Below are 57,671 nucleotides of genomic sequence, written 5' to 3' on the forward strand. Positions count from 1 at the left end.
ATATTGGACTTTTCAAAATCGTTTCAGAATCGGGAATTGGTGCTGGTGTTCGCCGGATTGAAGCCTTGACCGGTCAAGAAGCTTACGAAGCATTCCGTCAAGAAGAAGAACAATTGATTTCTGTGGCTCAAATTGTAAAATCGCCTCAATTAAAAGAAGTTGTAAACAAAACAGAACAATTACAACAACAATTAAAAGAAATTCAAAAAGAAAATGAACAGCTGGCGACAAAATTAGCCAATCAACAGGCTGGTGATGTCTTCAAAGATGTCAAAGAAATTAATGGCACATCAGTGATTACAGCCAAAGTCAATGTGAAAGATATGAATCAACTGAGACAATTGGCCGACCAATGGAAGCAAAAAGAATTATCGGATGTTTTAGTTTTAGGAACAATTCAGGGAGAAAAAGTGAATTTGTTAGCTGCTATGACCCCAAGTGCAATTGAAAAAGGCTACAAGGCCGGAGATTTGATCAAGCTGATTGCACCAAAAGTTGGCGGAGGTGGAGGCGGCCGCCCGGATATGGCCCAAGCAGGCGGAAAAAATCCAGCTGGCTTAGCAGAAGCATTGGCAGAAGTAACAAATTATTTAGCGTAAAAAAATGTAACAAGAAGGGGAGGTCTTTCTTGTTACTTTTTTCTTTTCTAGGTATAATTTTCTGAAGATAGATGAAAATCAGGAGAGTGAAAAAAGTGGGGTTATTAGAACAAGCAATTCTTATTTTATATATTGTCAACTGTATCATTGCAGCCATTACTATTTTTAGAAAGCCACGTAGTATTACAACTATTTTAGCTTGGTTGTTAACGTTATTCTTCTTACCAGTCGTGGGTTTTTTATTATACGCCTTTTGTGGCCGCGGACTGGATCGGACAGTAGCTAGAAGATTTAATTATGAAAAAGAAAATCAACCGCGAGAAATCTATCAAATGGTTCAGGTTGATAATTTAACAGTTCCAAATTACAATACACCGGATCAATTGTTACCGGCAGCAAGATCATTAATTCGTTTTTTTGATAACTTAGATAAGGCACCCGTTTCTTATCGTAATAATATTCAATTTTTTTATGATGGCACCGAAAAATTTGAACATTTATTTGAGGATTTAAGAGCAGCAAAAAATAATATTCACGTTGAATACTATGCATTTTTTAACGATAAAATTGGTAATCGCTTTTTGCGAATACTAGAGGAAAAAGCAGACCAAGGCGTAGAAGTTCGTCTGATTTATGATCCATGGGGCTCACCTAAAACAAATAAGGCCTTTTTTGCTAAATTAAGAGAAAAAGGTGGTAAAGTCACTCCTTTTATTACTTCGAAAGATATTATTGCCAAAACGCGTTTAAACTATCACTTGCATCGAAAATTAGTCATTATAGATGGTTCGATTGGTTGGACCGGTGGTTTTAATGTTGGTGATCAATATTTAGAAACAACGAAACGTTTTGGCTACTGGCGTGACACACACGGACGAATTGTCGGCACGGGTAGTTTTACCTTACAAGAAATTTTTATCCGTGATTGGAATGTTTCTGTTTCTAATGATGCAGATCGTTTAGATTACCTTCCACAATATTTTGTTTTGCCAGAAGAACCAATTGAAACGGGTGTAGCGATGCAAGTTGTCGCAGATGGCCCCGACTCTGAAGCACAAATTATCAAAGATGGTTTTGTCCGCTTAATTCTATCTGCCGAAAAAAGTGTATGGATTCAGAGTCCGTATTTAGTACCAGATGAAACAATGATATCCGCAATACTAATTGCAGTACGTTCAGGAATTGATGTCCGTATTATGGTGCCAGATAAACCAGATCATCCTTTTATTTATCGGGCAACACAATACTATGCTAATTATTTGCATCAGCGAGGCGTTAAAATTTATCATTACAGCAAAGGATTCGTTCATGCTAAAACGATGGTGATTGATGATGAATTAGCAACCTTTGGATCAACTAACCAAGATATTCGCAGTTATGAACTAAATTTTGAAGTAAGTAGTTTTATTTATGATCCAAAAATTGCAGAAGAATTTAAAGCAGTCTTTGAAGCAGATATACAAGATTCCGTATTATTAACAGATGAGATGATTGCCAATCAATCTTTCTGGCTGAACTTTAAGCAGAAATTTTCTCGTTTATTATCACCGATTCTTTAAAGCTTTTTGTAATCCTTGGCGGGCCAAATGGTCTGCCCCTTTATTTTTACTCTCAGGAATCCATTGCAAAACTAATAATGAAAAAAGTGGGCTTTTTTGGTTAAACTCCTTTAAATAAGACAAGAAAAGATTGTTTTTTGTTGAATTTTGGTCTAAAATTTTTATTGCAGTCTTGCTGTCTGAATATAAAAGAATGGAATCATTCCGCCAGTCTTTTTCAATTAAATAATCTAGAGCCCTTAAAATAATTTCCAGTTCGGCTTCGTGATTGGATCCGGCAGTCAAAATATAATTTAATTGAATCTGTTCTTGATCTTTTATAATGACAATCCCACCGCCACTTTTTTTTAATTGTGGATTGGTAGCGGCATCAGTAAATATTTTAATCATTTTATCACCTTTGAAAAGTTAGGAGTCTACATGAAGAAAAAGCGCTACTTTTGGCAACCTGAATTATCAATTTCCATCATTTTATGGTCCTTAACTTTTATATTTTTATTTTATGGACTTATCATATCATTAGAGAGTAATAAAATATATTGGAAGGGCAATCTCTTTATCGGCTTGTTTCTAATTATGTTTGTTTTAAGTTGTCATCGTTTCTTTATTTTGACTGAAAAAAGATTGGTCATTCGTTATGCTTTGTTGTGGCGAAAAAAAGAAATATTTTATGATGATATTGATCAAGTAGTTGTCAGAAAAGATGGTTTGATGATTAAACAAAAAGGTTTAAATGGACATACTCGTCACATGATGAGTAAAAAACAAAAAGACCGCTTTTTAGCGGACTTAATAAAAAATCATTCAGATATGGTAATAACAAGTGAACAAGATCAAAAGCTCAGTCATGACTGAGCTTTTTTACGTTGGTTGCTTGCGGTCCCCTAGCACCTTCAACAATATCAAAAGAGACGACTTCATCCGCTTTTAATGACTTAAATCCTGAATCCAAAATACCGGTAAAATGTACAAATATTTCTTGGTCATCCTGGTAAACAATAAAACCATACCCTTTGTGATCATCAAACCACTTAACGATTCCCTGATTCATGGTACCCACCCCTTATTAAGTCTACACCTATTATAATGTAAGGGTTTTAAAATTGCGAATGAAATTGTCAATTTTGAATAGTGTTTTTCCCGGCTAAATTTGCTAGAATATGAATGAACAAAAAATAATTTTAGATTCTTGGAAGGGGCGTACTATGAAGACTGATATTGAGATTTCTCAAGATGCAACTTTACTACCTATTAATGAAATTGCTGAAAAACTTGGCTTAAAAGATGATGATTTAGAATTACATGGCAAATATAAAGCAAAGATCGAGTTTTCAGCTTTAAATCGTTTAAAAGAAAATCCCAAAGGAAAGTTAATTTTAGTTACTTCGATTAATCCAACGCCAGCAGGCGAAGGAAAATCAACAGTAACGATTGGTTTAGGAGATGCCTTAAATAAAATTGGAAAAAATACTGTGATTGCTTTACGTGAACCATCCCTTGGTCCAGTTATGGGAATTAAAGGCGGTGCCACTGGTGGCGGTTACGCACAAGTATTACCAATGGAAGATATAAATTTACACTTTACTGGTGACATGCACGCAATTACAACAGCTAATAATGCATTGTCAGCTCTACTAGACAATCATATTCATCAAGGAAATGAATTAAATATTGATCCTCGTCGTGTCATCTGGAAACGAGTAGTGGATTTAAATGACCGTGAGTTACGTTTTATTACGGTCGGTTTAGGTGGACCAATCAATGGTGTACCAAGAGAAGATGGTTTTGATATTACAGTCGCTTCAGAAATTATGGCTATCTTATGTTTATCGACTGATATTGAAGATTTAAAAAATCGTTTGGCAAATATTGTCGTTGCTTATACTTACGATAAAGAACCTGTGACAGTTGGTGATTTAAAAATTCAAGGTGCTTTAGCCTTAGTCTTAAAGGATGCTATCAAACCCAATCTAGTTCAAACAATTTATCATACGCCAGCATTTGTTCACGGTGGCCCTTTTGCTAATATTGCCCATGGCTGTAATAGTATTTTAGCAACGCAAACTGCCCTGCATTGTGGAGATTATGTTGTCACTGAAGCCGGTTTTGGGGCTGATTTGGGTGGCGAGAAATTTTTAGACATTAAAGTTCCAAGTTTAGGTAAAGCACCAGACGCAGTTGTGATTGTTGCAACGATTCGTGCCCTTAAAATGCACGGTGGTGTAACCAAAAATGATTTGTCAGCAGAAAATCTTGAAGCTTTAAAAACTGGTTTTGCTAATTTAGCGAAACATATTGAAAATATGCAAAAGTATAATTTGCCAGTTGTTGTGGCGATTAATGAATTTATTAGTGACACAGAAAAGGAAATTGAATTATTAAGAGAGTTATGCGCAGCTTTTGGTGTGAAAGTCGAACGGACAGCTGTATGGGAAAAAGGTGCTGAAGGTGGCATTGATTTAGCCCAGACGGTAGTTGAAACGATTGCTACTAATGAACAAACTTTCCGATCAATCTTTAAACATGATGATGACAATATTGAAGAAAAAGTTGAAGCAATTGTGGAAGAAATTTATGGTGGAAATGAAGTAAATTATTCTAAAAAAGCGATGCAGCAATTGGCAACTTTTAAAAAATATGGTTGGGATCGTTTGCCAGTTTGTATGGCTAAAACCCAATATTCATTATCAGATGATCCAACTAAACTTGGTGCGCCTAGTGACTTTAGTGTAACTATACGTGAATTTGTTCCTAAAATTGGTGCTGGATTTATTGTTGCTTTAACGGGTGATGTGATGACAATGCCTGGCTTGCCCAAGAAACCAGCTGCTTTAAACATGGATATAGATTCTAATGGTGACGCTATCGGATTGTTTTAAAGAATTAACTGACTTAGAAAACTAAGTCAGTTTTTTTATGTTGTAAGCAAATAGTTTGTGGTAAAATAAAAAAATGCAAAAAACAAGGAGGAACTAATTTGAATACTGTATCTGTCGGAAGCACTGTTATTGGAGCGGGCAAACCAAAAGTAATCGTGCCAATCGTTGGTAAAACGCGAGAGGAAATCTTATCTGAAGCAAAAATTGCAAAGGATAGTCAGTGTGATATTGTTGAATGGCGGATAGATCATTTTTCAGAAATTTTAGATTTTGAAGCTGCTGCTGATTTTTGTCAAGAGGTAAAGGCTGCGGTCGACCTACCATTGTTAGTAACTTTTCGAACGTTAAAAGAAGGTGGCGTTCGTCCTATGGCAGATGATGATTATTTTGAAATGTACCATGCCTTTATTAAAGCAGGTCATTTTGATTTAATGGATGTAGAATTATTTATGCCAGCAGAAAGTGTAAATATTTTAGTAGAAACATTGCATAAAAATAATAAATATGTCGTGATGTGCAATCATGATTTTGATCAGACACCAGCTAAAATAGAAATCATTAATCGTTTAAAAATGATGCAAGAAAAAAATGCTGACATCTGTAAAATTGCTGTTATGCCAAAATCAATTGCGGATGTTATTACTTTATTAGATGCAACCCAAGAAATGTATACGGAGTACGCAGATCGTCCATTAATTACGATGTCTATGGGTAAATTGGGAGTGGTTTCTCGCATATCAGGTGAGACTTTTGGCTCTGCAGCAACCTTTGGTGCAGCAAAAGAAGCTTCGGCACCTGGTCAATTAGCGGTGAAAGAATTAAAAGAAATTTTAGCAACTTTATAAAATTTTAGCTTAGGAAAATTCCTAAGCTCTTTTTTTGTCTTTTTTTGAATAAATTCTCAAAAAAAATTAATAAAAAATCATTGACTTATTCGTTTTGTCACTCTATAATCTAAAATTATAAATTGATTAAAATGAATTTTTATACATTATTGATTTTTGAGAGAGGTGTCTTATTTGAAAGTAGCAATTATCGGTGTAACTGGCTATAGTGGCTTGGAATTAGTCCGACTATTAAAAAATCACCCAAAAGTAGAAATTGTTTCACTGCATAGTCATTCACAAAATAACCAAGATATCTCCAATGTTTATCCACATTTAAAAAGAATAATTGATTTAACATTAGAAGAAATTAATCCTAAAAAAATCATGGCAACAGCTGATTTAGTTTTTTTTGCAACACCTTCAGGAATCTCAAAAGACTTAGCAGCTGATTTTTCGGAAAATAATTTTCCGATGATTGATTTGTCAGGAGATTTTCGCTTAAAAGAAATTGGCGCATATGAAAAATGGTATCAAAAAGAACCAGCAAGTCCAGCTATCCTGTCGAAAGCAGAATATGGCTTAGCAGATTTAAATAGTGAATATTCTAGTAATTTTATTGCAAATCCAGGTTGTTATGCCACTTGTGCCTTATTATCACTAGCGCCATTAGTTCAAGAAAAATGGATTGATCCTGATAGTATTATTATTGATGGCAAATCCGGCCTATCAGGTGCTGGAAAAAATCTTAGTGTTGCAGCTCATTTTGAAGAAGCCCATGACAATATGAGTTTATATAAAATGAACAGTCATCAACATATCCCAGAAATTGTTCAACAATTAAAAAGTTGGGATAAAAGTATTCCAGCTATTCAGTTTTCAACGTCACTTATTCCAGTTTCGAGAGGCATTTTTATGACAAGTTATCTAAAAGCCAAAAGAAAATTAACAACAAGTCAAGTTCATCAACTTTATCAAAGTTTTTATCAAGATAAACCATTTATTCGTGTACAAGCTGAGAACCAGTTTCCTTCAATCAAACAAGTTGTTGGCTCTAATTATTGTGATATTGGTGTTGCTTTTAATGAGGCTACTAATGTGATCACTGTTGTTTCAGTCTTAGATAACTTAGTTAAAGGAGCGGCTGGACAAGCTATTCAAAATTTGAATCATTTAATGAAAATACCTGAGATAACTGGTCTAGATTTTGTACCAGTTTATCCATAAGGAGAAAGCCAATGAAAATTATCGATGGAAAAATAGATGCCCCTAAGGGATTCTTCGCAACCGGATTACATGCCGGATTAAAACATACGAAAAAAGATTTAGGAATCGTTCTGTCGGAAGTTCCTGCTCAAGCAGCTGGGGTTTTCACGACAAACCAAGTTAAAGCAGCCCCAATTTATGTAACAAAGGAAGCATTGAGCGATGGAATTCTGCAAGCAATTATTGTCAATTCAGGTTTTGCTAATGCCTGTACTGGTGCTATTGGTTTAGAAGATGCAAAAACAACACAACAATATTTAGCTGAAAAGTTAGGTATTGCTGCCGACAAAATTGCTGTAGCATCTACTGGTGTAATCGGAAAAGTGTTACCAATGAAAAAAATCAAAGCTGGAATAGATGTTTTTAATTTAAATCAGTCAGAACCGCAAGCATTTCATGAAGCCATTTTGACTACGGATAAAGCAACCAAAGAAGTAGCAGTGACAGACGTGATTAATGGCGTTGAGGTTACTATGGCAGGAGTTGCTAAAGGATCTGGCATGATTCATCCCAATATGGCTACGATGTTGTCTTTTATTACAACAGATGCTTTTATTTCAAATGATTTGGTGCAAGAAATTTTATCAGAAAAAACAGAAGTGACCTATAACCAAATTACCGTTGATGGTGATACTTCTACTAATGACATGGTCTTAGTTCTGGCCAACGGTTTGGCTGAGAATCCGGAAATTGAGAAAGGTACTGAAGCCTATCAGAAATTTGCAGCGATGCTTGATTATGTGTCAGCGGAATTAGCCAAGAAGATTGCTAAGGATGGAGAAGGTGCAACAAAATTAATTGAAGTGGAAGTTACTGGTGCGTCAGATTCATTAGCGGCACGTCTGATTGCAAAAAAAGTAGTTGGTTCGTCTTTAGTTAAAACAGCAATGTTTGGTGAAGATCCTAATTGGGGCAGAATTATTTGCGCAGTTGGATATGCAGAGACCTTAATTGATCCTAATAAGATTGATATGTGGATTGGACAGCAGCAATTGTTAAAACAAAGTCAACCGCAGGAATTTGATCAAACGATTATGAAAGAAATTTTAGCTAATGAAACTATTAAGATTTTGATTGATTTAAATGTAGGAACGGAATCAGGAAAAGCTTGGGGTTGCGATTTAACTTATAAATATGTCGAAATTAATGCTTTATACCATACTTAAAATATTTTAGCGGGGAAGCTAAGGGAGCGGATATCATGGAAACAATCGTAGTAAAAATTGGCGGCGTCGCTAGTGATAATTTAACCAAAGACTTTTTTAAACAAGTAAAAAAATGGAAAGATACCGGAAAACAAGTGGTGATTGTTCATGGTGGGGGATATTACATTACTGAAATGATGAATCGTTTAAATATTCCAGTCACTATTGATAATGGTTTACGGGTGACGACTAAACAAGCCTTAAAAGTTACTCAGATGGTTTTAATTGGTCAAGTACAGCCAGCAATCACTTCTGTCTTTCAACAATATGGTTTTTCTGCGATTGGATTGCATGCCTCTTGTAATGATTTAATTCAAGGAGAATTTATTGATCAAGAAAAACTTGGTTATGTTGGAGAAGTGACTAAAATTAATAGCCAAGTGATCGAAGATGTTCTGGCGAGTAATTATATTCCGATTATTACGCCCTTAGGGATGACTATTGAAGGCGACTGGCTAAATATTAATGCTGATGCGGCTGCTAGTAAAATTGCCGAAGCTTTAAATGCTGAAGAGCTTTATTTATTAACAGATGTGCCCGGGGTAAAAAAAGATGATCAATGGTTACCCAAAGTCAGTCCAAAAGAAATCAAAGTATTGAAGGAAGAAGAAATTATTATTGGTGGCATGATTCCAAAAATTGAAAGTGCTATGACAGCTATCTTTGGTGGTGTGGGGAAAGTCCACATTACTAATGGTATTCAAAGAGCCGGTACTGTGATTACAAAGGAGGAAATTTTAGTATGACCCATTTATTTCCTAATTATGGCCGAGATACAATTGATCTAGTTAAGGGTGAAGCTAGTTATGTCTATGATCAAACAGGAAAGCAATACTTAGATTTAACTAGTGGTATTGGTGTAACTAGTTTAGGTCACCAACACCCAAAAGTTACAGCGGCAGTTACTGAACAAATAAATCAAATCTGGCACACTTCAAATTTATATTTTAGCCAGTTACAAGAAGAGGTGGCTGAAAAATTAGCACAAGATAAGGATTATGTGAGTTTCTTTTGTAACAGCGGAGCAGAAGCAAATGAAGCAGCTTTAAAATTAGCTCGTAAAGCTACTGGTCGTTCGAAAATTATCAGTTTTAATCAAGGCTTTCATGGGCGAACATATGGATCTATGAGTGCGACCGCTCAAGAAAAAATCCAAGCAGGTTTTGGACCAATGGTACCTGATTTTATTTACTTACCTTATAATGATTTAGAAAATTTTGAAGCTGCTTTAGATGATGATGTAGCTGCAGTAATTTTGGAATTGATTCAAGGCGAAGGTGGCGTATTACCGGCGGATGAAAAATTTGTCAAAGGGCTAGTAGAAAAAGCCCACGCAAACGGTACCTTAGTAATTATCGATGAGGTACAAACAGGTATTGGACGAACAGGGACATTTTATTGTCATCAAGGTTATGGAATTGAACCAGATATCTTTACTTTAGCCAAAGCATTAGGAAATGGACTACCAATTGGTGCAATGCTTGGGAAAGCTGAATTTGCGACAACATTTGGCCCAGGAAGTCACGGAACAACTTTTGGCGGTAATAAATTAGCCTTGAGCGCGGCAAATATTGTGATTGATACGATTAGTGAGCCAGACTTTTTAGCTGAAATAAATAAAAAGAGCCAGCAATTTTTTGAACAACTTAACGATTTAACGGAATTATCGATGATTAAAAAAATTCGAGGGCAAGGTTTAATGATTGGTATTCAGTTTGATAATGATAAACCGCTCAACTTCGTTTTAAATGAACTAAAAGAACAAGGAGTTTTAGCTTTAAAAGCTGGTAATCATGTCTTGCGATTATTACCACCGCTCACAATTTCCACAGCAGAAATAACTCAAGCAGCTACGGCAATTAAGACTGCTTGTAAAAAAATAATAGAAAAATAATTAGAGCTTGCGTCTTTCAAGCTCTTTTTTGTGTCTCAGACTATCATTGTGGTACCATTTCACTTATACTAGTTTTAGCACAAAAAGGGAGATTATCAATGGGTGAACGAGCAGATGATTTTTTAACCACTTTTAATCGAATTGAAAAAGAAATCAAAAGTTTATTAGGTAATCCAGTTAATTTAGGCTTTAGCGAAGCAGTAAGACGTCTAGCTAAAAAACAGCATGATTTAATTGGAAAAAATGAAAATGATCTATTACAATTGGCGCAACTAAGAAATGCTATTGTTCATGATCAGATTGCAGATGATTTTGTTATTGCTGAACCAAATGAGTGGGCAGTTCAACGGATTAAAGAGATTGAAAAAGGTTTATTGAGTCCAGAAAAAGTTTTGCCGCGTTTTGCGAAGAAAGTCACTGGATTTGAACAAACAGTGCCGATGAGAGAAATATTAGAGACGGTTAAAGAAAAGCGCTATTCGCAATTTCCTGTTTACGATCATGGCAAGTTTTTAGGATTAATCACTTTAAGAACAATTGGATTATATCTTTCTGAATTGGTGTTACAGCGTTCTTTTGATATTTTCAATAAAAAAGTAGGCGATTTTTTAATTCAAAATGGCAAAAATACCAATTTTGAATTTGTTTCGGCTGATACAAATATTGCTGAAGTCGAAGAAAAATTCCAACAAATAGCAACTTTAGAAGCCATTTTAATTACTAAAGATGGCAATCGCGACGGTAATTTATTAGGAATTATTCGTCCCCGCGATATCTTAAATTAGAAAGAGGATTTATTTTGCTGATTATTTATTTATTATTTAGTGGTGTCATTATCGGATTAGATCAATTAATGAAATTTTGGACGGTGGAGAATTTTTTCATTGGACAAGAACAAAGCTTGATACCAAATGTTTTTTCATTGACTTACTTACAAAATACTGGCGGGGCTTTTAGTCTATTAGAAGGTCAACGAATCTTTTTTATTATCATTAGTATTGTGGCAGTAATAGTAGTCGTTTATTTCTTACACAAGTATTTGAAAGAAAGTAAATGGCTAACGATTGGTTTAAGTTTATTTTTAGCCGGGGCAATTGGAAATTTTATTGATCGCTTTCGTTTAGGTTATGTGGTAGATATGTTCCAGTTGGATTTTGTTAGATTTCCAATTTTTAATATTGCCGATATGGCCTTAACAATCGGTGTAGCTTTGATAATTATTTATTTATTTTTAGATGAGAGAGAGAAAAAACATGCAAGCTGAAATTGAAGTCATAATAAAAGAAGAAACTGGGCGAGTGGACAAAGTTTTAAATGACCGTTTAAAAGACTATTCCCGTAGCCAAATCCAACAATGGATTAAAGAACAACATGTGTTTATTGATGGTCAAGCGATTAAAGCAAATTATAAAGTGAGTGCTGGTGATGTGATTTTGATTCAATTGCCAGAGCCAGAAGAATTGGAATTAATTCCTGAAGATTTAGATTTAGAAATTATCTATGAAGATCAAGATGTTGCAGTGGTAAATAAACCACAAGGAATGGTGGTTCATCCATCAGCTGGTCACCCAACAGGTACTTTAGTTAATGGATTACTTTATCAAATCAAAGATTTATCAACAATTAATGATGTGATCCGTCCAGGCATTGTTCATCGCATTGACAAAGATACCTCAGGACTGTTAATGATTGCTAAAAATGATCAGGCCCATGAAAGTCTTGCGAAACAATTAAAAGATAAAAGCTCTTTACGAAAATATGTTGCTTTAGTTCATGGTGAAATTCCTCATGATAAAGGGCGAATTGAAGCTCCAATCGGTCGCTCAAAAGTGAATCGTAAAATGCAGGATATAATCGAAGATGGTAAACCAGCAGTTACGCACTTTGAAGTTTTAGAGCGATTTAATAATTTTACATTGATAGAATTACAATTAGAAACTGGGAGAACCCATCAAATCCGGGTACACATGAAATATATTGGCTATCCAGTTGCAGGTGATCCCTTATACGGACCAAAAAAAACATTGAAAGGTAATGGACAATTTCTTCATGCCAAACTTTTAGGCTTTGTTCATCCCACTACTGGTGAAAATATGGTCTTTGAAGCTCCTTTACCAAAAATTTTCCAAGAAACTTTACAACAATTACGAGAAACTAATTGATTTTAACCTGAAAGAAGGTTATATTATTTATAGCAAAAAAACAACTGCATAAGATCCTTTAAGAATAGTCCCGTGAGGCTAAGAAGGAAATGAGATAGAATGAATCTAGGTGCGCCTAGGCGCAGACTGTTTATTGGATAGACAATCATTCCTCCTACCTAACTACGGGTAGGAGTTTTTTTATGCTTAATTTTAAGGAGGAGACAGGATGTACAAAAAAGAAGTTGTTGATGAGGTTACTATGAAGCGAGCATTGACTCGAATTACTTATGAAATTATTGAGCGTAACAAAGGTGTACAAGATATTGTTTTAATCGGAATTAAAACTCGAGGGATTTTCATCGCTCAAAGAATTGCCGAGCGCCTAAAACAATTAGAACAAATTGACGTCCCAGTTGGTGAATTAGATATTACTTTATATCGTGATGATGTTAAAAGTAATACAGATGAGCCAGAATTACATTCCTCAGATATTCCTTTTCCAATTGAAGGTAAGCAAGTAATTTTAGTCGATGATGTATTGTTTACTGGCCGGACAATTCGTGCTGCTTTAGATGCAGTAATGGATTATGGTCGTCCGCAAAAAATTTCTTTAGCTGTCTTAGTCGATCGCGGTCATCGTGAATTGCCGATTCGTGCAGATTATGTTGGAAAAAATATCCCAACAGCTTTAACAGAAGAAATTATAGTAGAAATGGAAGAAAATGATGGTCAAGACCGGATTTTGATCCAAAAGGAAGAGGAGTAGTCCCCAATGAGCGAGTTCCACAATGACGATGTCGTTTTAGATATTCACGATCGTCCCAAACCAGTTCACTGGGTCGGACTAAGTATTCAACATCTATTCACTATGTTTGGTTCAACAGTCCTAGTTCCAATTTTGGTCGGTATTAATCCAAGTATTGCCTTAGTCAGTTCAGGTTTAGGAACATTGGTTTATCTTACTGTAACAAAAGGAAAAATTCCAGCTTATCTTGGCAGTAGTTTTGCTTTTATTGCAGCCATGACGATGCTAATGAAATCAGATGGTTATCCAGCAGTCGCCCAAGGAGCAATCACATGCGGAATTGTCTACTTGATTGTTTCAATCATCATCAGAAAAATTGGTTCAGCTTGGCTGGATAAAATTTTACCGCCGATTGTGGTCGGACCAGTGATCATGGTTATTGGTTTAGGTCTAGCAGCAAATGCGGCGAATAACGCTATGTATCACAACGACAAATATGATTTCAAATATGTAGCTGTTGCTTTGATTACTTTAGCCTTAACAATTATTTTCAATATGTTCTTAAAAGGTTTTATCGGATTAATTCCAATTTTATTAGGAATTGTAGGTGGCTATATTACGGCGATGTTGTTTGGCATTATTGATTATCAACCAATTATTGATGCCAACTGGTTTGCATTACCAGCTTTCGAAATACCCTTTGTAAACTATCAACCAAGTCTGCATTTAAATGCCATTACGATTATGGCACCAATTGCTTTTGTTACTATGACGGAACATATCGGACATTTGATGGTTTTAAACAAATTAACCAAACGAAATTTCTTTGATGATCCTGGTTTAGATCGAACCTTGTTAGGTGATGGCTTAGCACAAATCGTGGCTGGTTTGGTGGGCGGTCCGCCAGTAACTAGTTATGGCGAAAACATTGGAGTATTGGCTATAACCAAAGTGCACAGTGTGTTTGTTATTGGAGGAGCTGCTGTTTTTGCAGTAGGACTAGGATTTGTCGGCAAGTTAAGTGCTTTAATATTAAGTATCCCAAATCCAGTGATTTCTGGTATCAGTTTCATCTTGTTCGGTGTAATTGCTGCCAGTGGATTGAAGCTTTTAATTGAAAACAAGGTTGATTTTGATCGAAAAAAGAATTTATTAATTGCTTCAACCATTTTAGTAATTGGTATTGGCGGATTAGTCTTTCAAGCAGGAACATTTACATTATCAGCGATGGCATTAGCAACAGTCTTAGGTATTTTTCTAAATCTTGTTTTACCAGAAAAAGCCCTTAGTGAAAAATAAGGAGGCACTCATTGCATGATTATTCAATCGGAGATCATTAGTTTAAAACATTTATTGACGGTGGAAGCATTATCAGATCAAGAGGTTATGGGTTTAATTAGACGGGGTCAGCAATTTAAGTTAGGAGCACCATGGGCACCGCAGAAAAATCAGTATTTTGTGTCAAATCTATTTTTTGAAAATAGCACTCGAACTCATAAAAGTTTTGAAGTGGCTGAGAAAAAACTTGGCTTAGAAACAATCGAATTTGACGCACGGTCAAGTTCGGTCCAAAAGGGTGAAACTTTATATGATACTGTTTTGACCATGTCAGCAATCGGCGTAGACGTTTGTGTGATTCGCCATGGAGATGAAAATTATTATGACCAACTTATTCAAAGTAAGACCATCAATTGTTCAATCGTTAACGGCGGTGATGGTAGTGGTCAACATCCAACACAATGTTTACTGGATTTAATGACTATCTATGAAGAATTTGGTCACTTTAATGATTTAAAAGTTGCGATCGTTGGTGATATCACCCACTCAAGAGTAGCTAAATCAAATATGCAAATGTTAAAACGATTAGGTTCAGAAGTGTTCTTCTCCGGTCCAGAAGAATGGTATGACAAGAGTTTTGATGTCTACGGAACTTATAAACCATTAGATGAATTAGTGGATAATGTGGATGTCATTATGCTTTTACGTGTGCAGCATGAGCGTCATGACGATAAAGAAAGTTTTTCAAAACAAGAATATCACGAGAAGTATGGTTTAACAGTAGGGCGATCAAAAAGATTAAAGAAAAAAGCAATTATCATGCATCCAGCACCAGTAAATCGTGATGTAGAAATTGCAGATAGTTTAGTAGAAAGCCTGCAATCACGAATTATCGAGCAAATGTCAAATGGTGTCTTTGTGAGAATGGCAATTTTAGAAGCAATTTTAAACGGTATTTCTTAAAGGAGCGAAACGATGAAAACATTAATTAAAAACGGGTATATTGTAACAAAAGATAACGAAATGACAAAAGTCGATCTCTGGTTAGAGAATGGCATTATCAAAGGTATCGGACAAGATTTTTCAGAACTAAATTTTGATCAAGTTTATGATGCAAAAAATCAGTTGATTTCCCCGGGATTGGTTGATGTCCATGTACATTTAAGAGAACCGGGATTTACCTATAAAGAAACCATTAGTACAGGAACAAAATCGGCAGCTCGCGGTGGATATACAACTATTTGTGCGATGCCAAATTTAAATCCAGTCCCAGACACAGTTGAAAAATTTAATGAAGTTGTAAAAATAATTAATGAAGATGCAGTGGTAAAGGTTTTACAGTACGCACCAATTACTGAAGAGTTACGTAGTGAAATTTTAACAGATCAGGCCGGGTTAAAGGCAGCGGGTGCATTCGCTTTCACAAATGATGGAGTAGGTGTTCAGACTGCTGGTACTATGTTTTTAGCTATGGAAGAAGCAGCTAAAAATAATATGGCAATTGTAGCCCATACAGAAGATGAATCTTTATTATTTGATGGTGTCATGCATAAGGGAGAAATTAGTGAGAAGCTCGGATTACCTGGAATTATGAGTGCAACCGAATCTTCACAAATTGCTCGTGATTTAATTTTAGCTGAAGAAACGGGCGTTCATTATCACGTTTGTCATGTTTCAACTAAAGAAAGTGTACGCATCATTCGCGATGCAAAAAAAGCTGGTATTCATGTGACAGCTGAAGTTGCGCCTCATCATTTAATTTTAGCCGATCAACAGATTCCTGAAGATCATGGATATTGGAAAATGAATCCTCCTTTACGAGGAACTGACGATCGAGAAGCTTTAATTGAAGGATTATTAGATGGAACGATCGATTGCATCGCAACTGATCATGCACCACATGGACATGAAGAAAAAAATCAAAGTTTCTTAAAAGCACCTTTTGGGATTGTAGGTAGTGAAACAGCATTTCCACTCATTTATACTCATTTTGTAGAAACAGGACGCTTTACCTTAGAACAAGTGATTGACTGGATGGCTATTAAACCTGCTGAAATTTTTGGTTTGAAAGTTGGGACATTGAATATCGGTGAGCCAGCAGATGTGGTCGTCTTTGATTTAGAAACAACAGAAGAAATTGATGATAAAAAATTCGCATCGATGGGTGTGAATACACCATTCAGCGGTTGGCCAGTGAAAGGAAATACCTTGCTGACTTTTGTAGACGGCAAATTAGTTTATCGTAAGGAGGATTAATTTTGAAACGATTATTGATTTTAGAAGATGGTACTGTCTTTGAAGGAGAAGCTTTTGGAGCAGAGGCCAATGTATTTGGAGAAATCGTCTTTACGACTAGTATGACCGGCTATCAAGAAACTATTACCGATCAAAGCTTTAACGGACAAATTATTACTTTTACTTATCCAATGGTGGGAAACTATGGCGTGAATCGCGATGATTACGAAAGTATTTCACCAACTTGTAAAGGTGTCGTGGTGAAAGAACATGCGCGACTTGCCAGCAATTGGCGCAATCAAATGACTTTAGATGAATTTTTAAAAAGGAAAAATATACCTGGAATTGCCGGGATTGATACCAGAGCACTAACAAAAAAATTACGTAATCACGGTACAATGAAAGCCAGTATTATTGAACCAGGTGATAAATTTGAACATGCATTTGATCAGTTAAAAGCAACTGTTTTACCAACAAATCAAGTGGCACAAGTTTCAACATCAACGCCTTATCCAAGCCCTGGAATTGGTCGTAATGTGGTAGTGATTGATTTTGGCTTAAAACATAGTATTTTGCGGGAGCTTTCTAGAAGAGAATGTAATCTAACAGTGATGCCTTATGATACTGACGCGCAAACAATCTTAGATTTGCAACCAGATGGTGTGATGTTAACCAATGGACCGGGAGACCCCAAAGATGTTCCTGAAGCAATTGAAATGATTCGTCAAATTCAAGGGAAAGTACCAATTTTCGGAATTTGTTTGGGCCATCAGTTATTTGCTTTGGCTAATGGAGCGGATACGTATAAAATGCGTTTTGGTCATCGCGGTTTAAATCATCCAGTTAGAGAAGTTGCTACTGGAAAAATTGATTTTACCTCTCAAAATCATGGGTTTGCAGTAAATCCTAAAACAATTGACCCTGAGAAATTACTAGTGACGCATGTAGAAGTAAATGATGGCACTGTTGAAGGAATTCGGCATCGTGATTATCCTGCTTTTAGTGTGCAATATCACCCTGATGCAGCACCGGGTCCCCATGATGGGATTCATTTATTTGATGAATTCATGGAAATGATGGATGCAGGAAAGGAGCAAGCTTAATGCCAAAGAGAACAGATATTAAAAAAATCATGGTCATCGGTTCTGGTCCAATTGTAATTGGTCAGGCCGCAGAATTTGATTATGCCGGCACGCAAGCTTGCTTGGCTTTAAAAGAAGAAGGCTATGAAGTTGTTTTAGTAAATTCAAATCCAGCAACAATCATGACGGATCGTGAGATTGCTGACAAAGTATACATTGAACCAATTACATTAGAGTTTGTCTCTAGGATATTACGCAAAGAATTACCAGATGCAATCTTACCAACCTTAGGTGGTCAAACTGGATTGAACATGGCGATGGAATTAGCTGATTCTGGTATTTTAGATGAGCTGACGATAGAATTATTAGGAACCAAGCTTTCAGCCATTGACCAAGCAGAAGACCGTGATTTATTTAAACAATTAATGGAAGAATTAGACCAACCGATACCTGAATCTGAAATTGTGACAACAGTTGAAGAAGCAGTTGATTTTGCTAAAATTATCGGTTATCCGGTGATTGTTCGCCCCGCATTTACTTTAGGTGGAACAGGCGGTGGAATGTGCGATAATGAAGACGAGTTACGAGTAATTACAGAAAATGGTCTGAAATTATCACCGGCTACTCAATGTTTAATTGAAAAATCAATTGCTGGTTACAAAGAGATTGAATACGAAGTTATGCGAGATTCTGCCGACAATGCAATCGTAGTGTGTAATATGGAGAACTTTGATCCAGTTGGAATCCACACTGGAGATTCGATTGTTTTTGCGCCAAGTCAAACTTTGTCTGATTATGAGTATCAAATGCTACGGGATGCCTCTTTAAAAATTATCCGTGCTTTAAAAATTGAAGGTGGCTGTAATGTTCAATTGGCTTTGGATCCAAATAGTTTTAACTATTATGTAATTGAAGTAAATCCTCGTGTTTCTCGTTCCTCAGCGTTAGCTAGTAAAGCGACTGGTTATCCGATTGCCAAGTTGGCGGCAAAAATCGCTGTTGGTTTAACGTTAGATGAAATGAAAAATCCGGTAACTGAAACTACTTATGCAGAATTTGAACCAGCTTTAGACTATGTTGTAGCAAAAATTCCCCGTTGGCCTTTTGATAAATTTGAAACGGGTGAACGTATTTTAGGTACACAAATGAAAGCAACTGGTGAAGTCATGGCAATCGGACGGAACATCGAAGAAAGTCTGTTAAAAGCTGTTCGTTCACTGGAAATCGGTGTTCACCATGTAGAATTGCCAGAGCTTGCAGAGGTATCTGATGATAAATTAACTGAAAAAATGGTTAAAGCTCAAGATGATCGTATTTTTTATCTGGCTGAAGCTTTACGTCGTAGTTATTCGATTGAAGAATTACATGAATTAACTAAAGTAGATTTGTTCTTTTTAGATAAACTATTACACATTGTTGAATTAGAAACTGAGTTGGCACAAAACCAAAATGATTTATCTACTTTGAAAAAAGCTAAACAAAATGGTTTCAATGATCGAAAAATTGCACAACTTTGGGAACAAACAGAAAAAGAAATTCGTGATTTACGTAAACAAGAAAATATCTGGCCGGTCTACAAAATGGTAGATACTTGTGCAGCCGAGTTTGAATCACAAACACCTTACTTTTATAGTACGTACGAATTTGAAAATGAAAGTGAAGTCTCAAAGAAAGAGTCAGTTTTAGTACTGGGATCTGGACCGATTCGGATTGGCCAAGGAGTTGAATTTGACTATGCAACAGTTCACTCAGTAAAAGCGATTCAATCCGCTGGCTATGAAGCAATTATTATGAATAGCAATCCAGAAACTGTTTCAACTGACTTCTCTACTTCTGACAAATTATATTTTGAACCACTGACTTTTGAAGATGTGATGAATGTAATTGATTTGGAACAGCCTTTAGGTGTCATCGTGCAATTTGGTGGACAAACAGCAATCAATTTAGCTGAACCTTTGCATCATGCTGGTGTGAATATTTTAGGAACAACTATCGAAGATTTAGATCGGGCGGAAGATCGTGATCAGTTTGAGCAAGTATTACAAGCTTTAAATATTCCGCAACCACCAGGCGAAACGGCAACTAGCGCTGCAGAAGCGGTAAAAGTTGCAGAGAGAATCGGTTATCCTGTATTAGTGCGTCCAAGTTATGTACTTGGCGGTCGAGCAATGGAAATTGTTGAAAATCAAGCGGACTTAGAAGATTATATGGCCCACGCGGTAAAAGCTTCACCAGAACATCCTGTTTTAGTTGACCGTTACATGGTTGGTCAAGAATGCGAAGTCGATGCGATTTGTGATGGTACGACAGTATTAATTCCTGGAATAATGGAACATATTGAAAGAGCTGGGGTTCACTCGGGTGATTCAATGGCTGTTTATCCGCCGCAAACTTTCTCACAAGAAATTAAAAATACAATTGAAGATTATACACGACGGTTAGCTATAGGAATGAATTGTATTGGTATGATGAACATTCAATTTGTTATTCATGATCAGACAGTCTATGTAATCGAAGTGAATCCAAGAGCCAGCCGAACAGTGCCATTTTTAAGTAAAATTACTGATATTCCGATGGCGCAAGTTGCTACGAAAGCAATTTTAGGTGAAAGTTTAACTGATTTAGGATATCAAGATGGATTATATCCTGAAAGTCAGTTGGTTCACATTAAAGCACCAGTCTTTAGCTTTACAAAATTACAAAAAGTAGACACTTACTTAGGGCCAGAAATGAAATCGACTGGTGAAGTAATGGGTAGTGATCGCAATTTGGAAAAAGCACTTTACAAAGCTTTTGAAGCTAGTGGATTACATTTACCAGACTTTGGCTCAGTATTATTCACCATTGCAGATGAGACGAAAGAAGAAGCTTTAGATTTAGCGAAACGTTTTAAAGAAGTTGGTTATAGTTTACTGGCTACTAAAGGAACTGCTGAATACTTGAAAGAGCATGGTGTCGAAGCCAAAACGATCGCAAAAATATCTGAATCTGCTGAGGATAACGTGGTAGAATTAATCAGACAAGGTGATGCACAAGTTGTAATCAATACAATGGACAAAAATCGTCAAAATACTTCTGATGACGGCTTCATTATCCGCCGAGAAGCGGTTGAACATGGTGTACCATTATTTACTTCACTTGATACAGCAAATGCTATCTTAAAAGTGATGGAATCTCGAGCATTTTCGATTCAAGAAATTTAATACGTAGAATTATCAGCAGGAGTAAAAAAATTCTGCTGATAATTTGGAAACAAATGATATACGGGAGGCTAATATGAAGCAGGAAATGATGAGAATCGTCAGTCAAATTGAAATTGCGCCACGCATTTTTGAATTGGTTTTACAAGGACAATTAGTTAAGCAAATGAAACAGCCAGGACAATTTATCCATATCCGCGTGCCTCGCTCAGATTTATTGCTACGCCGTCCGATTAGTATTAACCAATTTAATTTGACTGATCAGACTTGTACAGTGATCTATCGAATCGAAGGGGCTGGGACACAAGCTTTTTCTGAGATGACAGCTGGAGAAATGTTAGATGTTATGGGGCCTTTAGGCCATGGATTTGAATTGACAGATTTAAAAGCTGGCGATACTGCATATATTGTTGGCGGCGGTATTGGCATCCCTCCATTGTATCAACTTTCAAGAGATTTAACTGCTAAAGGAGTGAAGGTTGTTCACTTTTTAGGTTTCACGACTAAAAAAGATATTTATTACTTGGATGAATTCAATCAATTAAGTGAGACAAAAATTTCAACTGATGATGGTACCTTTGGTAAAAAAGGACATGTTGGTCATCTTTTAGCGGAAACTACTGAAAAACCCGATGCTGTTTTTGCTTGTGGTCCGAACGCATTGTTAAAAACTGTTGAAGGCTTTTTCGATGAAGTTGAAAATGTTCAGCTTTCTTTGGAATCACGTATGGCCTGTGGAATGGGTGCTTGTTACGCTTGCGTCTGTCATGTGCCAGAAGATCCAAACCAAAGTCTAAAAGTTTGTGAAGATGGGCCAGTTTTTAAAGCCGGGGAGGTAATCATTTAATGAATCGTTTAGCTGTTAATTTACCAGGGCTGAATTTAAAAAATCCAATTATGCCAGCCAGCGGATGTTTTGGTTTTGGTAAGGAGTATGCGGATTATTATGATTTAAATCAATTAGGATCGATTATGATTAAAGCAACTACACCACTCGTTCGTTATGGAAACGAGACACCACGAGTTGCTGAAACTGCCAGTGGAATGCTAAATGCTATTGGACTACAAAATCCTGGATTAGAGGTCGTAATGAATGAAATACTGCCAAGTTTGGAAAAATTTCAAGATTTGCCTTTAATTGCCAATGTAGCAGGTGCTTGCGAAGAAGATTATGTAGAAGTTGCCAAAAGAATTGGTGATGCACCGAATGTCCATGCGATTGAATTGAATATTTCTTGTCCCAATGTAAAACACGGGGGCTTATTATTTGGAACCGATCCAGATGCTGCTGGAAGTTTGACAAAAGCGGTTAAAGAAGTTGCGAAAGTACCAGTTTATGTAAAATTATCTCCTAATGTGACCGATATTGTTCCGATTGCAAAAGCAGTTGAACAAGGAGGCGCAGATGGTTTTACGATGATTAATACTTTAATGGGAATGCGGATTGATTTAAAAACGCGACGACCAATTTTAGCAAATATGACTGGAGGTTTGTCTGGACCGGCCATTAAACCAGTTGCCATCCGTTTGATTCATCAAGTTGCTGGAATTACCGACTTGCCCATCATTGGCATGGGTGGCGTACAAAATGTTGATGACGTGATTGAAATGTTTTTAGCAGGAGCCAGTGCGGTCGCCGTGGGAACGGCAAACTTTACTGATCCATATATTTGTCCCAAATTAATTGATTCCTTACCACAAAAATTGGATGAATTAGGTATTGAATCTTTGGAACAATTAAGAAAAGAAGTTAGAGAGGCGCGAGGTTAGATGGAAAGAAGACCAATTATTGCTTTGGATTTTGCTTCAAAAGAAGAGATTATCCAGTTTTTAAAAAAGTTTCCTAAAGAAGAGGCGTTATTTGTAAAAATTGGCATGGAACTTTTTTATCAAACAGGACCTGAGATTGTTTCCTTTTTAAAATCGTCTGGACACGATGTTTTTTTGGATTTGAAATTACATGATATCCCAAATACAGTAAAAAAAGCTATGTCTGGCTTAGCAAAACTCGGAGTAAAAATTACCAATGTTCATGCTGCTGGTGGCATTGAAATGATGGAAGCGGCTAAAGCAGGGTTGATCGAAGGAACGCCAACTGGTGAAGCTGTACCAGAATTAATCGCTGTGACTCAACTTACTTCAACTTCTGAAAAACAAATGCATGAAGATCAATTAATTCCAGTTAGCTTGCAGGAAAGTGTCTTACATTATGCCAAGTGTGCGGACAAAGCTGGCTTGGATGGAGTAGTTTGTTCAGCTCTAGAAGTTGCGGCTATTCATCAAGCAACAAATCCTGACTTCGTCTGTCTTACACCAGGAATTAGACCACAAGGAGCCAGTGTTGGTGATCAAAAAAGAGTCATGACACCAGCCGATGCTAAAAAAATTGGCTCTACTTACATTGTAGTAGGTCGCCCGATTACTCAAGCAGAAAATCCTTACGAAAGCTATTTACAAATAAAAAATGAATGGAACGGTGAAAAATAAATGACTACCATTGCAGCAGAAATTGCCAAAGATTTATTATCCATTGAAGCAGTCTCATTAAGTCCAGATGAACCCTTTACTTGGGCTAGTGGTATAAAATCTCCTATTTATTGTGATAATCGAATTACCATGAGCTATCCTAAAGTTCGCCGTGCAATCGCCAAAGGTTTAGCGGAAGAAATCAAAAAAAATTTTCCTGATGTAGAAGTGATTGCTGGAACAGCAACTGCTGGTATACCCCATGCTGCTTGGGTAGCTGAAATTTTAGATTTACCGATGGTCTATATTCGTTCTAAAGCAAAAGACCATGGTAAAGGAAATCAAATTGAAGGCCGCATCAAAGAAGGTCAAAAGATGGTTGTTATTGAAGATTTAATTTCAACTGGAGGCAGTGTTTTAGAAGCTGCCACTGCAGCAACTAAAGAAGGTGCTAATGTTTTGGGCGTTGCAGCAATCTTTACTTATGAGTTAGCCAAAGGTGTTGATAATTTTAAGGAAGCAGATATAAAATTGGTAACATTAACCAATTATTCAGCTTTGATTGAAATTGCTTTAGAAGAAAAATACATCAATGAAGATCAATTAACTCTATTGAAAAAATGGCGGGAAAATCCTGAAAATTGGTTAGCTTAATAAAACAAAGCATTATTTACTCTGAGAAAAGAGTGAATAATGCTTTTTTCTTTTAATAAATGATAGAATGATTAAGAAGTGGAGGGGTGTCCATGTATCAAAAATTTATCGAAAATACTACTTTAAGACGTTTGACTGTTTTAGTTAGTGTAATTATTGTCCTATTCTGCGTCCGTGAATTTATGACGACGATTTTACTGACCTTTATTTTTACTTTGTTGGCTGTAAAATCGGTAGATCTTATTCAACGCTGGCTTAAATTACCGACTTTTTTACTAACTATGCTTTTGTATTTTATTGCAGTATTTGTAGTTTATTTATTGGTTACAAAATATGCTAATTTTTTAATTAATCAAGTGATTCATACCTATAATACGTTATTTGCTTTTTACCAGAATCAATCGAAAGAAGCAGAAGGTGTAGTTAAGTTCGTTGCTAATTATCTTGAAACCCACAATTGGCAAGATAAATTGGAGAGCGGAGCATCGATTGTGTTTACCCAGTTACAAAATGCGGGTCGCTTAACAATAGCTTTCATCATGTCGTTTTTATTAAGTTTTTTCTTTATGGTGGAAAAGAAAAAGACAGTCCGTTTTTCTGGTAGCTTTTTGACTAGTCATTTTGCTTGGTATTTTAAAGATCTTGCTTATTTTGGGAGTATTTTTATAGAAACATTTGGTGTGGTTATCGAAGTTCAAATATTGATTGCGGTGGTTAATACTATTGTTACAACAATTGGATTAGGAATTATCGGTTTCTCACAATTACCAACTTTAGCAATTATGATCTTCTTTTTGAGTTTAATTCCTGTTGCTGGTGTGATTTTTTCTTGTGTGCCGCTAACATTGATTGCTTATTCAACCGGTGGCATTCAAACAGTGATTTATGTATTAGTTTTAATAATCGTTGTACATTGCGTAGAAGCTTATGTTTTAAATCCACAATTCATGTCTAGTCGAACCAATTTACCAATTTTTTTTACGTTTGTCATCTTATTAATAAGCGAACATTTCCTAGGTCTGTGGGGATTATTAGTAGGGATTCCAATCTTCAATTTCTTTTTAGAGATATTGGATGTCCAAGTTCCTAGTTTTAAAAAGAAAACCGCCCAAAAATAAAACTTTGGGCGGTTTTTCTAATTTTCAGTATTGTTTTTCAATTGTTGGATAGTTGTTTCTTCAGGTGTTACAAATAACGTTTTTTGATTTTCATAAATAACAAATCCTGGTTTTGCACCATTGGGTTTATGAACGAATTTTACTTGCACATAATCCACGGGAACTTGAGCTGATTGACGATATTTTGAAAAGTATGCAGCTAGTTCGGCCGCCTCCAATAAAGTTTTTTCACTAGGATTGTCTGATCTAATAATCACGTGAGAGCCTGGGATATTTTTAGCATGGAGCCAAATATCGGTCTTCCGGGCTTTTTTCAAGGTCAATTGATCGTTTTGTAAATTATTTTTGCCGACTAAAATCGTCGTGCCATCACTAGCAATAAATTTTTCTGGCTGTGAAGGTTTGTGTTGACGGTTTTTCTTTTGACTACGTTTCTTTAAGTAGCCACTAGCAATTAACTCTTCACGAATAACATCGATATCCATTGGACCGGCAATCTCTAATTGTGCCAAAATAGATTCTAAATAATTGATTTCTTCTTGGGCTTCTTTAATTTGCGCATCAATTAATTTGACCGCATTTTTGAGCTTTTGGTAACGGTGAAAATATTTTTGAGCATTTTGATTAGTAGTCAATGCTGGATTTAACTTTATTTCAATCGGTTGATTCTCTTCATAATAGTTTTCTAAAGTGACTGAGTCAACACCTCTAGGAACTTGTGCCATAAAAGTTGTTAAAAGCTCACCATCACGTCGAAAGTCTTCTGCATTTTCTGAATCCTTCAAGGTTTGTTGACGCTTTGCGAGTTTTGATTGATTGCGGCTGATTTCATTTTCAACTTTTTTGATCAGCTGGTTACCGAGCTGTTTTACACGGTCTTTCTCTGCTTTTTCTCCATAAAACGCGTCTAATAATTGACTTAAATTATCGTAAGACTGCTTTTCTTCAAAAGTTAGAAAGGAGATCGGCGCAAACAATTCTTTATTTTTGATTTTCCCTAATGTCGGAGTTGGTTGTTGTACTTCTTGCCAAAAGTTATCCCAAACAGCCATTTTTTGATTGCTGATTTCCTCTAAGCGGTAGACAAGTTCATCCGCCGTATCGCGACCAAGTCCTTGGAAATTTTGTTGTAAATATTTACCAGTTAATTTTTCAGCCGTTGATACTATTTCAAATACTTGTTCCTTATTTGCCTTAAAAGGATTTATTTGCTCCTGTGAAGGGGGAGTAACATAGGTTGAACCTGGTAAAATACTTCGATAAGAATTTTGTGAAGGTCCGATATGCTTGATTGCATCCAAAATCTTGCCACTGGTTTGATTAACTAAAACAATTGTTGAATGACGTCCCATTAATTCAACAATCAGAACTAATTTTTGCTGATCACCTAACTCATCTCTTTTATTGATCGTAAAGTGGACCACACGATCATTTTCAATTTGTTCGATATTTTCTAAAATACCCCCTTCTAAATGTTTTCGTAACATCATGGCAAAAGTGGGTGGGGTACCAGGATTACTATAAGCAATATTGGTTAATTGGATTCGCGCATAGCTGGGATGCGCCGATAACAATAAACGTTGATTTTTTCCGTTGGCGCGTATGACTAAAACCACTTCATTTTCATAAGGTTGGTGGATTTTTGAAATACGACCGCTAATTAGTTGGTCCAATTCCTGAACCATTACATGGGTAAAAACACCATCAAACGACATCTGTATTCCTCGATTCTTTCCTAGATAAATCTATTATAAACAACTTCTTAAAAAAAACCTATTTTTCCAATTTTAGAATCATTTCTGTTAGCAGATCAGTCACTTCTGTTGGCAATTCAGTAAAAGGATTTAAGGCTTTTTCTTCGACAAAAACCAAACGGGTTTTCAAACTCGTTTTAAGTGCTTGTCGATATTTTTGATTATTAAAATCTGGTTCGTAGCCATCAATTTTTAAATACTCGATTTGCGGATATGGACCGAAAGTTTCAAATTCACCAGTTTTTGTTACAATATCTTCAATCCCTTTTAAAGTTACTTCTGGAGAAATATTTCGTTCGTTGAAACTGGCAGTGTTTAAAATATAACAGGTTGTTCCGTTAGTAAATAACGTTCTGAAATTTTGATAGTCTTCTGCCAAGGGATAGGTTCTAAATGGATTAGCAAAAGGTTCAATTATTAATTGATCGCTGACTTGAATATTTTCAGCGGTTGACCGTTTTGTCGCCAAAGTTACACCAAAAATAGCAGCCAAAGTCGGATCATTCAATTTTAAAATAGGTGGTAGAGTTTCGTCCTTCATGATCCAAAAAACACCATCAATTTTTTCGTTAATATGATCCTTTCGATCTTTTGTAGCAAAACGGCTTTTTATGCAGCGGCCGTTTACATTTCTGATATCTCCTGTTACTAAAACTTTTTGACCATTCTTATCTAAAGTTATACCAACATTTTCAGCAGTTAAAAAATATTTAATTGCAGCATGATCCATGGCATAGTCTTCAGTCTTATCAAAATAGGATGGTTCTAATGCTGTCGTCCCACCATCTTTTTGATTAATTACAAAAGCATCATCATGTAAAACAGTAATTGGGAATTTATTTCCATGATGAGACAAGGTGATTGTAGATTTTCCAGTTCCAGATAAACCAAATGCTGCCATGGTGTATTTACTATTAGGCAACTGAAATTGTTTCATTCCGCCATGACAAGCAATAAAGCCATTTCGGTGAGCAATTTGCCATGCTAAAGATAGGGTAGCTTTTTTAAGTTCACCAAAATATCGTAGGCCTAGAATAGCTCCACAATTATGTGCTGGATCTAAAATAACTAGGCCGTCAGGATAATCTGGATGTTGCCAATCAGGATCAGCATAAAAATATAAATCATTTTCATTAGGAAACTCTTGAGACTGCTCGTAGATATTTGTTAGATTTTGAGAAAATTCAAAATTCATCAAGTATTGAAATAGTTGCATCGGAAAATTTGCAGGAATCATTAAATGAGATTTAACCATAAAATCATTATGTAAACCTACGACCACAGATGACTTTAAAAAAATTTTCTCTTGTCCGTGATAAACAACTTCTCTCATCAAAGCAGAAAAATCCTTGTCTTCTTTAGTAGTTAAAATTAATTTTCGCGCGATGGCAGAGCGACCAACGATTTTACCATCATTAGTAATTAATACTTTGGCATCAGTTGGCAAACCTAATTTTTCCGGCTGATCAATAGGTAAATCGGTCACGATGGTCTGAGAATTTTCAAAAGCCAGCTGATAAGCAGCCGCTACATCTTTTATTTCCGTTACATTATTACCATAGAAAGCTGTCTCAATAGTTGTTTTAAAGCCACTTAAGCGAGGATTGTTTGAATGAATCTCTTTCCGATCAAATAAATGGTTACTACTCATAATAATCCCTCCAAGTCTAATTAATTTATTATTATCATATCATTTTTAGAATTTTCAGACAAAAATTTTTTATGTTTTCGTTTTATCAGAGTAGCAGTTTATTTTTTTTTCGTTATAATATAACTAGGGTGATAGAATGAAAAAGTTCTTCTTAAATTTTGGAGAGATACTCCAAAGGCTTTGGAAAGTTTTTTATTTAAAAGCAGAAGCCAACCAAAAAAAGACGATTGCTATTTTGATTATTTCAATTATGACAATTACTATAGGCATATTTTCTTTACAATATGTGAGAGAGGTTTCTCGCGCAACTGAAATTGAAACGACAGTTTACAATAAGATTGATACTAAATATATATTGCCTATGGATTACCAAAACTCTGACCAACAAATTAAAGATTCTAAAACGATAGCTGTCATGTTTTGTCAGCCTCATGGAGAGACCTATAAAAAAGTACTTGCTATTTTAAATGATCCTTCTCAGGAAGAAACATTGAATCGAAAATTTTATTTTTATCCAATTGTTTACCATAGTGACCAAATGGCTAAAGACTATCAAATTAATCCAAATCAAGTTACCTTTGTTTATTTTAAAAAAGGTGAAGAGAAAAATCGGTTTGTAGTAGAAGAAATGACTCACTTAAATAGTGAGTTTGTTCCAAAACTAAATCGATTATCCCAACGTTATTTAGATTAGTTAAAATATTTTTAATTTTATTTTAATAAATATGTTGACAATCTCATTTTCATTGGGTAAACTAATTTCAACATCAAAGAAGGAGTGAGCCACATGAAAAAAGCAAACTTATCTCAACAAAAGAATCGTTGGCAAAACTGGCGTAGATAAGTTGCGTTTATGGACTCATTTCATAGATGCAGCGTTTAGAACTATTCTAAATCTTGTATCTATGTTGGATGTATTTATTATGTACTTTCCCCGCATAGAGACCGATCTATGCGGTTTTTGTTTTTCGAGAGACAACTACCGTTATATTTAGGGTAGTTGTCTCTTTTTGCTTACATTAAAATATTAGGAGGAAATATTATGAAAAACAAAGGGATTATTGGTTCAATTATCGCAATAGCAGTTATTTTAATCGGAGTATTCGCTTATCAAATGGGTAGCCGTCAAACCACATCAAGTGCCACAACAGATTCATCAGAATTACAAACAGTTGGAATTTTACAATTTATAAGTCATCCTTCTTTAGACCAAATTAAAGATGGCGTAGTAGATGGTCTGAAAGATGCTGGATATGTTGATGGTGAAAATATCAAAATTGAATACTTAAATGGTCAAGGCGATCAAAGTAAATTAGATACCATGAGCCAACAATTAATCTCTAAGAATTCTGATGTTTTAGTTGGGGTAGCAACTCCGGCGGCTAAGGCTTTAGCTAATGCTACAAGTGATATTCCAGTAGTAATGGGTGCAATCTCAGATCCAGTTGGTTCTGGTTTGGTGAAGAGCCTAGAAGAACCGGGCAATAACGTTACAGGATTGAATAATTTATCACCAGTCAACCAACAAATTGAATTAGCAAAAGAATTATTACCAGAAGCAAAAACGGTTGGGATGATTTATTCTTCGTCTGAAGAAAACTCTTTAGCTCAAATTGCGAGAGCTGAGAAAAAAGCAGCTGATGAAGGTTACACTGTAAATAAATATGCGATTTCTTCAAGTAATGAAATTTCCCAAATTACACAACAAGCGGCTGGAGAAAATGATTTCTTATATATTCCACAAGATAATATTATCGCTAACGCATTTGATACATTGGTACAAGAAGCTGACAAGGCAAAAATTCCAGTCTTTGTATCTGTAGATAATATGGTGAAACAAGGCGGAGTAGCTACAGTGGGACAAAATCAATATCAAATGGGTATCGAAACAGGAAAAATTGCGGCTGAAATGTTGGCTGGAGCAGATCCAGCTAAAACACCAGTGACGGTGATTGATACAGGCGATACAATTATTAATGAAACAAAAGCAGCAGAACTTGGCATTACTATTCCAGATAATTTAAAAAACAAAGCAGAATTAGTTGAAGGAGACTAGCTATGATAATTTCGTCAATTGGACAAGGATTTATTTGGGGGATTTTAGGATTAGGAATTTTTATGACTTATCGTATTCTAGGTTTTCCAGATATGACAACAGAGGGATCATTTCCACTAGGTGGCGCGATTTGCGTCACCGCCATTGTTAATGGTATTCATCCGTTTTTTGCAACAATCTTAGGAATCTTGGCTGGTATGTGTGCAGGATTTGTTACGGGGATGCTTTATACTAAAGGAAAAATTCCAGTAATTTTAGCAGGAATATTAGTTATGTCTGGTTTAAACTCAGTGATGTTGTTTGTCATGCAAACACCAAATTTATCTTTGTTAAATCAGCCCAAACTACAAGACTTTTTTACTCAATTGAATCTACCAGATCACTTTGATATCGTGTTGATGGGATTAATTGCAGTTGGAATTATTTTTACCTTATTATTACTATTCTTCTTCACTGATTTTGGTCAAGCATATATCGTCACAGGTGATAATGAGACAATGGCTCGTTCGATTGGTATTAATACAAACGGCATGAAAGTAATTGGTTTAACCTTATCAAATGGTGTGATTGCACTGTCTGGAGCATTAATTGCTCAAAATGATGGTTACGCCGATATTGGAAAAGGAACAGGTGTGATTGTCATTGGTTTAGCGTCAATTATTATTGGAGAAGTAATCTTCGGCGAAGTTACTTTTGCAGAAAGATTAATAACGGTTATCTTGGGCAGTGTCATTTATCAATTATTAATTCTAGCAATTATTAAAGTTGGCTTAGATACGACTTATTTAAAAATCTTTTCGTCAATCATTTTAGCGATTTGTTTAATGATTCCAAGATTGAAAGAAGCATTGAACTTGAAAACAGGATTTGAAAAGGAGGCTAAGTGATGGAGGCATTAGAATTAAGACAAGCGAGCAAAACAGTTAATAATGGATTAAATGAATCGCGCCCAATTTTACGTGGGGTTGACTTAACGATAAAAACAGGAGACTTCATCACTGTCTTAGGTGGTAACGGTGCTGGAAAAAGTACTTTATTTAATAGTATTTCCGGTAGCTTGCCTCTGGATTCGGGTACCGTAAAAATTATGGATCACGATATTACAAAATTACCTGAAGAAAAACGGGCAAAATATATTTCTCGTGTTTTTCAAGATCCTAAAATGGGAACTGCTCCGCGTCTAACGGTAACTGAGAATCTAGCATTGGCTGAAAAAAGAGGTCAAAAGCGACCACTAAAAACTCGTAAAATATCACAAAAGAAAGAATTTTATTATAATTTATGTGCACAAGTCGGTAATGGCTTAGAAAATCATTTGGATACACCTACTGGATTTTTATCAGGCGGTCAAAGACAAGCGTTAAGTTTAATTATGGCTACTATCACAAAACCAGATTTATTACTTTTAGATGAACATACAGCCGCTTTAGATCCTAAGACAGCTCGACAGTTGATGACTTTAACAGATAAAATCATTAAAGAACAAAATCTGACTTGTCTAATGATTACTCATAAGATGGAAGACGCTATAAATTATGGTAATCGCATGATTGTGATGGAAAAAGGACAAATCATCAAGGATTTAAATGCATCTGAAAAGAGTCAATTAAGCTTGTCTGATTTGTTTTTATTTTTTGAAGAAGATGAATTGGCGTTGTAAAAATGGAAATACAATGAGAACTTTTTCAGAAAACTATAAAAAAACAATTGACTTTTCTCATATCGACACCTATACTAAGTCTAATCTTAACCAATTGGGAGCGAAAAATATGATTAATACTACTTTATCCCAACTGAATAATTTATACTTTAGCTATTTTAGATAGTTTGTATTCATGTGATTCATGGGTACGGACGAAGCAATTGTTTGTATCTATGATGGCTAAGGAACTTGTGTATGAAGTCAAGCCACGTAGAGAATCTATCTACTGTGGCTTTTTTATTTATTCAAAAAGCTCATTGTAGATAGCTACAATGAGTTTTTTAATTTTAGAAAAGAGGAAAAAAGATGCGCTATTTAACAGCAGGAGAATCCCACGGACCAAAACTTACTACAATTATTGAAGGTATTCCAGCCGGATTAACGGTTTCAGTTGATCAAATTAACCAGGAATTGACACGTCGCCAAGGCGGTTATGGTCGAGGCGGTCGTATGAAAATAGAAACCGATCAAGTAGAAATTACTGCCGGTATTCGACATGGAAAAACATTAGGTTCACCAATTGCTATGACAATTGAAAACAAGGATTGGAAAAATTGGACAAAAGTCATGTCAGTAACGCCAGTTGAGGATAAAATCGCTAGTCAAAGAAGAGTTGCAAAACCGCGTCCTGGACATGCAGATTTAGTGGGTGGAATGAAATATCAACACCGTGACTTGCGAAATGTTTTAGAACGTTCCTCAGCAAGAGAAACAGCTGTACGGGTGGCAATTGGGGCATTAGCCAAACAACTTTTAGCCAGCTTAGAGATTGAAGTAGCGAGCCATGTTGCAGTCTTAGGAGGCATTAAAGCAACGGTTCCAGAAGTTATCAGTGTAGCAGAAATTAAAGCTAAAGCTGCAGCTTCTGAAGTTCGAACGGTTGATCCGACGGTCGATGAAGCAATGAAAAAATTAATTGATGAAACCAAAAAAGCGGGAGATACTCTAGGCGGTGTCGTCGAAGTACGAATCGAAAATGTTCCTGCTGGATTAGGTAGTTATGTGCAATGGGATAAAAAATTAGATGGTAAATTGGCACAAGCGATGTTAAGTATTAACGCCTTTAAAGGAGTAGAATTTGGTATTGGATTTGATGCTAGTATGAAACCGGGTTCCGAAGTAATGGATGAAATTACCTGGAATGATACTGGTTTTCATCGGACAACCAATCATTTGGGTGGTTTTGAAGGTGGTATGACTAATGGCGAACAAATTATCGTTCGAGGAGTAAAAAAACCGATTCCTACTTTATACAAACCATTGATGAGCGTTGATATTGATTCGAAAGAACCATTTAAAGCCAGCGTAGAACGTTCTGATAGTACAGCAGTTCCTGCTGCCGCAGTTGTAGCTGAAAATGTGATGGCAACGGTGATTGCAAATGAATTATTGGAAAAATTTTCTTCCGATACTATGGAGGAATTGCAAATAGCAGTGAAAGAATATCGGGAAAGACTGCTAAAATTTTAGTGAGGTAAAATAAATGAAGGTTTTAATTGTAGGTTTAGGATTAATTGGCGCCTCCTTAGCTAAAGCGATCAAAAGACCGAATATGACGATATACGGTTGGGATCATTTAGCTGAGAGTAGAGATTTTGCAAAAACTCACGGGATAGTTGATGACTTATCCGATGACTTTGGTGAGATGGATATAATTATTTTATCAGTACCGATTCAGACGACTTTAGAATATTTAAAAAAATTAGCTAAAATTGAATTAAAAGATTCAGTGATTGTGACTGATACAGGAAGTACGAAAGAAAAAATATTCCAGCTTGCAGAAGATTTGCCCTTCACATTTATAGGTGGACACCCTATGGCAGGATCACACAAATCGGGCGTCAAGGCAGTTAATCAAAATTTATTTGAAGAAGCTTATTATATCTTGACTCCTAAAGTTGAGGATCAATCAGTTAACGTATTGCAGGAAATTTTGACGCCAACGAGAGCAAAAATAATTATCACTGACCCAGCAAGTCATGATGAAATCGTGGCAGTACTAAGCCATTTGCCTCATATTGTAGCTGCAGGATTAGTTAAAATGAGCGATCAATTAGCTGAAGACTATCCTCGAGCATCACAATTGGCAGCTGGTGGGTTTCGTGATATCACTCGTATTGCCTCTTCTGATCCAAGAATGTGGACAGATATCTTATTAACAAATCGTCAAACATTGCTGACATTATTAAAAAAATGGCAAGATGAAATCGAGAAAATTCAGCAATATTTGGTTGAAGAAGATCAAAAAGCGATATATGATTTTTTTAATCAAGCAAAATATTCGAGAGACCGTTTACCACATAAGAAACAAGGAGCTATACCGGCTTTTTATGATTTATATGTCGATATTCCAGATATTGCTGGAGCAATTGCGCAAATTACAACCATTATTAGTACAGCAGGAATTTCGATTACCAATTTGAAAATCCAAGAAACTAGAGAAGATATTTATGGTGTCTTGGAATTATCATTTAAAAATCAAGTAGATTTACTTCAAGGACAAAAATTAATTGCAGCGGAAAACTTTTGCTGTCGGGTGAGGAGTTAACAAATGAAATTATTACAAGCGGATCGTTTAATAGGAGAGTTAATGGTACCACCAGATAAGTCAATTTCTCATCGCAGTATTATGTTTGGTGCCATTAGCCAAGGAACAACGACAGTTCATAATTTTTTAACAGCTGAAGATTGCTTAAGTACGATTGATGTTTTTAAAGCATTAGGGGTAACCATTCAGAGAAAAGGTAGTGTAGTGACAGTTATTGGTTCTGGAATTGATGGCTTAGAACAACCTCATCAGGAATTAAACGCTGGAAATTCAGGAACGACTCTCCGTCTAAGTTTGGGTATTTTAGCTGCTTGTGGTTTTACATCAAAGATTGCAGGAGATCATTCTTTAAATAAACGTCCTATGGAACGAGTGATGTCTCCTTTAAGACAAATGGGGGCAAATATTAATGGGGAAAATCAGACTGGTTTGCCACCTATTACCATAACAGGCGGTAAATTAAAACCGATTGAATATATTATGCCTGTAGCAAGTGCCCAAGTGAAGTCAGCAATCTTATTTGCTGCACTGCAAACTGATGGTGAAACAACTATTATAGAGAAAGAAAAATCACGAAATCATACAGAAGAAATGATTGAACAATTTGGTGGAACAATAAAAGTTCAAGATAAAGTAATCAAAATAACAGGGAAACAAAAATTAGTTGGTCAAGAAATAACGGTGCCTGGTGATATTTCATCGGCTGCATTTTTCATTGTGGCAGGTCTAATTTTAAACAATAGTCAAATTACTTTGAAACAAGTGGGAATTAATCCGACACGTACCGGAATCATCGATGTACTAAAACAAATGGGTGGATCTATCACTTTTAGTCAAATGGATAAAAAAAATCAAGCGGCAGATTTAAAAGTCTCTACTAGCAAATTAAAAGCAGTTCAAGTAAAAGGTGAAATTATACCCCGCTTAATTGACGAATTACCAATTATTGCTTTGGCAGCTACTCAAGCTGAAGGAACAACCGTTATTTCTGATGCTGCTGAACTAAAAGTGAAGGAAACCAATCGGATTGATGTTACTGCTTCTGAACTAAATAAACTCGGTGCCAATATTGAAACCACAGAAGATGGGTTAATTGTCTACGGTCCGACCAAACTACATGGCGGAAAAGTTAGTAGTCATGGCGACCATCGAATTGGCATGATGTTACAAATTGCAGCATTACTTACAGAAGAAGTAGTCGAACTTGAAAATCCTGAAGCAATAAATATTTCTTATCCAACATTTTTTGATGATTTAGCGGAACTAAAGGAGGAAGAACAATGAGCGCAATTATTTTAATCGGATTTATGGGTGCAGGTAAAACAACTATTAGTAAAGAATTGGGAAAAACAACAAACGCGCAAGTTGTTGATATGGACGATGTGTTAGTGGAAAGAATTGGTCAACCAATTGCTGATTTTTTTGAAGAACATGGCGAACCGGCCTTTAGAAATCATGAAACAGATTTATTAAAAGAAGCAATTACTAAAAATTCAATTATTGCCACTGGTGGCGGTGTTATTTTACAAAAAGAAAACCAAAAAGTTTTGGTAGATAAAAAGGTTATCTATTTAAAAGCAAATGCGGATGTGCTAGTTGAAAGAATCCGAAATGACAAAACGAATATTCGACCAAATGCCATGAATAAAAATGATGGTGAAATTAAAAAATTGTATTTCAGTCGGGAAAAGTTATATGAAAAATTGGCTAAATTTACTATTGATACATCTGAAAAAACACCACAAGAAATTGTGGCTGAAATTCTTAATCAGGTAACTGTCTGATGAAAGTCGCCTATCTTGGTCCTAAAGGATCTTTTACTTATCAAGCGGTTAAAATGTATTTTAGTGGACAAGAAATAGAATTTATAGCTGTTGAAACCATTAATGAACTACTGGAAGTAAAGCAGCAAAACCAAGTAGATTGGGCCATGGTACCGGTGGAAAATACGATAGAAGGTTCTGTTTTACAAACTATTGATCAAATTTATCGTCGTTTGCCACAAATTAAAGCAGAAATAATTTTGCCGATAAAACAACAATTTTTAGTTGCAAAAAATAATCAAAAAAACTGGCAGAACATACAATTGATTTGTTCTCATCCACAAGCGTTAGCGCAATCTCAAGAATTTATTACTCAGTTTTTTCCGAGAATTGAAATTGAGCAAATGGCCTCTACTACTCAAGGAGCAAAAAAAGTTGCTGAACATCCCGACCAATTATTGGCAGCTATTGCCTCAAAAGAAGCAGCAGAAGAATATGATTTAGCAATTGTACAAAAAGATATTCAATCAATTTCAAATAATCAGACTAGGTTTTGGTTATTAGGAGATCAAGCATCACCAACAGAGTTGAAATATTTCCAGCAAAAAGCTACTGTTTTGGTTGATTTAGCTTTAAACCAACCAGGTTCTTTACACGAAATATTGGTGGTATTTCATCAGTTAAATATTAATTTAAGTAAGATTGAGTCTCGCCCTCAAAAGACTAAGCTAGGAGAATATTTTTTTATTATTGATATTGATGTACCAACCGATCAAACCGTGCTTGAGGAAGCTTTAAAAGCTTTAAATCAGCAAAATAATCGTGTGACTTTATTAGGTAATTATCCGACTTATCAGCTCTAGTTGGATGATTTACCTAATTTTTTCTTATATTTTTAAAAATCTGACTGACAAAGGTACAATAATTTGTTATTTTTATTTTGCGAAGGATGGTGGACCCATGAGTCGAATGGACCGCAATAAAAAAATTCATGAGGAAAGCGAAAAAGTCCAGCGGAAAGAAGAACGTAAGAAAAAAGCTTTTCGCCGTGAGAAGACGACTGATGAATTTGAAAAAGAAACAACTCTCCACAACAAAACAGAAACTGAAGCAAAAAATGATAATTTTTTAGATACGGCTGATTTAAATTATTTAGAGAACTTAGATAATCCCTTTAAACAGAAAAATCAACAACGTGAATATCAAAAATCAACTTATCAAGAACCTATTCAAAAAAATAAAAAAAGATTTCCGTTAGCTTGGAAGAAAAAAACCAAAGACCCAAATCAACCACGCAAAAAAAGAAATTGGAAGAAAAATATTCTAAGGATTTTGATTTTTTTAATTGGCTATTCGTTGGTGACTTTTGCGATTGGGAATTTCCAAGCAAAACATGATGCTACAATGCCAGCCATCGAGACACAGGAATTTGCTGGTGCTAAGTCAGAAGATGGAACGAGTAATATCTTATTATTAGGTAGCGATACTCGGGATAATGTGAGCGGTCGTTCAGATTCTATGATGGTTTTGCAAGTAGATGGTAGCGGAAAACCGAAACTAGTATCATTTATGCGAGACATGTACGTAAGCATTCCTGGTGTTGGTGAGAATAAATTAAATGCTGCTTATGCTTATGGCGGAGCTGATTTGGTTCGCCAAACATTGTTAGAAAATTTCGGAATTAATTGTCGCTATTATGCCATGGTAGATTTTCAAACTTTTGAAAAAGGAATCGATGCACTCTTTAGTAATGGTGTGAAGATTGATGCTGAAAAAGATATGAGTTCTTATATTGATGAACCAATTTCTCAAGGAGAGCAACAAATGAATGGTCATACTTTACTGAACTATGCTCGTTTTAGAATGGATGAAGAAGGCGATTTTGGTCGTGTAAGAAGGCAGCAACAAGTAATGACAGCTGTTTCTAGCCAAATAAAGAATCCACTGGTCTTAATCAAAGCACCTTATGCAATGGGAAAAGTTTTTGGATATTTATCAACTGATATTAGTAACTTTTACATTTTTACCCATTTATTTGGTTTTGCAAAAATGGCAGGTGGAATTGATCGTTTAACCCTACCAGTTGATGGTTCTTGGAGCTATATTGATACTGATAATGCAGGGAGCGCTCTAGATGTTGACAATGCAACCAATAGTGCACAAGTTCAAGCCTTTTTGGCAAAGTAAGAAAAATCTTATTTCAATGAACTTTAGATTATGCTATATTTTATTTATTGCAAAATTTTAATTAAGTGAGGATATTTAGATGAAATTAGCGATCGTGACAGATAGCAGTGCCTATCTCAGTGAACGCATTAAAGACCATAAAAATTTATTTGTTATTCCAATTCCTGTGATTATTGATGGCAAACCCTATGATGAAGGGATTGATATTACTTATGAAGACTTTTATCGTCGATTGAATGAAACCAAAGAATTTCCAACAACTTCCCAGCCAGCTTTAGGAGAAGTAATCGAGATTTATAAAAAAATCAAAAATCTAGGATATGATACGATTATCAGTATTCATTTATCAGAAGGAATTTCTGGTTTTGTCCGTATTCTAGAATCAATTAAGGACGAAATAGATGGCTTGACTGTCATTCCTTACGATTCAACAATCACGAGTGTACCGATGGGTTATATGGTTGAAAAAGCACTAGAGCTTAACGACCAAAATAAAACTTTGCCGGAAATACTAGCAGGAGTAGACCATATTCGTGATACAACGAATGCTTATATTATTGTTGATGATTTGAATAATTTGGTTCGAGGTGGTCGTTTAACTAACGGAGCAGCGATAATTGGAGGATTACTGAAAATAAAACCAATCCTGACATTTACCAATGGTAAAATTGTCTTAGCCGAGAAGATTCGTTCTTTGAAAAAAGCTTTGCAACGAACGGAAGAAATTATTGAGAACCATCGCCAAGCAAGTAATGAAGAGTTGCGAATTTATGTGATTCATGCCAATAATCCAGATCTTGCAAAACAAGAATTAGAAAAATTAAAAATCAAATATCCGGAAGCAACGATTGAAGTGGGCACTTTTGGACCAGTTATTGGGACACATTTAGGTGAAAAAGCAATTGCTTTAGGCGTTTCCAGCATGTAAACTACTAGATTTTTTAGTAGTTTTTTCTTTGCATAATTTTAGATTTATAGTACTATTTTAGTAATTTAGTAAATTACTAGTTTAGTAAGGGAGTAATAAGATGAAAATACCAACAAATTTAAAACACAAACCAGTTTTTTTAGTTGAGGATTACGATAAAATTGATGGTCATCATGCATGGGAAAGTGATGCAAAAGGCTTAACACTAGGCTTAGCTCAATGGAATGATCGGGGAAAAGTTGATATTTCAGGTAAAGTTTGGCGTCATACTGGAGAAAAATGGTCACGCCAATCAGAAGAATTACCGATTAGCAGAATTCTAGATTTGGCAATTTTAGTTGCTCGTTCTAGTTTATATTTACAAGATGCTTATCGTTTCGAAAAGTTTTATGATCCTGAAAATCCAGTAGTAGATATCATTGGACTACAAGGTGGCCGTATGACGGTAGAAGTTGATACAGAGAATCCCAAAATTGATGAAGATATTATTTTGTTCAATGACACAATGAATAAAGATGGCGAGTTAATCGGAGAACGATTTCGAACTTTGAGTCGCTTATTAGAAGAATTAGGTTATTAAAAAAGGAGTGACTCTTATGAATACAAGTTATTCTGTCACAAAAAATCGTTGGTTTTCTAAGATTGAGCAGCAAATGATTTGGCAAAAACCAAAAAGTCATCAGACAAGTGCTGAAGAAATTCGGATTGCCCAAGAAATTAAAACAAACTGGGATGATCCCGAAATGAAAATAAACAATATTCTATTGGAAGGCGATGCCGGATCGGGTAAGACGCAACTGGCACGTGCACTATCGGCCGATTTGCAATTACCTTATACTAAGGTCACTTGTTTTGCTGATATGGATAAAACCGATGTGTTTGGTGCTTTATTACCGGTGGTTAGTTCTGATGATGAATTAGATCATGAATTATTAGAGGCTGTTTATCAGACTGAAACTTTAAGTGAAGTTTTACGTTTAGTGGCGCAACATTACAGTATTAGTCAAGATCAAGCAAAGGTTCGTCTAGCTCAATTAATTGAGCGTTTAACTGACGATGAAAATATTCGACCGGTGCAATATAAATTTTATCCTTCTGAAATTGTTCGTGCAATGGAAAAAGGTTATCTGCTGGAGATTCAAGAGCCAACAGTGATTCGAGATGCTTCTGTCTTAGTAGCATTGAACTCTGCTTTGGAGAGTAATGGCCTGTTAAATTTACCAACTGGTATGATCAGCCGCCATGATGATTGCGTCGTAGTGATTACCACCAATAGAAATTATCAAGGTAATCGCCCATTAAATGAATCTTTAAGAGACCGCGTGCAGCATGCGGAAAAAATGGATTTACCTGCAATTGGGGTAATGATTGAACGGGCAAAAAGTAAGACCGGCTTTACCGATGAAGATTATTTAAAAGTTATGGCTGAAATCATCCGCTTATTAGATGAAACCGCAAAAGCAAATGCCGTTAAAGGTGTGGCGGGTATGCGTTCTTACTTTTATTGGATCAATAGTTTGAAACAAGGGCAAGATCCGTTAGAAAGTCTTTATCCGAAAGTTTTATATAAGTTGACTACTGATGAATTGGAACTAACTATCTTAACGGATACTCTAGAATCGAGCGGCTTGATTGCTCAATTACAACAAATTAAAAATCAACAAAAATTGAACCACGTTTCAGGGCGAAAAATAAGCCAAGCAGAGGCTGAGAAACGAAATATTACAGCTGAAAGTGAGGAAGCAAATCTTGTAGCGCCAACGGAGCTAGAAAATATAGATGCAAACGAATCTTCTGAAAAGGAAACAGTAGCAGAAAAAAAACCAGAACAAAATGACAAAATAAATTTTTCAGAAGACCAAAGAACGCAAAAAGCGGCAAAGAGTCAAGAAGCTTTTATTTCTGAGGAAGAAAAAATTGGCTCTGCAATGTCATTAGCAGATCAGGCCGAATTAGATAAAAACAAACGAAAAGAATTGAACAAAACCACTAGAGAAATTCTTAAAGAAACCATCCATGCTAAAGAAGGAACGATTACTCATCGACCTAAAATAACTACTGAATCAATTCAAGAAGGTAAAGAATTAACTCAAGCAGTATTGCCAGAAGTAGATAGCTTGAGTCGTGTGATTAATGATATTTTGAACAAAGAAGAAAGTAACGAATTTAGCAATGGTAAATATTATGGATCTCGATTTAATGCTAGTCATGTTGCTTACGGTGACTTACGTAATTTTGATAAAAAAAATCCACCAAACGAAAACCCATCTTTGGCTTTAGCGGTAAGAGTTGATGAGTCTGGCTCAATGTTACGGGATGGTCGAATAGAACAGGCAAAATTAGCTGCCATTGCCGTTAGCTTATTTGCAGAAGCAGTCAAAATTCCTTATATGCTTTATGGTGATTCTGCAGATGTTAGTCAGAGAGAAAAAACATCTCTTTATTCTTATAAAGAATTTGACGATAGTTACGATTTTATCGCAGCAAAAGTTGCGACAATGAAGCCGCGACAAAATAATCGCGATGGTGTTGTCTTAAAAGTAATGGCTGAAAAGTTATCTCGACAAACAGCTGATACAAAAGTTTTACTTTCGATCAGTGATGGTCAGCCAAAAGCACTCCCTGATTACACTGGTGAAAAGGCTAAAAAAGATATTCAACAAGTCTTGGCAGACTATGAACGAAAAGGGATTCTTTTTCTAGCCTGTGCCATTGGTGAAGACAAAGAACAAATTAAAGAATTATATGGTGAAAGTAATTTTGTAGATATTAGTGATTTAAATCAGCTTTCTCAACAATTGCTGCATTTAATTGCTCGATTTATTTAAAAAAAACAGGAAGCTAAGAGATTTTTTTCTCTTAACTTCCTGTTTTTTTCTTAATAAGTTGCTCTAGGTCCACCAATATATTTTGGCCGGTTGCGTAGGGCTGTGACATGGGCGCCACCAAGTTCTTTAATACTTGGTCTTACAGGTACTTGGACATGTTTAACATGCATGCCAATAGAAGTATCACCAATATCAATCCCAGCATCAGCAACAATATGCTCAACCTCAACGGGATCTGTAAATTGTTCAAAAGCTGCTACTGAACACGCACCTCCAGCATGTAAAGCCGGTTTGACATTAACAATTTCCCAATCTTTTTTTTCAGCTAACTCTCTTTCAACAACCAATGCACGATTGATGTGCTCACATCCTTGGACTGCTAAAAAGATGCCTTTTGAATCCAGGATACCTTTTAAAGTTTCAATGACCCATTGACCAACTTTTTGACTGGAATTTTTTCCGATTGTACCGCCAACTATTTCACTAGTCGTACAACCTAAGACAAAAACTTGTCCAGCTTTTAAGTTGGCAACTGATAGAAGATCTTCTGTAATAGTGGTTAGTTGTGCTTGTAATTCTTTTTTCTCCATGATAAAAACTTCCTTCTAATGATATTGTAGTTTTGAAAATACTTTGTTGAGACTTTGGTAAAGTAACATAGTAACGGCAATCCCAAAAATGTTTTGAACCAAATTTGAGGGAATCGAAATAATTCCAGCCGGCCAAGTATAAAGTAAGGCTGTCGCTAAAGCATACCCTGTAATCATTACTAATGAAGCTAAGGTGAATCCAATCAGCATTCCTTTAAAGTTAGGCCATTTACGATAAATGAAGCCCAGGGTTAATCCTTGTAAGCCGTGGATAACAAATGAAAAAATCATCCACTGAGGATAACCAGATAATAAATCAATCATACCACCAGAAAAAGCGCCCACTAAAAATCCAGCCAAAGGTCCCAAAAATAAACTTGCAGAATAGATACCAACTTCACACAATGTTACAAAGCCATTGGTAGCGGGAATAGGGATGATTACAATTAATGATAATGCCACAGTTAAAGCTACTAGCATTGCGATTCTTGTCAAATTACGAATTTTCACATTAAATATCCTCCAAACTTAAGCCACGCCAAACATTGCCAGCACCATTTTTTAACGTGACGCCTCGTTTTATTGCTTGATATACGAAATCTTTACTATTTAATACAGCATCAAGTAGTGATTGATCTAAAGCTAAGTTAGCTGCAATCGCTGAAGCGAAAGTGCACCCAGCACCATTGACAGTCTTTTTATTAATTTTGGTTTTTTGTAAAACTTGACACTGCGTACCATCAAAAAATAGATCGCAGGCCAATTCTCCAGCTAATCGTTCACCACCTTTAATAATCACCGATTGCGGACCAAAAGAATAAATTTTTTGGGCGGCTTGCTGCATTTCAGCTAGATTACTAATTGATTGTTGGCTTAGAAGTTCAGCTTCCTTCAAGTTTGGTGTAACAATTGTTGCCAATGGAAATAGCTCATTAATTAGTTTTTCACGGTATTGATTATTGTGAATCTCATCAGTTTCTTTAAAAGCTAAAACAGGGTCTAAAACAATGGGCACTTGAGATTCTTGTAAAAATTTCTTGATTAGTGTCATTGTTTCTAAGTTATGAATAAGTCCAATTTTTATCGTATCCAAAACCACGTTATTTTTAAGTGTATTTAATTGTTTTGCAACTAAATCTGGTTCTACATCATAAATGTTGAATTCATTTTCTAACAGCACAGCGATGCAAGTAATTACCGTTAAACCAAAAGTATCAAAATCTTCAAATGTTTTTAAATCTGCTTGTAAACCACCACCAGCTAAAGTATCAGACCCGGCAATAGTTAAAATATTTTTTGTCATATTATTTACTCCTTGCATTTATTATAAGCGTCCTCAAAAAGATAGAAACAGCCAATTGGTTTATTTTCAACTCATCCAATTGTAAGGTAAATCTTTTTAATTGTGTATTTATTTAAAAAAAGTTATGCTTTTTTCATAACTCAAGGAGGCAGTATTAATATGAAGATATTTGTAGCAGGTGCAACAGGTCGTGTCGGACAAATTTTAATTAAACAATTAGCTGATAAAGGTCATACAGTTTATGCCGGTGCAAGAAGAGAAGAAGAAATTGAAAAAAATGAAAAAATTCATCCAGTACATATGAATTTACATTCAACAGTCGCTGAATTAACTAAACTACTATCTGATGTAGAAGTTGTTTATTTCGTAGCAGGATCAAGAGGAAATGATTTGCTTCAAACTGATTTAAACGGTGCGGTAAAATTGATGGAAGCAGCAAACCAAGCAGGAATAGCACGCTTTATTCACTTAAGTGCACTTCATTCGTTAGTACCAGAACAATGGCCAGAAAGCATTCCAGATTATTACGTGGCAAAATTCTTTTCTGATAAATGGTTAATCGATCAAACAGATTTAGATTACACAATCGTTCAACCTGGTAGTTTAGAAGAAACGGTTGGTAGTGGTAAGATCACAACAAATGTGACTGGTTTCAGTAAAAACTCAATCGAAAATGTTGCCAGTGTATTAGCAGAAGTATTGGACAAAACAAATACAATTAAAAAACTAATTTCGATGGGTGACGGTGACACTCCAATTGAAGAAGCAATCAAAAATATTAAATAATATCGAAATAAAGTAACGGACTATTATAGTTCGTTACTTTTTTCAATTTAGAATGCTCAAAAGACAAATTCATGATAAAATACATAAAGATAATTAAAGAAAAGGGGAGGGAATCGAATGATTAAGCTTAAGCATCTGAGTCGATATTATCGAAAAGAAAAAAATTATTCGAAATCCGAGGCAAGAAAACTTGCTGAAAAAACTCAACCTTCTCTTGAAGCAGCAGAAAATATATACCTATCAATATATGATGAGACGCAACCTAAATTCTATGAAAAGAGTTCAAAAGAAAAAAAATGGTATGCCTATCAATGGGTTAGCTTAATTATCTTCGCCATTTATTTTTTAATTGTTTTAAGAAATGGCTTTTTTACTAGAACAGCTAGTTTCAGTCATTTTTTTTTGTTGGTTTTAGCCGGGAATTTATATAATGCAATCCGTGTGAATTTAAAAATAAATCAAATGTTACATGAACAAAGGATAGCTGCAGTTTTAGAAAGTGATTTAATCGTAAATGAAAAATTAGCGGATGTCGAAAAGCTAAAAAAAAGGATCTTTCGTCAAGAACAAAAGGGAAATGAATTACGCTTAGCTCGAGAAAAACAAGCCAGAGACTTAGAAATAGTAAAAAAACAAAATAAAAAAGAAACGTCTAAGGATAAATAGGCGCTTCTTTTTTAACTATTAAAGATTAAAATAAAAATATCGCAAAAGAAATATAGAATTATAAAATCGAGTAGTAAAGGATTATTGATCTTTTATTTTATAAGAAAATGTTGCTTTTTCTTGAGGTACTTGGTCATCAAGATTAAATAATAAATGTTCATTGTTTTGTTCGTCATGAACTATAATTAATTTCCCTTTTAAATTTTTCCGACGATCTTCTTCGATTTGAGCTGTACGAATCAATTCTTTCTCATCTTTGCTAGAAGCTAATGCATTTCCTAAATTAAAAAAGATAGTTTCTTCCATAATAAATCCTCCATTCATTTTAAGGAGCCAAAACATGTATCTAACTGATAATCAGATTGAAATAAAGAGTATCACAAAAAAACAATTATTTGAACTATGGTCATTAGCATATAACAAATCAGCTGATTTGTCATGGCGTAAATATGATGATCCTTATATACCGAATCCACTTTTCTTGACTTGGGAAACTTTCCAAACTGATTTAGCAGAAAAAATGTTGGAAAATCCTCATTGTGGATTGATCTATTTTGATAAGAAGATCATTGGTTTAGTTACTGCTTATTGGAAAGATGGGCAATTACAGCGTTGGTTAGAAGTGGGCATTGTTGTCTATGACTTTGAATTTCGGAATCATGGTATCGGAGAAAAAAGTCTTCGCTTATGGATCACTTACTTATTTCAGTTACATCTACATATTCAACACATCGGATTGTCTACTTGGTCGGGAAACCATAGCATGACTCAATTAGCAAAAAAATTAAAATTAGTCGAAGAAGCTTGTATTCCTAAAGTCCGTTTTTACCGAAATAACTATTATGATGCTCTTCAATATGGCATTTTAAAAACCGATTGGCAAAAAATAAATAATCTATAAATTTTCTTAAGAAGATATGCTAAAATATAATTATGTAGATGCTTTGCCAATTAAATTTGAAAAGTAGGGTAGAAAGATGAAAATTTGGTGGTGTTTAAATGTTGTTTGGTTGCTACTATTTGGATATGGTGCTTATTGGTTTTTGACCCAAAAAAATGACTGGACAGGGACGCCACAGACATTGGAAAGCCGAATTTTATCAATTATCGCCTTAGTTGTTGTTTTCTTAGTTATATTATTAATTCAATTGATTATTGGTTTTTTTATTGCAAAGCATAAAAACAAAAAAGGACAGCAAACAAATCAAGTTTAAGCAAAGTCATCAATTAATCTGATGACTTTTTTATATGGAACAAAACTAGCTTTTTCAGAAGGGCACGTTGGATAAACGACCTGAAGGGGTCCAGCTACGAACGGAGTTCTGGTATTAGAAACAAGATTCCGGATTCCGTCGTGTCTAATTGAGGCGTCGCAGCAGGCCTAATAACGATCCTAGAGTGTAAAAAAAGGTATTATGTAGCAATTAAATGCCAAGTTCAAATTTTTATAAAAAATCATAAATTATCCAGTATGATAAAGATACACGGCAAATATTTTTTACTTAGCTGCAGACTGTTCTAATGAGACTTTTTCTATCATTCTAGTTATTGTGTTTCTATCCCAAAGTTCAACGTTAATTCTTTTTGCTAATTCTTGTGCAGGTTTTGTAAAATAATTGTTAGTTATAACCACGGCAATATCCAATGAATAATATCCAATTCCAGCATGAACTTCCTGAATTGCTTTATTACCAACTTTTTTCTTCCAGCGCTTGCATTGAAATCCATATTTAATCCCATTTTTTTGTAGCTATGATGTCAATTCCTTGGTCATATTTAGGTGTTAATTTTATGTTTTGAAACTCGTTTTTCTTTAAAAGATAAGAAATGTATTCTTCAAAATCATAGCCGGTCATTACGTCAATTGACTCTAATTGAGCGCGAGAAAAACGTTTTTTCTTACTAATTATAGGGTAAAAAGTTGTAAAAAGAGCAACTAGAATTATTATAATTGCCAGATAGAAAATATATGGTGATAATGTGCCTAAATGAAAATATAAGACAATAAGCGCAATTCCCAAAATAATCCCTGAAAAAGAGTCTGATTTCATAAAAAAATCCTTTCTTTCTTGTTAAATTAGGGACAGTATATCATATTTTAAATAGTTATTAATGATAATAATAGGAATATTTTTTTGTTCTTACTTTTGATTCTTCAAGGCGTTTTAGAGTAAGCTTCGGATAGAAAGATTTTTATAAAGGTGAAATAGTTAGTAATTAGATTATTAACTAGATTCATAGATTATTAAAGTCTGGCTGGATATTGCTGATTTACCAGATAAGTTTTAAATATAGCTTTGTATAATGTATATTATGTAAACTAAGTAGTAAAAAAGCGAATATCTTTTTATAAAGTGCAACAAATTATTGCCATTTTTTTTAATCATTTAAAAAAAAGCCTCAGATTTATTCGTTATCTGAGGCTTTCTAAACTATGCTATTTGTTCAACAACTGGTTTTTCTCCATCATTTATGAAGTAAACTTGATACCAAGTTAAAAAGGTATAAATCGTCCAAATTTTACGACGTTCATTATTTTTTTCTTTATAATTGTCATCTAATAGTTGAATGATTTTGTCTTGATCGAAAAATTCTTTTACAAAATCTTGTTGGAAAACGTCTCGTACAAGTTTGTAGTATTTTTCTTCACGTAACCAATCTTTAATTGGTACTGGGAAACCTAATTTTTCACGATTATACCACTCTTCGGGTAAATGACGTGCGGCCGCTTGACGGAAAGCAAATTTAGTATTTTCCGGTGTAATTAAATATTTTGTTGGCACGTTTTGAGCGACTTTCATCATTTCTTTGTCTAACAACGGAACGCGTACTTCTAAGGAATTTGCCATAGCTAGTTTATCAGCTTTAAGCAATATATCCTTTGGCATCCATTGATGTAAATCTAAGTATTGCATTTTCTTCACTTCTGATAAGTCTTGTGCTTTAGCGTAAACTGGCGCCACAATTTCTTGAACAGATTTGCTGTCTTGATATTTTGTTTGTAAATAATCATCTGCTTCACTTTCTTCAAAAACACGTGCTTGGCCAATGAAAAATTCTTCCGCCGGAGCTAAATTTGTATATAAATGTAGCGCACCTTTAAAAGTTTTTCCCTTCAAGCTTCTTGCGATCGAATAACGCATTTTCTTAGGTAATTTTTTCAATCCTTCAGCAACAACTTTCACTGTTTTAGAACGAGTATTTACACCATAAGCTTGATAACCAGCAAATAGCTCATCTGCCCCTTCCCCGCTTAACGCAACTCGTACGTCACGACTTGCTAATTCAGTTAGAAAATAAAGTGGAACACATGACGGATTTGAATCCGGTTCATCTAAATGATATTGAATTAATGGGAAATATTCAAAAGCTTCTTCCCCAGTGACAACTCGAGAAACATTTTTTAAATCAATTAAATCAGTTAATTTTTTAGCTTCAACTGATTCATTATAGGTTTTGTCACCAAAGCCAATTGAATACGAATGTTCAGGTCTTAAAACGGCTGTTACATAACTTGAGTCAACACCTGAAGATAAGAAAGATCCGACTTCTACATCAGCAATTCGATGTGCCTCAACTGATTCGACGACGGTTTTATCGATTAAGTCAATTGTTTCTTCAAGGTTCATATTGCTTTCACCTTCAGAGACATCCCAGTATTCTTGAATATCTAATTTACCATCTTTGTAAGTAAAATAATGACCTTCTTTAATGCGATAAACATTTTTGAAGAAAGTTTCATCTAAGGCAGAGTATTGGAAAGTTAAATATGGTTTTAAGGCTTCTTCATTTAATTCTTTCACAAAATTTGGATGCTTCAAAAAGCTTTTAATTTCTGACCCGTACATGAAAGTACCATTCATTTCTGTATAATAAAGCGGCTTAATACCAAAATGATCTCTTGCACCAAATAATTCTTGTTTTTCAGTATCCCAGATGACAAAAGCAAACATCCCGCGGATAATTTGTAATAGATCTACACCATATTCTTCATATCCATGTAACAACACTTCTGTATCGCTATGGGTTGTAAAAATGTGCCCTTTTTTTATTAAGTCTTCACGAATACTTTGGTAATTATATATTTCACCATTAAAAGTAATGATTTTTGTTTTATCTTCATTATAGATTGGTTGAGTTCCACCTTCTAAGTCAATAATACTTAGTCGTCTGAAACCTAGCGCCACGCCTTTATCAATAAATTGTCCAGAGCTATTAGGGCCTCGATGAACAATCGTATCCATCATTGCTTTGATGTTTTTTTCTTTATCCGTAACTGCGCTGCGGTCTACAAAGCCGACAATCCCACACATATCTTAAAACCCTCTTCCAATTTTTTTTCACAGTACTTAAAATACACTATTTGGATCACAAATGAAATACTTTTGTGTCAACTCAGGTATTATACCATAGGAGTTTTAAACTTTTTAAAAGGTTTGACTAAAATAAATGACAAAAGCAGCGGACTTATCATCCACTGCTTTCCTCTTATTGAGTCATTGCTAAATCAACTAAATATTGATACGTACCAAAGAACTCAATTAATGATTTATTTGTGTAACCAGAATTGATTTTAAGCGTTGCAGCATCCTCTTCTACTTGTTGCTTAATGGTTACAGTCTGTTCGTTTTCTAGAGCAACTAGGTATTCATCCTCAGCTAATTTTTGGAAATCGTGTCTTTCGTTATTCATAGCAGTTATAAAAATATCATCCAATACTTCTTCTGAAATAGTATGAGGTAACTGGTAGTCTAAGTTTAACGGTTTGCTATTGTCTAACAAATTATCTTCAATTTCAAAGCCTAATTGTTTCATGTTTGCTAAGACTGTATTGATTTCAAAGCTGAAGAACGAAATTTGACCACTTGTAAAAATATGATGACTAAAGCAGCCTGTTAAGATTTCCAAAACGGCCTCGTCAGAAACGATCACTTTTTGATTACCAGGGAAAACATCCATCAGTGGAATGTATTGATTCAATAAACGATCATCACTTCTTGGTAAAATTAGTTCAAATGAAATCATTTCATTATCGATCAATTGATAGCTTAACTCAAAATGCTTGGTTTCCCAAACAGAATATTGATGATCAGACAAACGCAAATCATGTTTTTCTAACGGTTTTAACAATTCATACGTGAAATATTCCAACAATGCATCTTCAGCAATTGCAGAAATTGGTAAGGTTTTAATAATGAAAACTTGATTGAAGAAGCTCATTAGTTCGTTGAAATCTGATTCCATCAATTGTTTGCGGAATTTTAAATCAGCTAATTCTCTTTCAGCTTCATCAATTAAGCTCAGCAGATCTCCATAAGTCGTTTGTCTAAGATCTTGATAGGTTGGCAATGAATATGTCTGCTCTTTTGGAATTTCTTCTAATTCAGTTGTTTCTTCCTCTTCAATTAACTCAAGATCTTCATTAATTTCGGCTAGTTCTTCTGGTTCTTCTATTTCGTTCACTTCTTCGGCTTCAATTACTTCCTCAGACAGTGTTTCAGTAACGTTTGCTTCATCTAATTCAGGTGTCTCTAGTGCGTCAGCTTCAGCATTTTTTTGCTCAAAATCAGCTTCTCGTTCTTCAGCCGCTTGTAAAACATCAACTGGAATGGTCACACGATCTTCTTCAACTAGTGAATCATAAATTTTATTGAATCTATTTTTTTCTTCGCTCATTCTATTCGCCTCCAATCTTCAAAAAGTTTTGATTGAATGTTTGGAGCTGTTCTTCCATGTTTTTGACATCATTAAAATATTTTTTGATTAGACGTAACTCTTTGATGGCAATCGCTTGTTCCAGCATTAGAGCTTTAATTTGCTGATTTAATTCGTTGGTTGGATTGACCGAATGGTTTTCATTGGTCAAATATGGCTGCCATTTTTTTATTTCCGCTTGCAGGTCGTCATATTTATCATCTAAATCAAGTAAATCCTCTTCGATCTTTTTGCGATTACGGAAGGTTTTACTGGCTTCCAGCTCTTCTTTTTCATCATTAATTTGATCAATTAAATTCTCTAATTTTTTTATTTCAGTCGTTGCAAGAATTTTTTTAGCTTCAAAATCATCTTCTTTATTTTGGAGACGTTTGATTTCATTCTCATAAAAACCAGTTTCAACTTGTTCCCACTGCTGTTTAATTTCAGGTAAAACAGTAATTTCTGGTTGCGTCGCATCAATTTCAATGACTGTTCGGTCATGGTAGTAGGAGCTGATTTGGTAATCCATTAGGACTGGTGATACTTTTTTTCGTAGAATCATAAAAGGAAAAGTCTTAATGAATTCACGATCAATTTTACTGGTCAAGAAATTGTCAATTTCATGGTTTGCATTACTTGATTGTTGGATTGATACAGGTAACTCTTGCCAATAGATTTGATACACAGCACCCATGTCTTCTTCATCCATCGCTTTTTCTAGTCGTTGAATTTTCGACATTAATCCGCCTAAAACATCTGAAGCTGATTCCTTTACGGTATCAAAAGAACTGTCGGGTTGTAAATTATCATTTTGAGTCAATGTTGACCCTCCTAACTTCTTCATTTGTTTAATAGTATCATTTTTTCAGCGAATTGGTTATTGAAAACGCCAATAATTTTGATTAATTTGTTAAGTTAGTAAAGAAATTCTTAATCGTATTCCATAAATTAGTGAAAAATCCTTGATTATCTTCAATTGTACCCTTTAATTGATCACCAAAACTACCTAATTTATCAGTGATTTTATTAAGATTATCTTTGAAATCACTACTGATTTTATCCAACTGCGCAATTGATTCTGCGTCTAGCACACCATCAGTGGTTTGATATCTTTCCGCTAATGAAACAAGTTTATCAATGTCAGCTTGTGATATATATTGGGTTAAATTATTATTTTGAATAGCATTATTTACAATTGTAGTAATTTGAGTAGTCGAAGCATTCGACCCATTTTGCTCTTTTAAATCAGCTAATTCTTGTTTAATTTCAACTAATGTTTGATTTAATTGAGATTTGTATGCTTCATCAGCTTGTTCTTGTTCACTACTTGATAAAGTAGAGTCATTTGAACTATTGGCACTATCGATAATATTTTGTGAAACATCAGAAGTTGTATCTAATTCATCTTGTGCAAGTTGTGCTCGATTAGTATCAATGGTCTCACCATTTGCTTCAAAAGCTTTATAAACACCTGTCAAAGCACTTTCTCCGGTTACTTTCACAACACTAGCAACTTTGACTGAAGCATCAGTAATCCCAGCGGTTACAAGCGGATTTTTATATTGATCTGCTGAAATTTGAGTAATGTTTGCTGGTGTTAAGATATCAACCGTAATCCCTGAGCCACTATCGGTACGATTTACGACAACAGAGCTGAGCATCACGCTATCATCTCCACTACCAGAGCCTAAATACTTAATTAAATCAGCACCAGTTGCTGTTTGTTGATTCACTTCACTTGAGGTAATGCCTAACACATTCATTGTTTCTGTTAGTTGACTATTGCTGAGGCCAGCACCTGCTACAAAAGTTGGTTTACCCCAGCGTTCATCAATAACCGTGCCATTATTTGTAGTAGAAGCTTCTACTTTTTGATTAGTGGCAATAATACCTGCTCCTAAGGACATAGTTAAACTTGCTAAAAGAATATATTTATGAAATTTCAATTTATGTTTCCTCCTAAATATTGATAATTCTATTTTACATGAAGCCAATTACCTGTATAGCTAGATCGACTTTCTTTAAGTAATTATTTAGCAAGATTAGGTTTATTTAAGAAAATTTTCAAACTAAAGTCGGATGTTTTTTCTTTAAAAATAAAAAAACCATTTTAGCTTCTGTTTCCTCACTAAAATGGTCTCATATTTATTTTTCCTTTGTAAGAAAGTGAATGACACCTTCATCGTCACGGGTTAAAAATGTCGTTTCTTTTAAATAGGAAAATTGCAATTCTTGAATGGTCTTGTCAGTAATCATTTTTTCATATCCTGCAAAAATTTCCCGAATATATTTTTTATAAGTTTGTTTTTTTCTCTGTCTCTTGTTCATCTTGCACCATCCTTCAGATGTTATAGTATCAATCTTAACGCTTATGCTCAAGTATTATTGATAATTTTCTGAAAGATAGGTTAATAAATCTCCTGATCTACCTACTGCACTATCCCCATCTTGAGCATTCTCCAAGAAATTCAAAACAGAGTACGCTTGATTACTGGTATCGAAAGCGTATAAGAAACTATTTTCTTGTCCTTTTGTATCTTGTTCGGTTTTAATTTCAGCAGTCCCTGTCTTAGCGGCAATTGGTAAACCTAAGCTATTCAATATATACGCTGTTCCATTAGGATCAGTCACAACAGCCTGCATATCAGTTGTAACTGTTGTTGCCGAACTTTCTTTAATAGCAGCTTTTTTAGTCTTTGTCTCTTTTGAAGCTAATAGTTTTGGATATACAAGTGTTCCCTTATTAGGAAGTACAGAATAAGTTGTGATTTGTTGAATTGGGTTTAATAACAATTGTCCTTGTCCATATCCAGTATCTGCTAATAAAATGTCTGAAGAAAATGTACCGTCATTAGAAATTTGTGCTGGATTCATAGAAATAGGCAAATCTAATTTTTCGCCAAAAATAAATTTATCCAAACCTGCTAAAAAGGTTTTGCTACCCATTTTTAATGTTTGTTGGGCCATATAAATATTATCTGAATAAACCAATGCCGTCTCTAAATCAACTGGTGAAACTTCACTAACTCTGGTAATTTGATAACCGCCCCAAGTACTATCTCCTTGCCATTTTAAACCATCAATCGCTATTTCTTCACTGGGATTCAGTGTACCCGCATCTAAACCGATTGAAGCAGTAATTGTTTTAAAGGTTGAACCTGGCGCATAACCAGTTGAAAATCGGTTTGAAAATGGTAAGTTGGCATCGTTATTATAGGCATCATAATCAGTTTGGCTGATCCCATTTGTCATTAAGTTGGGATCGAAACTCGGTGAGCTAGCTAGAACTAACAATTCACCTGACTTTGGTGCCATTGCGACACTTGATCCAGGTTGCCCACCTAATGATTGATAGGCTACTTGCTGTGCCTGACTGTCAATTGTTAATTTAATATTTTTCCCATCTTTTTTATTCACCTTTTGTAAAACTTTTTTCTGATCACCGTTTTTATCGTTAATTACTAAAGTACCACCATCAGTTCCTCGCAATTGTTTATCATAGGATAGTTCTAAACCGGCACGGCCAATCACAGAACCTGATACCAAAGCATTATTTTTTTCGATATCTTCTGCTGTTGCTTTACCCACGTAACCAGTTAATTGTGCTGCAGCCTCACCTAGTGGATAATTTCGCCCCGTTGCCTCCTGATAATCCAATTCTTCTGGTAAATCTTCAGGAAGGCTGTTAACAGTTGCCAATGGGACGAAAGAATCATCCTCTACCCAACCTTGATCCAATGCAGTATTGATTTCATCCGTGGTCAAACCAGTATAGGTAGCAATTTCTTCAATGGCTGTATTTTTCCCACTGCCTGAACCTAATTTAACCGGGGTCACACCTAATCTGTATACTGTTCCATTGGCAGCAATTGGAGCATCATTACGATCTAAAATCTCACCACGAACAGCCGGATCATTTTGGTAACTGACGGTATCTTTACCTGACATCGTCGGAAAAATTAGATCTGGTTTCCAATTGATTTTTTTATTTTGATCAGAAAAAGTACCACTGTAATTATTCTTTAGACTTCCTAATCCAGTACTAAAACTTAATTCATAGGAAAAGTCGTCACCTTTGATTTTTATGTCTGAAATTTTTACATTGTTTGCACCAATTCCTGTAAAAACAGCTTGGTATTTTTCATTCACTGCTTTTTTCGAATAGTTTTTCTGCGTTTTAGCATCGATTGTAATGTAATTAGAAAGCTGGTCGTAATTTTGGTTTTTTAATGCCTTAGTAAAGGCAGTGATGGTCTCTTCACCAGTCTTTTTTGCCGTTCTAGCTTGGAAAGTAGTATAACCTAGAAAGCCAGCAGCACCGATAGCGATGGCAGCCAATCCTATTATCATGATTTTTTTATTGTTTTTTTCATTTTTTTTCATTTTTAAATTCCTTCCTAGCAAATACTCACATCTTTCATTATACTAAAAGAAAGGAAGTGAAGGAATGCATTATTGCTATTTATTTATGGGACCTAGTGGCTCAGGAAAAACTACTTTAGCCGAAAAAAGTTTTTCCTCTCAACAAAAGATCGTGTCTTATACCACCAGAATACCACGTTCTTCCGAAAAAGATGGTTTAGATTATCATTTTGTTTCAAAAAAACAGTTCAAGCAGATGGTTATTGACGACCAATTTGCCGAATTTGATGTTTATGATGAAAACTATTATGGTATTGCCTTAACCAGCATAAAAAAAGCCCTGGAGATTTCAGATTGCTATGATCCGATTACTCCATTAGGCTTTTTAAATCTATATAAAAATTTTGGTCAACAAATGGTTCCAGTCTGGATCCATATTTCCAAAGAAACTTTAGCTCAACGCTTAGCTCATCGAGCAAGTCCAGCTGAAATTAAAAGAAGAATTGCTTTATATGAAAAAGATTTGGCTTATTTACCTGAACTTAAAAAAATCGAAACATTAATTGAAATTGACGGCGAACAATCCGTTGCTGACATGGTGGCACAATTTAGAAAAGCTTTAAATTAATTGAAAAGCTTTTCTTTCACCATTGATAAAATCAAATTCAATCATGCCTTGATAAGTAAAACCAACTTTATCAATTAAATGAAGCATTGGTCCGTTTGTAGGATAAGTATCAATTCGAATATCTTGATAGCCCAATGATTGGGCTTTTTTTATTGCTTCTTCTAATAATTTTTGCCCTAAACCCAGGCCTCGATAATTTGAACTAACTGCAACACGATGGATAGCAATATAAGTATCAGTGCCCAGGTCTTTCCAAGCACCATCAATTGCTTCATAGGCCGAATCTTTTTCAGCTATTAAGGCGCACAGACCTACGGCTTCATGATTCAAAGAGAGTACATAACTAACATCATTTTTTATATCATTTTGAATTGTTTCTTCAGTAGGTGCTTGATTATTTTGCCATTGTGGTGAACCTTGCTCTTTTAAATATGCTGTTGCATCTTGAATCAATAACATAATTGCCGGAACATCCGTTGGAACAGTCTTACGAAATAGTATTTCATCGGATTTTTTTTGTCCTTGTTCTGCCTCCACCATCATAATTTCGTCAGCAGCTTCTTGACCTAAAATGTTTCCCAGCGCTTCTCCCATTTGTTTTGCCTGTCTTAAAATAAAATCTTCATCCTTGTATCCCATATTTTTTCCATCCCTTCAAATAATGGTTTCCTTCATTTAAATAGGCACCTAATAACTCCAAATGATGCGCTAAGGACCATTTTTTTATTGTTCCCAATCCTGGAAACTTTTTAGTTTTTAAATAATTAATTAATTCGGTCATACCTAAAGTCAGCAGTAACTGATCTTGATTTCGATCATACCATTCCAACATTTTTTCAGCAGCTTCAAAAAATTTTAAAGCTTGATCTTTGGTACTATCATTAGTATCAGAGACAAAATGCTTCACCCGTAAATTTAAATAGGCATCAAAATAAGTAACATGAATGGCGATTGCTCGACTTGGTCCGCCCTTATCAAAATATCTACTGCTTTCAATCGTATAATCACTGAAGCCAGCAAACCCATCCGTCTGATAATACAGATGTTGATCGCTAAAGAAATCATCGTCATGAT

At 35.1% G+C, this 57,671-nt stretch carries 59 protein-coding genes (2 of these 59 running past the window's edge); 41 read left to right on the forward strand and 18 right to left on the reverse strand.

Annotated elements, in window-relative coordinates:
- Positions 1–599: the 3' portion of an alanine--tRNA ligase gene (gene alaS / locus KUA55_RS05835; protein WP_218325242.1), read on the forward strand. It extends 2,035 nt beyond the left edge of the window; only the last 599 of its 2,634 coding nucleotides appear in the window; its start codon lies off the left edge, out of view; it ends in the stop codon at positions 597–599.
- A 71-nt stretch (positions 600–670) separates the two neighbouring features.
- Positions 671–2,158 carry a cardiolipin synthase gene (gene cls / locus KUA55_RS05840; protein WP_218325243.1) on the forward strand — a complete coding sequence of 496 codons (1,488 nt, stop codon included), beginning with the start codon at positions 671–673 and terminating at the stop codon, positions 2,156–2,158.
- Here the strand turns inward: cls and KUA55_RS05845 are convergent.
- Positions 2,144–2,548: a reverse transcriptase-like protein gene (locus KUA55_RS05845; protein ID WP_218325244.1), complete on the reverse strand. Its 405-nt coding sequence runs from the start codon at positions 2,546–2,548 to the stop codon at positions 2,144–2,146. The genes cls and KUA55_RS05845 overlap by 15 nt on opposite strands.
- A 30-nt stretch (positions 2,549–2,578) precedes the next feature.
- On the opposite strand from KUA55_RS05845, the gene KUA55_RS05850 reads away from it, so the two are divergent.
- On the forward strand, positions 2,579–3,013 hold the full coding sequence (locus tag KUA55_RS05850) for an EbsA family protein (RefSeq protein ID WP_218325245.1): 435 nt from the start codon (positions 2,579–2,581) through the stop codon (positions 3,011–3,013).
- On the opposite strand, the gene KUA55_RS05855 is transcribed toward KUA55_RS05850, so the two are convergent.
- A complete protein-coding gene (locus tag KUA55_RS05855; RefSeq protein WP_218325246.1) occupies positions 3,000–3,209 on the reverse strand; it encodes a cold-shock protein in 210 nt (69 codons plus the stop codon). The two genes, KUA55_RS05850 and KUA55_RS05855, sit on opposite strands and share 14 nt — an antisense overlap.
- Positions 3,210–3,363: 154 nt before the next feature.
- Here KUA55_RS05855 and KUA55_RS05860 point away from each other — a divergent pair, with 154 nt between their 5' ends.
- From KUA55_RS05860 to KUA55_RS05955, 20 genes are all read left to right on the forward strand, one after another.
- On the forward strand, positions 3,364–5,037 hold the full coding sequence (locus KUA55_RS05860) for a formate--tetrahydrofolate ligase (protein ID WP_218325247.1): 1,674 nt from the start codon (positions 3,364–3,366) through the stop codon (positions 5,035–5,037).
- Between the two features lie 98 nt (positions 5,038–5,135).
- Positions 5,136–5,882 (forward strand): type I 3-dehydroquinate dehydratase, encoded by a 747-nt coding sequence (aroD, locus tag KUA55_RS05865; protein ID WP_218325248.1) that lies wholly within the window; start codon positions 5,136–5,138, stop codon positions 5,880–5,882.
- A 174-nt stretch (positions 5,883–6,056) separates the two neighbouring features.
- A complete protein-coding gene (gene argC / locus KUA55_RS05870) occupies positions 6,057–7,088 on the forward strand; it encodes an N-acetyl-gamma-glutamyl-phosphate reductase (RefSeq protein WP_218325249.1) in 1,032 nt (343 codons plus the stop codon).
- Positions 7,089–7,099: 11 nt separating this feature from the next.
- Positions 7,100–8,293, forward strand: coding sequence for a bifunctional glutamate N-acetyltransferase/amino-acid acetyltransferase ArgJ (gene argJ / locus KUA55_RS05875; protein ID WP_218325250.1), 1,194 nt, complete (start codon positions 7,100–7,102; stop codon positions 8,291–8,293).
- Between the two features lie 35 nt (positions 8,294–8,328).
- Complete coding sequence (argB, locus tag KUA55_RS05880) at positions 8,329–9,078, forward strand: acetylglutamate kinase (RefSeq protein ID WP_218325251.1); 750 nt, start codon at positions 8,329–8,331, stop codon at positions 9,076–9,078.
- A complete protein-coding gene (gene argD / locus KUA55_RS05885; protein WP_218325252.1) occupies positions 9,075–10,226 on the forward strand; it encodes an acetylornithine transaminase in 1,152 nt (383 codons plus the stop codon). Before argB ends, argD begins: the two co-directional genes overlap by 4 nt.
- Before the next feature lie 98 nt (positions 10,227–10,324).
- Positions 10,325–11,011 carry a CBS domain-containing protein gene (locus tag KUA55_RS05890; RefSeq protein WP_218325253.1) on the forward strand — a complete coding sequence of 229 codons (687 nt, stop codon included), beginning with the start codon at positions 10,325–10,327 and terminating at the stop codon, positions 11,009–11,011.
- A gap of 14 nt (positions 11,012–11,025) precedes the next feature.
- Positions 11,026–11,490, forward strand: coding sequence for a signal peptidase II (lspA, locus tag KUA55_RS05895; protein ID WP_218325254.1), 465 nt, complete (start codon positions 11,026–11,028; stop codon positions 11,488–11,490).
- Positions 11,480–12,388: an RluA family pseudouridine synthase gene (locus KUA55_RS05900; RefSeq protein ID WP_218325255.1), complete on the forward strand. Its 909-nt coding sequence runs from the start codon at positions 11,480–11,482 to the stop codon at positions 12,386–12,388. The genes lspA and KUA55_RS05900 overlap by 11 nt, the downstream gene beginning before the upstream one ends.
- A 208-nt stretch (positions 12,389–12,596) precedes the next feature.
- Positions 12,597–13,136: a bifunctional pyr operon transcriptional regulator/uracil phosphoribosyltransferase PyrR gene (gene pyrR, locus KUA55_RS05905; RefSeq protein WP_218325256.1), complete on the forward strand. Its 540-nt coding sequence runs from the start codon at positions 12,597–12,599 to the stop codon at positions 13,134–13,136.
- Positions 13,137–13,142: 6 nt separating this feature from the next.
- Positions 13,143–14,414, forward strand: a complete 1,272-nt coding sequence (locus KUA55_RS05910; protein ID WP_218325257.1) for a solute carrier family 23 protein — start codon at positions 13,143–13,145, stop codon at positions 14,412–14,414.
- Between the two features lie 15 nt (positions 14,415–14,429).
- A complete protein-coding gene (locus KUA55_RS05915) occupies positions 14,430–15,356 on the forward strand; it encodes an aspartate carbamoyltransferase catalytic subunit (protein WP_218325258.1) in 927 nt (308 codons plus the stop codon).
- 12 nt (positions 15,357–15,368) lie between these two features.
- Positions 15,369–16,649, forward strand: a complete 1,281-nt coding sequence (locus KUA55_RS05920) for a dihydroorotase (RefSeq protein WP_218325259.1) — start codon at positions 15,369–15,371, stop codon at positions 16,647–16,649.
- 2 nt (positions 16,650–16,651) lie between these two features.
- Complete coding sequence (locus KUA55_RS05925) at positions 16,652–17,731, forward strand: carbamoyl phosphate synthase small subunit (RefSeq protein ID WP_218325260.1); 1,080 nt, start codon at positions 16,652–16,654, stop codon at positions 17,729–17,731.
- On the forward strand, positions 17,731–20,913 hold the full coding sequence (gene carB / locus KUA55_RS05930; protein ID WP_218325261.1) for a carbamoyl-phosphate synthase large subunit: 3,183 nt from the start codon (positions 17,731–17,733) through the stop codon (positions 20,911–20,913). The genes KUA55_RS05925 and carB overlap by 1 nt, the downstream gene beginning before the upstream one ends.
- Before the next feature lie 73 nt (positions 20,914–20,986).
- Entirely contained in the window at positions 20,987–21,757 is a 771-nt protein-coding gene (locus KUA55_RS05935) for a dihydroorotate dehydrogenase electron transfer subunit (RefSeq protein WP_218325262.1), read from the forward strand.
- Positions 21,757–22,680 (forward strand): dihydroorotate dehydrogenase, encoded by a 924-nt coding sequence (locus KUA55_RS05940; protein WP_218325263.1) that lies wholly within the window; start codon positions 21,757–21,759, stop codon positions 22,678–22,680. The genes KUA55_RS05935 and KUA55_RS05940 overlap by 1 nt, the downstream gene beginning before the upstream one ends.
- Positions 22,681–23,397, forward strand: coding sequence for an orotidine-5'-phosphate decarboxylase (gene pyrF / locus KUA55_RS05945; protein ID WP_218325264.1), 717 nt, complete (start codon positions 22,681–22,683; stop codon positions 23,395–23,397).
- Positions 23,398–24,030, forward strand: coding sequence for an orotate phosphoribosyltransferase (pyrE, locus tag KUA55_RS05950; protein ID WP_218325265.1), 633 nt, complete (start codon positions 23,398–23,400; stop codon positions 24,028–24,030).
- A gap of 92 nt (positions 24,031–24,122) precedes the next feature.
- Complete coding sequence (locus tag KUA55_RS05955) at positions 24,123–25,148, forward strand: AI-2E family transporter (RefSeq protein ID WP_218325266.1); 1,026 nt, start codon at positions 24,123–24,125, stop codon at positions 25,146–25,148.
- Between the two features lie 17 nt (positions 25,149–25,165).
- Here KUA55_RS05955 and efbA read toward each other — a convergent pair whose 3' ends face one another.
- Positions 25,166–26,863 (reverse strand): fibronectin-binding protein EfbA, encoded by a 1,698-nt coding sequence (gene efbA, locus KUA55_RS05960; RefSeq protein WP_218325267.1) that lies wholly within the window; start codon positions 26,861–26,863, stop codon positions 25,166–25,168.
- 58 nt (positions 26,864–26,921) lie between these two features.
- The gene (locus KUA55_RS05965; protein ID WP_218325268.1) at positions 26,922–28,553 is read right to left on the reverse strand and encodes a phosphoenolpyruvate carboxykinase (ATP); all 1,632 of its coding nucleotides are present in this window, start codon (positions 28,551–28,553) and stop codon (positions 26,922–26,924) included.
- A gap of 136 nt (positions 28,554–28,689) precedes the next feature.
- Between KUA55_RS05965 and KUA55_RS05970 the strand changes: the two genes are divergently transcribed.
- From KUA55_RS05970 to KUA55_RS06030, 13 genes are all read left to right on the forward strand, one after another.
- Positions 28,690–29,247, forward strand: a complete 558-nt coding sequence (locus KUA55_RS05970) for a hypothetical protein (protein ID WP_218325269.1) — start codon at positions 28,690–28,692, stop codon at positions 29,245–29,247.
- Between the two features lie 348 nt (positions 29,248–29,595).
- Entirely contained in the window at positions 29,596–30,609 is a 1,014-nt protein-coding gene (gene trpX / locus KUA55_RS05975) for a tryptophan ABC transporter substrate-binding protein (protein ID WP_218325270.1), read from the forward strand.
- A 2-nt stretch (positions 30,610–30,611) separates the two neighbouring features.
- Positions 30,612–31,496 carry an ABC transporter permease gene (locus KUA55_RS05980; protein ID WP_218325271.1) on the forward strand — a complete coding sequence of 295 codons (885 nt, stop codon included), beginning with the start codon at positions 30,612–30,614 and terminating at the stop codon, positions 31,494–31,496.
- Positions 31,496–32,269 (forward strand): ABC transporter ATP-binding protein, encoded by a 774-nt coding sequence (locus tag KUA55_RS05985; RefSeq protein WP_218325272.1) that lies wholly within the window; start codon positions 31,496–31,498, stop codon positions 32,267–32,269. The genes KUA55_RS05980 and KUA55_RS05985 overlap by 1 nt, the downstream gene beginning before the upstream one ends.
- Before the next feature lie 348 nt (positions 32,270–32,617).
- Entirely contained in the window at positions 32,618–33,781 is a 1,164-nt protein-coding gene (gene aroC, locus KUA55_RS05990) for a chorismate synthase (RefSeq protein ID WP_218325273.1), read from the forward strand.
- Positions 33,782–33,794: 13 nt separating this feature from the next.
- Entirely contained in the window at positions 33,795–34,859 is a 1,065-nt protein-coding gene (locus tag KUA55_RS05995; RefSeq protein WP_218325274.1) for a prephenate dehydrogenase, read from the forward strand.
- A gap of 3 nt (positions 34,860–34,862) precedes the next feature.
- Complete coding sequence (gene aroA, locus KUA55_RS06000) at positions 34,863–36,143, forward strand: 3-phosphoshikimate 1-carboxyvinyltransferase (RefSeq protein WP_218325275.1); 1,281 nt, start codon at positions 34,863–34,865, stop codon at positions 36,141–36,143.
- Entirely contained in the window at positions 36,140–36,643 is a 504-nt protein-coding gene (locus KUA55_RS06005; RefSeq protein ID WP_218325276.1) for a shikimate kinase, read from the forward strand. Before aroA ends, KUA55_RS06005 begins: the two co-directional genes overlap by 4 nt.
- A complete protein-coding gene (gene pheA / locus KUA55_RS06010) occupies positions 36,643–37,485 on the forward strand; it encodes a prephenate dehydratase (protein ID WP_218325277.1) in 843 nt (280 codons plus the stop codon). Before KUA55_RS06005 ends, pheA begins: the two co-directional genes overlap by 1 nt.
- A gap of 97 nt (positions 37,486–37,582) precedes the next feature.
- On the forward strand, positions 37,583–38,809 hold the full coding sequence (locus KUA55_RS06015) for an LCP family protein (RefSeq protein ID WP_218325278.1): 1,227 nt from the start codon (positions 37,583–37,585) through the stop codon (positions 38,807–38,809).
- A gap of 79 nt (positions 38,810–38,888) precedes the next feature.
- Positions 38,889–39,737, forward strand: a complete 849-nt coding sequence (locus KUA55_RS06020) for a DegV family protein (RefSeq protein ID WP_218325279.1) — start codon at positions 38,889–38,891, stop codon at positions 39,735–39,737.
- A 100-nt stretch (positions 39,738–39,837) separates the two neighbouring features.
- Positions 39,838–40,317: a DUF6530 family protein gene (locus tag KUA55_RS06025; RefSeq protein WP_218325280.1), complete on the forward strand. Its 480-nt coding sequence runs from the start codon at positions 39,838–39,840 to the stop codon at positions 40,315–40,317.
- A gap of 16 nt (positions 40,318–40,333) precedes the next feature.
- Positions 40,334–42,565 (forward strand): AAA family ATPase, encoded by a 2,232-nt coding sequence (locus KUA55_RS06030; RefSeq protein ID WP_218325281.1) that lies wholly within the window; start codon positions 40,334–40,336, stop codon positions 42,563–42,565.
- Positions 42,566–42,615: 50 nt separating this feature from the next.
- On the opposite strand, the gene KUA55_RS06035 is transcribed toward KUA55_RS06030, so the two are convergent.
- The 3 genes from KUA55_RS06035 to KUA55_RS06045 are packed head-to-tail and all read right to left on the reverse strand — an operon-like array spanning position 42,616 to position 44,458.
- Entirely contained in the window at positions 42,616–43,155 is a 540-nt protein-coding gene (locus KUA55_RS06035) for a TIGR01440 family protein (RefSeq protein WP_218325282.1), read from the reverse strand.
- Positions 43,156–43,170: 15 nt separating this feature from the next.
- On the reverse strand, positions 43,171–43,665 hold the full coding sequence (locus tag KUA55_RS06040; protein WP_218325283.1) for an ECF transporter S component: 495 nt from the start codon (positions 43,663–43,665) through the stop codon (positions 43,171–43,173).
- 1 nt (position 43,666) lies between these two features.
- A complete protein-coding gene (locus KUA55_RS06045; RefSeq protein ID WP_218325284.1) occupies positions 43,667–44,458 on the reverse strand; it encodes a bifunctional hydroxymethylpyrimidine kinase/phosphomethylpyrimidine kinase in 792 nt (263 codons plus the stop codon).
- 159 nt (positions 44,459–44,617) lie between these two features.
- Between KUA55_RS06045 and KUA55_RS06050 the strand changes: the two genes are divergently transcribed.
- Together KUA55_RS06050 and KUA55_RS06055 are read left to right on the forward strand one after the other, a co-directional pair.
- Complete coding sequence (locus KUA55_RS06050) at positions 44,618–45,244, forward strand: NAD(P)H-binding protein (RefSeq protein ID WP_218325285.1); 627 nt, start codon at positions 44,618–44,620, stop codon at positions 45,242–45,244.
- A gap of 117 nt (positions 45,245–45,361) precedes the next feature.
- A complete protein-coding gene (locus KUA55_RS06055) occupies positions 45,362–45,910 on the forward strand; it encodes a hypothetical protein (protein WP_218325286.1) in 549 nt (182 codons plus the stop codon).
- An 81-nt stretch (positions 45,911–45,991) separates the two neighbouring features.
- Here KUA55_RS06055 and KUA55_RS06060 read toward each other — a convergent pair whose 3' ends face one another.
- Positions 45,992–46,216 carry a hypothetical protein gene (locus KUA55_RS06060; protein WP_218325287.1) on the reverse strand — a complete coding sequence of 75 codons (225 nt, stop codon included), beginning with the start codon at positions 46,214–46,216 and terminating at the stop codon, positions 45,992–45,994.
- Positions 46,217–46,250: 34 nt separating this feature from the next.
- Between KUA55_RS06060 and KUA55_RS06065 the strand changes: the two genes are divergently transcribed.
- A complete protein-coding gene (locus tag KUA55_RS06065; RefSeq protein WP_218325288.1) occupies positions 46,251–46,811 on the forward strand; it encodes a GNAT family N-acetyltransferase in 561 nt (186 codons plus the stop codon).
- Between the two features lie 76 nt (positions 46,812–46,887).
- Positions 46,888–47,124 carry a DUF3923 family protein gene (locus KUA55_RS06070; RefSeq protein ID WP_218325289.1) on the forward strand — a complete coding sequence of 79 codons (237 nt, stop codon included), beginning with the start codon at positions 46,888–46,890 and terminating at the stop codon, positions 47,122–47,124.
- Positions 47,125–47,408: 284 nt separating this feature from the next.
- Here the strand turns inward: KUA55_RS06070 and KUA55_RS18490 are convergent, their stop codons facing one another.
- The 8 genes from KUA55_RS18490 to pbp4 all read right to left on the reverse strand — a co-directional run bounded on the left by KUA55_RS18490 (position 47,409) and on the right by pbp4 (position 55,990).
- Positions 47,409–47,645: a restriction endonuclease gene (locus KUA55_RS18490; RefSeq protein ID WP_218325451.1), complete on the reverse strand. Its 237-nt coding sequence runs from the start codon at positions 47,643–47,645 to the stop codon at positions 47,409–47,411.
- Positions 47,641–47,961, reverse strand: a complete 321-nt coding sequence (locus KUA55_RS18495; protein ID WP_218325290.1) for a restriction endonuclease — start codon at positions 47,959–47,961, stop codon at positions 47,641–47,643. Before KUA55_RS18495 ends, KUA55_RS18490 begins: the two co-directional genes overlap by 5 nt.
- 381 nt (positions 47,962–48,342) lie before the next feature.
- On the reverse strand, positions 48,343–50,223 hold the full coding sequence (asnB, locus tag KUA55_RS06085) for an asparagine synthase (glutamine-hydrolyzing) (RefSeq protein WP_218325291.1): 1,881 nt from the start codon (positions 50,221–50,223) through the stop codon (positions 48,343–48,345).
- Positions 50,224–50,398: 175 nt separating this feature from the next.
- Positions 50,399–51,586, reverse strand: a complete 1,188-nt coding sequence (locus tag KUA55_RS06090) for a hypothetical protein (RefSeq protein ID WP_246601404.1) — start codon at positions 51,584–51,586, stop codon at positions 50,399–50,401.
- Position 51,587: 1 nt separating this feature from the next.
- The gene (locus tag KUA55_RS06095) at positions 51,588–52,427 is read right to left on the reverse strand and encodes a hypothetical protein (RefSeq protein ID WP_246601405.1); all 840 of its coding nucleotides are present in this window, start codon (positions 52,425–52,427) and stop codon (positions 51,588–51,590) included.
- 82 nt (positions 52,428–52,509) lie between these two features.
- Entirely contained in the window at positions 52,510–53,553 is a 1,044-nt protein-coding gene (locus KUA55_RS06100) for a DUF1002 domain-containing protein (protein WP_218325293.1), read from the reverse strand.
- A gap of 199 nt (positions 53,554–53,752) precedes the next feature.
- Positions 53,753–53,935, reverse strand: a complete 183-nt coding sequence (locus tag KUA55_RS06105) for a hypothetical protein (RefSeq protein ID WP_218325294.1) — start codon at positions 53,933–53,935, stop codon at positions 53,753–53,755.
- A 54-nt stretch (positions 53,936–53,989) separates the two neighbouring features.
- Positions 53,990–55,990, reverse strand: a complete 2,001-nt coding sequence (gene pbp4 / locus KUA55_RS06110) for a penicillin-binding protein PBP4(5) (RefSeq protein WP_218325295.1) — start codon at positions 55,988–55,990, stop codon at positions 53,990–53,992.
- Between the two features lie 64 nt (positions 55,991–56,054).
- Here pbp4 and KUA55_RS06115 point away from each other — a divergent pair, with 64 nt between their 5' ends.
- Positions 56,055–56,597 carry a guanylate kinase gene (locus KUA55_RS06115; protein ID WP_218325296.1) on the forward strand — a complete coding sequence of 181 codons (543 nt, stop codon included), beginning with the start codon at positions 56,055–56,057 and terminating at the stop codon, positions 56,595–56,597.
- Here the strand turns inward: KUA55_RS06115 and KUA55_RS06120 are convergent.
- Both KUA55_RS06120 and KUA55_RS06125 read right to left on the reverse strand, forming a co-directional pair.
- On the reverse strand, positions 56,589–57,236 hold the full coding sequence (locus tag KUA55_RS06120) for a GNAT family N-acetyltransferase (protein ID WP_218325297.1): 648 nt from the start codon (positions 57,234–57,236) through the stop codon (positions 56,589–56,591). The genes KUA55_RS06115 and KUA55_RS06120 overlap by 9 nt on opposite strands.
- On the reverse strand, positions 57,220–57,671 hold the end of the coding sequence (locus tag KUA55_RS06125) for a sce7725 family protein (protein ID WP_425514596.1). 472 nt of this gene lie beyond the right edge of the window; the window shows 452 of its 924 coding nt (coding positions 473–924); its start codon lies beyond the right edge, outside the window; its stop codon occupies positions 57,220–57,222. The genes KUA55_RS06120 and KUA55_RS06125 overlap by 17 nt, the downstream gene beginning before the upstream one ends.

Origin of the sequence: Enterococcus alishanensis (assembly GCF_019218635.1) — a bacterium.
In the GTDB taxonomy this organism is placed as follows: Bacteria; Bacillota; Bacilli; order Lactobacillales; family Enterococcaceae; genus Enterococcus_A; species Enterococcus_A alishanensis.

Bases quoted from the DNA above. Each gene is read 5' to 3' on its own strand.
- KUA55_RS06005 (WP_218325276.1), top strand. From the start codon at position 36,140: ATGAGCGCAATTATTTTAATCGGATTTATGGGTGCAGGTAAAACAACT.
- KUA55_RS05985 (WP_218325272.1), top strand. From the start codon at position 31,496: ATGGAGGCATTAGAATTAAGACAAGCGAGCAAAACAGTTAATAATGGA.
- KUA55_RS06115 (WP_218325296.1), top strand. From the start codon at position 56,055: ATGCATTATTGCTATTTATTTATGGGACCTAGTGGCTCAGGAAAAACT.
- pheA (WP_218325277.1), top strand. From the start codon at position 36,643: ATGAAAGTCGCCTATCTTGGTCCTAAAGGATCTTTTACTTATCAAGCG.
- KUA55_RS06045 (WP_218325284.1), bottom strand. From the start codon at position 44,458: ATGACAAAAAATATTTTAACTATTGCCGGGTCTGATACTTTAGCTGGT.
- KUA55_RS06065 (WP_218325288.1), top strand. From the start codon at position 46,251: ATGTATCTAACTGATAATCAGATTGAAATAAAGAGTATCACAAAAAAA.
- KUA55_RS05855 (WP_218325246.1), bottom strand. From the start codon at position 3,209: ATGAATCAGGGAATCGTTAAGTGGTTTGATGATCACAAAGGGTATGGT.
- KUA55_RS05965 (WP_218325268.1), bottom strand. From the start codon at position 28,553: ATGAGTAGTAACCATTTATTTGATCGGAAAGAGATTCATTCAAACAAT.
- carB (WP_218325261.1), top strand. From the start codon at position 17,731: ATGCCAAAGAGAACAGATATTAAAAAAATCATGGTCATCGGTTCTGGT.
- KUA55_RS05995 (WP_218325274.1), top strand. From the start codon at position 33,795: ATGAAGGTTTTAATTGTAGGTTTAGGATTAATTGGCGCCTCCTTAGCT.
- cls (WP_218325243.1), top strand. From the start codon at position 671: ATGAAAATCAGGAGAGTGAAAAAAGTGGGGTTATTAGAACAAGCAATT.
- pbp4 (WP_218325295.1), bottom strand. From the start codon at position 55,990: ATGAAAAAAAATGAAAAAAACAATAAAAAAATCATGATAATAGGATTG.
- KUA55_RS05900 (WP_218325255.1), top strand. From the start codon at position 11,480: ATGCAAGCTGAAATTGAAGTCATAATAAAAGAAGAAACTGGGCGAGTG.
- KUA55_RS05860 (WP_218325247.1), top strand. From the start codon at position 3,364: ATGAAGACTGATATTGAGATTTCTCAAGATGCAACTTTACTACCTATT.
- KUA55_RS05845 (WP_218325244.1), bottom strand. From the start codon at position 2,548: ATGATTAAAATATTTACTGATGCCGCTACCAATCCACAATTAAAAAAA.
- KUA55_RS06035 (WP_218325282.1), bottom strand. From the start codon at position 43,155: ATGGAGAAAAAAGAATTACAAGCACAACTAACCACTATTACAGAAGAT.
- KUA55_RS06055 (WP_218325286.1), top strand. From the start codon at position 45,362: ATGATTAAGCTTAAGCATCTGAGTCGATATTATCGAAAAGAAAAAAAT.
- KUA55_RS05935 (WP_218325262.1), top strand. From the start codon at position 20,987: ATGAAGCAGGAAATGATGAGAATCGTCAGTCAAATTGAAATTGCGCCA.
- asnB (WP_218325291.1), bottom strand. From the start codon at position 50,223: ATGTGTGGGATTGTCGGCTTTGTAGACCGCAGCGCAGTTACGGATAAA.
- KUA55_RS05920 (WP_218325259.1), top strand. From the start codon at position 15,369: ATGAAAACATTAATTAAAAACGGGTATATTGTAACAAAAGATAACGAA.
- KUA55_RS05890 (WP_218325253.1), top strand. From the start codon at position 10,325: ATGGGTGAACGAGCAGATGATTTTTTAACCACTTTTAATCGAATTGAA.
- KUA55_RS06070 (WP_218325289.1), top strand. From the start codon at position 46,888: ATGAAAATTTGGTGGTGTTTAAATGTTGTTTGGTTGCTACTATTTGGA.
- pyrE (WP_218325265.1), top strand. From the start codon at position 23,398: ATGACTACCATTGCAGCAGAAATTGCCAAAGATTTATTATCCATTGAA.
- argD (WP_218325252.1), top strand. From the start codon at position 9,075: ATGACCCATTTATTTCCTAATTATGGCCGAGATACAATTGATCTAGTT.
- argJ (WP_218325250.1), top strand. From the start codon at position 7,100: ATGAAAATTATCGATGGAAAAATAGATGCCCCTAAGGGATTCTTCGCA.
- KUA55_RS05955 (WP_218325266.1), top strand. From the start codon at position 24,123: ATGTATCAAAAATTTATCGAAAATACTACTTTAAGACGTTTGACTGTT.
- KUA55_RS05915 (WP_218325258.1), top strand. From the start codon at position 14,430: ATGATTATTCAATCGGAGATCATTAGTTTAAAACATTTATTGACGGTG.
- pyrF (WP_218325264.1), top strand. From the start codon at position 22,681: ATGGAAAGAAGACCAATTATTGCTTTGGATTTTGCTTCAAAAGAAGAG.
- KUA55_RS05910 (WP_218325257.1), top strand. From the start codon at position 13,143: ATGAGCGAGTTCCACAATGACGATGTCGTTTTAGATATTCACGATCGT.
- KUA55_RS06020 (WP_218325279.1), top strand. From the start codon at position 38,889: ATGAAATTAGCGATCGTGACAGATAGCAGTGCCTATCTCAGTGAACGC.
- efbA (WP_218325267.1), bottom strand. From the start codon at position 26,863: ATGTCGTTTGATGGTGTTTTTACCCATGTAATGGTTCAGGAATTGGAC.
- argB (WP_218325251.1), top strand. From the start codon at position 8,329: ATGGAAACAATCGTAGTAAAAATTGGCGGCGTCGCTAGTGATAATTTA.
- KUA55_RS06060 (WP_218325287.1), bottom strand. From the start codon at position 46,216: ATGGAAGAAACTATCTTTTTTAATTTAGGAAATGCATTAGCTTCTAGC.
- KUA55_RS06050 (WP_218325285.1), top strand. From the start codon at position 44,618: ATGAAGATATTTGTAGCAGGTGCAACAGGTCGTGTCGGACAAATTTTA.
- aroA (WP_218325275.1), top strand. From the start codon at position 34,863: ATGAAATTATTACAAGCGGATCGTTTAATAGGAGAGTTAATGGTACCA.
- KUA55_RS18495 (WP_218325290.1), bottom strand. From the start codon at position 47,961: ATGAAATCAGACTCTTTTTCAGGGATTATTTTGGGAATTGCGCTTATT.
- KUA55_RS06025 (WP_218325280.1), top strand. From the start codon at position 39,838: ATGAAAATACCAACAAATTTAAAACACAAACCAGTTTTTTTAGTTGAG.
- KUA55_RS05980 (WP_218325271.1), top strand. From the start codon at position 30,612: ATGATAATTTCGTCAATTGGACAAGGATTTATTTGGGGGATTTTAGGA.
- KUA55_RS05970 (WP_218325269.1), top strand. From the start codon at position 28,690: ATGAAAAAGTTCTTCTTAAATTTTGGAGAGATACTCCAAAGGCTTTGG.
- aroC (WP_218325273.1), top strand. From the start codon at position 32,618: ATGCGCTATTTAACAGCAGGAGAATCCCACGGACCAAAACTTACTACA.
- KUA55_RS06030 (WP_218325281.1), top strand. From the start codon at position 40,334: ATGAATACAAGTTATTCTGTCACAAAAAATCGTTGGTTTTCTAAGATT.
- pyrR (WP_218325256.1), top strand. From the start codon at position 12,597: ATGTACAAAAAAGAAGTTGTTGATGAGGTTACTATGAAGCGAGCATTG.
- KUA55_RS06105 (WP_218325294.1), bottom strand. From the start codon at position 53,935: ATGAACAAGAGACAGAGAAAAAAACAAACTTATAAAAAATATATTCGG.
- KUA55_RS06120 (WP_218325297.1), bottom strand. From the start codon at position 57,236: ATGGGATACAAGGATGAAGATTTTATTTTAAGACAGGCAAAACAAATG.
- KUA55_RS06015 (WP_218325278.1), top strand. From the start codon at position 37,583: ATGAGTCGAATGGACCGCAATAAAAAAATTCATGAGGAAAGCGAAAAA.
- KUA55_RS05940 (WP_218325263.1), top strand. From the start codon at position 21,757: ATGAATCGTTTAGCTGTTAATTTACCAGGGCTGAATTTAAAAAATCCA.
- KUA55_RS05850 (WP_218325245.1), top strand. From the start codon at position 2,579: ATGAAGAAAAAGCGCTACTTTTGGCAACCTGAATTATCAATTTCCATC.
- KUA55_RS06090 (WP_246601404.1), bottom strand. From the start codon at position 51,586: ATGAGCGAAGAAAAAAATAGATTCAATAAAATTTATGATTCACTAGTT.
- trpX (WP_218325270.1), top strand. From the start codon at position 29,596: ATGAAAAACAAAGGGATTATTGGTTCAATTATCGCAATAGCAGTTATT.